Source organism: Kitasatospora sp. NPDC058046 (genome assembly GCF_042885595.1).
In the GTDB taxonomy this organism is placed as follows: domain Bacteria; phylum Actinomycetota; class Actinomycetes; order Streptomycetales; family Streptomycetaceae; genus Kitasatospora.
This window is the reverse complement of sequence record NZ_JBHVRS010000013.1, coordinates 121,828-171,577: the sequence shown is the minus strand read 5'-3', so window position 1 is coordinate 171,577 and position 49,750 is coordinate 121,828. Positions and strand designations below refer to the sequence as shown.

The following is a 49,750-nucleotide window of genomic DNA, read 5'->3' as shown; positions in this document are numbered from 1 at the left end:
TAGGGGGGGGGGGGGGGGGGGGGGGGGGGGGGGGGGGGGGGGGGGGGGGGGGGGGGCGGGGGGGGGGGGGGGGGGGGGGGGGGGCCGCCCCCCCCCCGCCGCGGGGGGGGGGGGGGGGGGGGGGGGGGGGGGGGGGCCCCCCCCCCACGCCTCCCCCGGTCCCCAGCGCCCCTGGTTGGACCAGCACCCTCGGCCGGACCAGCACCCCCGGCTAGACCAGCGCGCTCCAGTACGGGCAGCGGACGTACGGCAGCGGCGGCGCGCAGCGGTCGACGCTCCCGGACAGCACCGGGCCCCGCTCCGAGCGGGCCACTCCGGGCGAGCTCGCCGTCAGCCCGGCCTCGCCCGACTCGCCGAAGCGCAGCTCCAACCGGTAGCCGTCCGGCGTGGCCGCGGCGACGCCCGGGCGGTCCCGGCCGGCGTTCAGCGAGGTGATGGTCCAGCCGCGCCGCCGCCAGTGCCGCTCCACCACGTCCGCCAGCGCCGCCCGTCGGGACAGCGAGACGACGGTGAGGAGGTCCCGGCCCCGGGTGACGTACCAGAGCAGCTCCGACTCGCGCCCCGGCAGCGGCAGTCGTGCCCCCGCCCGCGCGGGCGCCCCCTGCCAGACCGGCGCCGGACGGACGGCGTCCAGGGTGTCCTGGAGCAGCGTCTCGCAGCGTTCGGTGGCGTCGAGTTGGTCGATCGTCACCTCCGGCCCCGACTCCGCCCCCGGCTCGGACTCCGACCGCCGGACCGGCGCGACCCGCGCACCGCCGGGGCGGCCGGGGCCGCCGCCGCCCGGGCATCCGACGTTCAGTTCGGCACCACCTGACTGCACAGGGCCCTCCGTACTCCCCCGGTGTTCAACCCGGGCCGGCATTCCGTCACTGCTTGGACGGCGGGCGGGTACGGGCAGTTCCCCTCCCGGTTCCGTCCCTCACCGTTCCCACACCTTCAAAATGCACTGCACGGTGCAGCTGAATCACTGATCTGCACTGTGTAGTTTACTTCCCGGGCCGACCGGCCGGGCCGGACCAGCCCACCGGCCGCACCCGGCAGGCCTTCTGACCCGCCGTCCGACCCAGCCATCGAGAGGACCCGCCATGCCCGTCATCACCGTCGGCACCGCCCGCATCCCCTACCGCGTCGTCGGCGACGGCCCCGACACCCTCGTCCTGGTGCACGGCACCGGCCCCGGCTCCGCCATGTGGGACGGCCTGCTGGACTCCTTCACCGACCGCTGGACCGTACTGCTGCCCGACCTCTCCGGCAGCGCGGCCGCCGAGGACGACGGCGGTCCGCTCGCCCTGGAGACCCTGGCCGCCCAGGTCGCCGCCGTGATCGAGGACGCCGGCCGCGGCCCCGCCGACGTCCTCGGCTTCTCCCTCGGCGCCGTCGTCGCCACCGCGACCGCCGCCCTGCACCCCGGGCGGGTCCGCCGCCTGGTCGCCGCCGCCGGCTGGATCAGCGCGGAACAGGACGAGTACCTGCGGCTCTCCATGGCCACCTGGCTCTCCCTCGCCGACCACCCCGCCGCGTTCGGCGGCTACGCCACCCTCACCGCCTTCAGCCCCGGCTTCCTCGACCGGATCGGGCGCGCCGCCGTCCAGGCCAACACGGCCTACATGCGGCCGACCCCGGGCACCCTGCGGCACATCGCCCTCAACCTCGGCCTGGACCTCGGCCCGCTGCTCCCGCGCGTCCAGGCCCCTGCCCTGGTGATCGGCTGCCGCCAGGACGCCACCGTCCCGGTGGAGAACGCCCGCAGGCTGCACGCCGCCCTGCCCGGCAGCGCCTACGCCGAGTTCGACACCGGCCACATCGTGCTCGCCGAGCAGACCGGGGCGTTCACCGGCGCCGTCCGGGACTTCCTCGTCGCCGCGTGACCGCCCGCCGCACGACCGCCCGCTGAACGCCGACCACCGGGAGGGAGCGAACGGCGGCGCGCGGGCGGCCCGTCCGGCGGGCGCGCACGGCCCGGGCGACCGGCGCGTGGAGCACACCGTTGCCCGAGAGGCAAGCCCTGCTCCAGAAAGGCCGATTACCGCGCATGGTGATCCTTATCGAATTGACTGAACGTCAACTTCAAAGGTGAGACTGCCTTGTCAGCAACATTCGCAAGGAGACCACCATGCGCATACTCTTCACCGGCCCCGCCGCGGCCGGTCACCTCTACCCGATGGTGCCCACCGCCCAGGCGCTGCGCGCCGTCGGGCACGAGGTCCTGTTCGCCACCGGGCAGCCCGTCGAGCTGATCCGCTCCGCGGGCTTCCCCGTCGCCCAGGTCGGCGACGGCCGGGGCCTGCGGGAGATCATCGAGGAGGGTCTCGGCGGCAAGGTCCAGTACGTCAACCGGGACAAGACCCAGGAAGAGATCCTCGACATGGCGGCCGCGATGTTCGCGCACGCCTCCCGCCCCGACGTGGACGGCCTGCTCGCGGTCGCCACCGACTGGGGCGCCGACCTGATCGTCCACGACTCCTTCGCCGCCGCCGGCCCGCTGGTCGCCGCCCAGCTCAAGATCCCGTCGGTGGTGCAGAACTTCGGTGCCAGCCCCGGCCGCCCGATGGCCGACCTGGTGGCCTCGCACGTCTCCGACCTGTACGAGGAGCGCGGCCTGACCGCTCCGGGCGTCACCGCGGTGCTCAACCTCGGCCCGCTCGGCGGCGACCCGGACGGCCTGCCGATGCGCTACGTCCCGTACAACGGCGGCGGCATCGTCCCGGGCGAGTTCCTCCGCAAGCCCGAGCGCCCGCGGGCGGTCGTCACCCTGGGCACCGTGCTCGCCGAGATCGACGGCGTCCGCGCGGTGGTCCGCCTGGTCGAGGCGGCGGCCGAGGTCGACGCCGACTTCCTGCTCGCGGTCGGCAACGCCGACCTCGCCCCGCTCGGCACCCTGCCCGCCAACGTCCGCGGCCTGCCCTGGGTCCCGCTCAACGAGCTGCTCGGCCGCGCCGACGCGCTGATCCACCACGGCGGTTCGGGCACCATGCTGACCGCCCTCCAGGCCGGCCTGCCCCAGCTGCTGCTCCCCCAGGGCGCGGACCACTTCCTCAACGCCGACGCCATCACCGCCACCGGTGCCGCCCTGAGCTCCACCTCCGAGGCCGTCGACACCCCGCTGCTCACCCGTGTCCTCACCGACGCCGCGCTGCGCGACGCCGCCCACCGCCTCCGGGCCGACAACGCCGCCCTGCCCACCCCGGCCGCCCTGGTCCCCACCCTGGAGGACCTCGCCGCCCGCCGCTGATCCCACCCCTGCCGCCAGTGGCCGTACCGCTCACGGCCGTACCCGCTCACAGCGGTGCGGCCACCGGCGGTGCGGCCGCCGGCGCGTCGGCCCGGGGCAGCAGGAGCGGCGTGGCGAGGATGAGCAGTCCCGCGACCGCGAGGGCGGCGCGCGGTCCGGTGGCGGCCGCGAGCAGCCCGCCGAGCGCGGTGCAGACGGCGATGGACGCCTGCTGGCCGATCGACCAGGCCGACAGGGTGCGGGCGACCAGGTGCTTGGGCGTGCGTTCGAGCCGGTAGGTGGCGAGCACCGGGTTGAACAGGCTCATGTTGACGATGATCGCCAGCTCGACGGCCATCACGGTGACCAGGCCGACCACGCCGGGGCGGACGAAGGCCAGGCCGATCAGCCAGACGGCGCGCAGGGTGCCGACGGTCCGGAACACCCGGTCCCGGCCGTGGCGTGCGACGACCCGCCGGGCCAGCCGGGAGCCGATCAGCCCGCCGAGGCAGGGGGCGGCGAAGGCCAGGCCGTACTGCCATGGGGCGAAGTGGAGTTGGCGGAGCAGGAGGACGGCGAGCACCGGCTCGGTGGCCATGATCAGGCCGGAGACGAGCATGTTGTTGAGGTAGAGCGCCCGCAGACCGGGGTCGCCCAGGATGTGCCGCCAGCCGTCGAGCACCGCGCCCGCCCGGACCGGGTTCCCGCCGGTCCGCCGAGGCGTCTCCTCCCGGCCGCGGATCGCGGTGATGCTCAGCGCGGAGAGCAGGTAGCTGAGCGCGTCGGCCACCACGGTGGTGACCGGCCCGAACCGGCCGACCGCCGCCCCGCCCAGCGGCGGACCGATCGCGATGGAGCTCCAGTTCGTGGACTCGAACCGCGCGTTGGCCACCAGCAGGTCGTCCGGCCGGACGAGAGCCTTGAGGTAGGCGCCGCTGGCCGCGCCGAACGCGATCCTGGCCGCGGCGACCACGATCGAGACCACCAGCAGCTGGACGAAGCCCAGCCCTCCCAGGGCGTACGCGACCGGGATCGACGCCATGGCCGCGAACCGGACCAGGTCCATCGCGATCATCACCGGGCGCTTGCGCCGGAACTCCACCCACGGCGCGAGCGGCACCGCGATCAGCGCGCCCACCGCCGGCCCCACCGCGGACAGCGCGGACACCTCGGCCGGTCCGGCGCGCAGCACCAGCACGGCGATCAGCGGCAGCGCCCCGAACCCCAGCCCGGACCCGTACGCGCTCACCGCGTACGCCGCCCACAGCCAGCCGAACCGCCGGCCCAGCCGTTTCCCACCCGTCATGCGCGGTGCGCTCCCCTCGACGTCCCGACCCCGACCGGACAAACCGGAGTTGACCGGTGAGAGCCAACCGGGAGGCACCACGGCCGGTCAAACAACCGTTTCGCCCACCCCGCACAACCACAGGTTGTTCTCTACAGTGGATCGGCGTGGACCTCGAAGCAGTGCGCACCTTCGCCGCCATCGCGGAAGCCGGCCAGTTCCAGAAGGCCGCCGTCGACCTGTCGATCACCCAGCAGGCCGTCTCCAAACGCGTCGCCGCACTGGAGCGCGACCTCTGCGTGCGACTGTTCACCCGCACCCCGCGCGGCGCCGAACTCACCATCGACGGACAGGCGTTCCTGCCCCACGCCCGTGAACTGCTGCGCGCCGCCGAACGCGCGGTCGCGTCCGTACGGGCCGGCCGCCGCCCGCTGCGCGTCGACGTGCTCAACTCGCGCGGAGCCGTCTCGGGCCTGATGCGCGACTTCCACCGCGCCCACCCGGACATCGACCTCGACGTGCTGATGCTGCACGACATCGAGACCGCCGTCGCCGCCGTCCGCTCCGGCGCGATCGACGCCACCTTCCGTGCCGTCGCCATGCCCGGCCGGCCGCTCCCCGAGGACATCGCATCCGTCCGGGTGCTCGACGAACCGCTCCACCTCCTCACCGGCCCCGCCCACGCCCTGGCGGGCGCCAGGACGCTGACCGTCGCCGACCTGGTCGGCCACCGGATCTGGATGCCCGGCATCGTCCCCGGCACCGAGTGGGGCGCCTACTACGCCGACCTCGTCGCCGAGTTCGGCCTCACCATCGAGGCCACCGGCCCCAACTTCGGCTCCGACGCCCTCCTCGACACCATCGCCGACACCCCGGCCCTCGCCACCTTCATGAGCGAGCGGACCCGCCTCGTCTGGCCCGCCGCCCACGGCCTGCGCCGCATCCCGGTGACCGACCCGACGCCCGTCTACCCCCACTCACTCCTCTGGCACCGCGACAACCCCCACCCGGCCCTCCCCGCCCTCCGGGCCCACCTCGCCACCGCCGCCCCCACCCCCGGCACCCCCGGCACCTGGACCCCCGCCTGGACCCACCCCCACTGACCGCCCCGACCGGCCCCGGACAACGCGAAAGCCCCAGGCCACTGGCCTGGGGCTTTACTGCTGGAGCGGGCGACGAGAATCGAACTCGCGCTCTAAGCTTGGGAAGCTCATGTTCTACCATTAAACTACGCCCGCCCGATGAGCCGTCAGAGACCGCTCGATCCAGTGTCACTGTACCCCATTCGCACCGGTGGTTGCACAGGGGGTCGGTGGACGTGGCGGAGCCGGGTGGGGCGGGTGTGGAGGCGTACTGTGTGGGCCGCGCGCGAGTGCTCCGGTGGGTGGGGGCCGAGGCGGCGAGCCATGGTGAGGAATGTCCGGAACATCCCCTAATGTGACGCTGTCCCGGGGCTCGGCCGTCGGGGCGAGCGCGTACGGGTGAGTACTGGGTTAGGGATGGGAAGGGGATCGATGGAGCAGCGCGCCGTCGTTCGTTGTGCCGAGGGGCACCTGTTCAGCACCACCACGTTCCCGATGCAGAACCTCGGTCCTGGCCGGCTCGGGCCCGGACGGTTGATCCGCTGCCCGCAGTGCGGACGGATGCGGAGTTCGGTGCTGGCCGACGTGCGGGAGCTGTCGGAGCCGCAACTGGCGCGGGCGATGCGGTTGGAGGCCGCGGAGTTCCTGGCCTGACGGTCGCGGAGGGACGGAACGGGCCCCGGGCGGATTCGTCCGGGGCCCTGTCGTGCACGTAACCTCGAAGCGTGCTGCTCTCTGACAAGGACATCCGGACCGAAATCGACCTGGGTCGGGTCGTCGTCGACCCGTTCGACCCGGCGATGATCCAGCCGTCGAGTATCGACGTGCGCCTCGACCGCTTCTTCCGCGTGTTCGAGAACCACAAGTACCCGCACATCGACCCCTCCGAGGAGCAGCCGGACCTGACCCGGCTGGTCGAGCCGGAGGGCGACGAGGCGTTCATCCTGCACCCCGGCGAATTCGTGCTGGCCTCGACGTACGAGGTCATCACGCTGCCCGACGACGTCGCGTCCCGGCTGGAGGGCAAGTCGAGCCTGGGCCGGCTGGGCCTGCTCACCCACTCCACGGCCGGCTTCATCGACCCCGGTTTCAGCGGCCACGTGACCCTGGAGCTGTCGAACGTCGCGACGCTGCCGATCAAGCTCTACCCGGGCATGAAGATCGGGCAGCTGTGCCTGTTCCGGCTCTCCTCGCCCTCGGAGCACCCGTACGGCTCGGAGCGCTACGGCTCGCGCTACCAGGGCCAGCGCGGCCCGACGCCGTCCCGCTCGTACCTGAACTTCCACCGCAGCGACGTCTGAGCACAGGACCCGCGGGTCCCACGGAGCGCACGCACGACGGGCGGCCTGACCCCTCACCCGAGGGATCAGGCCGCCCGCGGCGTTTCTCAGGCCCGCTTCGGGCTGGTGACGGCGACCAGCTCGGTGCCGTCCTCGGACAGCCGCAGCTCGGTGCGCAGCTCGGCCAGCTCGCCGAGGTGGTGCAGGTGGGTGCCGCCGCAGAAGATCTGCGCGCCGCCCTCGGGCAGCTCGCAGTGCCACTGGCGGCGGGCGGTGAGCTCGGGGCCGGGCACCTCGATGCGGACCGGGGCGTCGGCGGCGACCCAGGCGGCCAGCCGGGCGTTGACGGCCTCGGTGAGGGCCGGCAGGGCATCGGCGAGGGCCGGGAACTCCTCGGTGGCGTCCACCGTGAAGCCCTTCTTCTTCAGCGACTTGCCGAGCCGGTAGGTGTCGGTGCTGGCCGCGGTGTCCATCACCGAGCTCGCCATGGCGAGGCTGTCGAAGTCCGGGTGGCCGAAGGCGTCCGAGCGGCCCGGGTCCTTGCGCCAGCGCGGGGCGAGCGCGGCGTTCAGGGCGAGGGCGAGCAGGTGGCAGCCGCTGTGCGAGGCGCTGAGGGCGCCCCGGCGGTCGGCGTCGACGGCGAGCGCGGCGGTGCGGCCGACGAGGTCCCCCGGGTCGCCGTCGACGACGTGCAGGACCAGCCAGGACCACTCCTCGTCACCGCGCCGGACCGGGATGTCGGCGCCGACCAGCGGCTCCCCGCCCTCCGGGCCGACGGCGCCGGTCAGGCAGTCGACCACGGCCAGCTCGGTGCCGTCGACGGTCAGGGTGCCGAGGTCGGCCGGCTGGTCGGGCCAGGTGTGGTCGAGCGGGTGGAACGGGGTCGCCGCGGTGACGACGGCGTACCGGCCGTCGGCCAGCGGGTGCACCGCGAGCACCGGGGACTCGCCGGTCACCGCCCCGGCCGGGAAGCTGACGTGGGTGGTGGGGAGGGTCATTCCTGGCTCCGGTGAAGGTGGGACGACGAGGGTGGGGCGGGCCCGGCACTCGGCCGCGACCCGCCCCCATTCTGCCCTTCGCCCGTCGGAGCCCTCGGCCCGGCGTCGCTCCGCCCGGTGCGGCTCAGCCCAGCGTCGGCAGCTTGATCAGCACCAGCAGCGCCACCAGCTGTATCGCCGAGGCGGCTGCGGCCTTGCCCCAGGGCAGGTCGTGCAGCCGCCGGACCATGCTGGTCAGCAGGTACGCGCAGAGCATCCAGGTGGCCCAGCCGACGACCTGGACGACGGCGCTGCCGGAGGGCAGCACCAGGTCGAGCAGCAGCCGGGGCGCGTCGGTGAGCCAGCCGATCAGCGCGGCCAGGCCGACGGTCGCCTTCCACGGGCCGTCGCCGCCCAGCTGGCGGGCCATCGCGTAGGTGACCCCGCCGAAGAGCGCGCCGGCCACGGTGAAGCCGATGGCGGCGGCGAGGATGCCGGTCAGCGCCACGGTGAAGGTCGAGTTGACGATGTCGTCGTGGGTGAGCCCGATGCCGAGCACCGCGAGCGCGCCGTACAGCAGCGAGACGGTGAGCGCGGGCAGCCAGACCTGGTGGTCGCGGGTGCGGTCGAAGACCGCGGTCGGGCTGCGGAACAGGCCGGTGAACAGTTCGCGCCAGTGCGGTCGGGGCCCGGCGACGTGCGGGGCGGACTGGCCGCCGGCCCGGTAGACGGCGACGTTGTCCTGGCCGTACGGCTGCTGGTCGTAGCCCTGCTCGGCGCCGTAGCCCTGGTCGGGGCCGTAGCCCTGCTCGGGGCCGTAGGGCGGCTGCTGCCCGTGGCCGTCGTCGTAGTAGCCGTGCTCCTGGCCGGGGTGCCCCTGGTACGGCGGCTGTCCCTGGTACGGACCGCCGGCCGCGTACGGGTCGCCGACGGGGAAGGCCCGGGTGCTGCCGGGCCGGTCCGCCGCGTACGGGTCGTACCCGTCCCCCGCCGTCTGCCCGGGACCGCCGGGCGTGCCGGGACCACCGGGCGTGCCCGGACCGCCGGGCGCGCCGCCGGGCCCGCCGGGCGTCGCCGCGTGCGGGGCCGTGAAGTACTCCGGCCCGTCCGTCCCCCCGTGCCCCCCGGGCGCGGACGGCGGCGGAGGGGCCGACCACCCGCCGCGCGGACGGTCCGCGCCCTGACCGTTGTCGTATCGATTACCAGCCACGGTCCGAAGGTACCCGTCCGGCCCGGCCCGCGGCGGCCCCGGACGAAGCCGGGGCCGGTTTGCAGCGAGGCTGAGACGAACGGGGCCGAAAACCCGCGGGGCGCGGGGTGGCTACCGCTGTGCGCCGACCGACGGCCCGTGCACCGCCGCGGCCGCACTGGTGCCGGCCGGGCAGCCGCCCGGGCCGGCCGAGGTGCGGACGGCGCCGACCGGCAGCAGGGTGCCGCAGGCGATCCGGATGCCGTTCGGCAGCTCGTTGTCCGACTCCACGATCGCGCCGTCGCCGATCACCGCGCCGTCCAGCGCCGAGCGGTCGCCGACGGTGGCGAAGGCGCCCACGATCGAGTCCTTGACCAGGGTGTCCGGGCCGATCACCGCGCCGGGCAGGATCACGCTGCCCTCGACGATCGCGCCGGCCTCGACCACCGCGTCCTCGGCGACCACGGTGCCGCCGCTGAGCACCGCGCCCGGGTGGACGGTGGCGCCGGGCAGCAGCAGGGCGTCGCCGGTCGGGCCGGGGACGGCCGGGGAGTCGACCTTGCCGAGCACCAGGTCCGCCGAGCCGCGGACGAAGGCGGCCGGGGTGCCCAGGTCCAGCCAGTACGAGGTGTCGACGACACCGCGCAGCAGCGCGCCGGTGGCCAGCAGTTCGGGGAAGGTCTCGCGCTCGACGGACACCTCGCGGCCGGTCGGGATGCGGTCGATCACGGACCGGGTGAAGACGTAGCAGCCGGCGTTGATCTGGTCGGTGACGATCTGCTCCGGGGTCTCCGGCTTCTCCAGGAACTCCAGCACCCGCCCGTCCTCGTCGGTCGGGACGAGGCCGAAGGCCCGCGGGTCCTCGACCCGGGTCAGGTGCAGGGTGACGTCGGCCCCGGCGGCCACGTGGCCGTCGCGCAGGGCGGCGATGTCGACGCCGGAGAGGATGTCGCCGTTGAAGACCAGGACCGGTTCGTCCGGGCCGCAGGTCAGGCCGGAGGCGGCGTTGCGGATCGCCCCGCCGGTGCCCAGCGGCTCGCGCTCGGTCAGGTAGACGAGCTCGATGCCGTACGGGGTGCCGTCCTGGAAGTGGTCCTCGAACACCTCGGCCAGGTACGAGGTGGCCAGCACGACGCGGGTGACGCCGGCGGCGGCCGCGCGGGCCAACTGGTGCGCGATGAACGGGACGCCTGCCACCGGCAGCATCGGCTTGGGGGTGTGGGTGGTCAGCGGACGCAGTCGCGTGCCCTTACCACCGACCAGCATGATCGCCTCGGTCATGGTCTGCGCTGTTCCCCTTGTGGTCTCTGCGGCCCGGCCCGGCGGGCCGACACCTCGTCGTCGGTCTGGACCCGGCCGTGCGGCCGGCGCGGGTCGCCACCCGCCCGGGGCTTCCGTCCGGAACGGGTCGACCGGCACGAAGCCGGTCCGGGCCTACTGTATTTGCTTCCGACCGAATGCCCGTCCGGCGCCTGTGCGATTGCCGTCACCCCCCGTACGCCCGCCGTACCGGGGCGGGCCGTCCGGAGCGACCGAAAGCCCGGCCCGGCGGGCGCGTTCGCGGCGTCCACCGGGCCGGGCAGTTGTAGCAGAACTGTCGAACAGCGGGCTCGTCGGCGCCGGTCAGGCGCCCACCGTCGCGGGCTGCTCCTCGTCCCCGGTCGGCGGGAGGGCCTTCACCGAGTCGAGCAGCAGCTGGGCCACGTCGACCACCTTCAGGTGCTCCTTGGCCGCGCCCTCGTTCTTCTTGCCGTTGACCGAGTCGGAGAGCATCACCAGGCAGAACGGGCAGGCGGTGGAGACGATGTCCGGGTTGAGCGACAGCGCCTCGTCCACGCGCTCGGTGTTGATCCGCTTGCCGATGCGCTCCTCCATCCACATCCGGGCACCGCCGGCGCCGCAGCAGAAGCCGCGCTCCTTGTGCCGGTGCATCTCCTGCTGGCGCAGACCGGGGACCTTGTCCATGATCTCGCGCGGCGGGCTGTAGACCTTGTTGTGGCGGCCCAGGTAGCAGGGGTCGTGGTAGGTGATCAGGCCCTCGACCGGGTTGACCGGGATCAGCTTGCCCTCGTCGATGAGGTGCTGCAGCAGCTGGGTGTGGTGGATGACCTCGAAGTGGCCGCCCAGCTGCGGGTACTCGTTGGCGATGGTGTTGAAGCAGTGCGGGCAGGTGGCCACGATCCGCTTGACCGGGGCGTCCTCCAGGGCCGCGTTCAGCGTCTCCACGTTCTGCGCGCCGAGCATCTGGAACAGGAACTCGTTGCCCAGGCGGCGGGCGGAGTCACCGGTGCAGGACTCCTCCTTGCCGAGGATCGCGAACTTCACGCCCGCGGTGTGCAGCAGCTCGGCGAAGGCCTTGGTGGTCTTCTTGGCGCGGTCCTCCAGGGCCCCGGCGCAGCCGACCCAGTAGAGGTACTCGACCTCGGCGGGGTCGATGTCCTCGCCGATCACCGGCACCTCGATGCCGGTCTCCTTCTTGAGCTCCTTGACCCAGTCCAGGCGGGCCTTGGTGGCCATGCCCCACGGGTTGCCCTTGTTCTCCAGGTTCTTGAGCATCGTCCCGGCCTCGGTCGGGAACGAGGACTCGATCATCACCTGGTAGCGGCGCATGTCGACGATGTGGTCGATGTGCTCGATGTCCACCGGGCACTGCTCGACGCAGGCGCCGCAGGTGGTGCAGGACCACAGCACGTCCGGGTCGATGACGCCGTTCTCTTCGGCGGTGCCGATCAGCGGGCGCTCGGCCTCGGCCAGGGCGGCCGCCGGGACGTCCTTGAGCTGCTCGGAGGTGGCCCGCTCCTCGCCCTCCATGTCCTTGCCGCCACCGGCCAGCAGGTACGGCGCCTTGCCGTAGGCGTGCTCGCGCAGGCTCATGATCAGCAGCTTCGGCGAGAGCGGCTTGCCGGTGTTCCAGGCCGGGCACTGCGACTGGCAGCGGCCGCACTCGGTGCAGGTGGAGAAGTCGAGGATGCCCTTCCAGGAGAAGTGCTCGACCTGGGAGACGCCGAAGACGGCGTCCTCGGCCGGGTCCTCGAAGTCGATCGGCCGGCCGCCCGAGGTCATCGGACGGAGGGCACCGAGCGCGGTGCCGCCGTCCTCCTCGCGCTTGAAGTAGATGTTGAAGAAGCCGAGGAAGCGGTGCCAGGCCACGCCCATCGAGGGGTTGAGGCCGATGGTGGTCGCCCACGCGAACGAGATGCAGATCTTCAGCATCGCGAACAGGTAGATCAGGTTCTCCAGCGTGCCGTGCGACAGGCCGCCCAGCGCGGAGACCAGCGGGTACGAGACCAGGTGCTCCGGCCCGTACGAGTCGACGCCGTTGAGGGCGCCCTCCAGGCCGCGCAGCATCAGGATGCACAGGCCGATGCCGAGGATCGTGTACTCGACGTAGAAGGCCTGCCAGGCGATCGAGCCGGCGAACCGGGACTTGCGGCCGGACCGGGACGGCAGGCTCATCAGCCGGATCACGATCAGGACGGCGATGCCCAGCGTGGTCAGGGTGCCGACCAGCTCGACGAAGAGCTGCCAGATCATCCAGTGGCCGATGATCGGCAGCGCGAAGTCGGCGTCGAAGAGCTGGCCGAAGGCGTTGACGATGGTCAGCACCAGGCTGAAGAAGCCGACCGCCACGAACCAGTGGGCGATGCCGACGATCCCCCAGCGGTTCATCCTGGTGTGGCCGACGAACTCGGTCGCGACGGTCTTCACCCGCTGGGCGGGCTGCCCGAAGCGGGTGGAGTCCGGCGCACCGGTGCGGACCACCTTGTAGATGTACAGCGCCGCACGGGCGGCGAGCGCGGTGCCGATCACGAATGTGACCAGCGAGATGACGATCGCTGCTAGCTGCATCGGCTCTCCGTCTCCTGCGGCTTTGCGGTTGAGCAGGCTCTGCGTTACACGGTCTTGGGAACTGAGTGTACTGGTCGGTAACTTGCCGGGCCGACGGCCCGGACATTACCGGTGACCGACCGTCGTCCAGAAGATTCCCAAGCTATGGCGGCAGTCACGTGGCCGCACCCCCGCCCCGGCGTGGCGCGCCCGATCCGCCCCACCGCTCAGCAAAGTTGAGCGAGCGGCGCTCATAGCTGTTGACTCCGTCCACCGGGTCGTGCATCCTTGAGCCTGTAAAGCTCAACTCTTCCGTGGAGGTATCTACGATGGCACGCGCGGTCGGCATCGACCTCGGTACGACGAACTCGGTCGTCAGCGTTCTGGAGGGTGGCGAGCCCACCGTCATCACGAACGCCGAGGGCGCTCGGACCACGCCGTCCGTCGTCGCCTTCGCCAAGAACGGCGAGGTCCTCGTCGGCGAGGTGGCCAAGCGCCAGGCGGTCACCAACGTCGACCGCACCATCCGCTCGGTCAAGCGCCACATGGGCACCGGGTGGAAGATCAACATCGATGGCAAGGACTTCAACCCCCAGCAGATCTCGGCCTTCGTGCTGCAGAAGCTGAAGCGGGACGCCGAGGCGTACCTGGGCGAGACGGTCACCGACGCCGTCATCACCGTCCCGGCGTACTTCAACGACTCGGAGCGCCAGGCCACCAAGGAGGCCGGCGAGATCGCGGGCCTGAACGTCCTGCGCATCGTCAACGAGCCGACCGCGGCCGCCCTGGCGTACGGCCTGGACAAGGACGACCAGACCATCCTGGTCTTCGACCTCGGCGGCGGCACCTTCGACGTCTCCCTGCTGGAGATCGGCGACGGGGTCGTCGAGGTGAAGGCCACCAACGGTGACAACCACCTCGGTGGCGACGACTGGGACCAGCGCGTCGTCGACCACCTGGTCAAGGTCTTCCAGGGCGGCCACGGCGTCGACCTGTCCAAGGACAAGATGGCCCTCCAGCGTCTGCGCGAGGCCGCCGAGAAGGCCAAGATCGAGCTGTCCTCGTCCTCCGAGACCTCGATCAACCTGCCGTACATCACGGCCTCCGCCGAGGGCCCGCTGCACCTGGACGAGAAGCTCACCCGCGCCCAGTTCCAGCAGCTGACCGCGGACCTGCTGGAGCGCTGCAAGGTCCCGTTCCACAACGTCATCAAGGACGCCGGCATCTCGCTGTCCGAGATCGACCACGTCGTCCTCGTCGGCGGCTCGACCCGCATGCCGGCCGTCGCCGAGCTCGTCAAGGAGCTGACCGGCGGCCAGGACGCCAACAAGGGCGTCAACCCGGACGAGGTCGTCGCCATCGGCGCCGCGCTCCAGGCCGGTGTCCTGAAGGGCGAGGTCAAGGACGTCCTGCTGCTCGACGTCACCCCGCTGTCCCTCGGCATCGAGACCAAGGGCGGCATCATGACCAAGCTGATCGAGCGCAACACCACGATCCCGACCAAGCGCTCCGAGATCTTCACCACGGCCGAGGACAACCAGCCGTCCGTGCAGATCCAGGTCTACCAGGGCGAGCGCGAGATCGCGGCGTACAACAAGAAGCTCGGCATGTTCGAGCTGACCGGCCTGCCGCCGGCGCCGCGCGGCCTGCCGCAGATCGAGGTCACCTTCGACATCGACGCCAACGGCATCATGCACGTCGGCGCCAAGGACCTCGGCACCGGCAAGGAGCAGAAGATGACCGTCACCGGCGGCTCCTCGCTGCCGAAGGACGAGGTCGACCGCATGCGCCGCGAGGCCGAGCAGTACGCCGAGGACGACCACAAGCGCCGCGAGGCCGTCGAGACGCGCAACTCCGCCGAGCAGCTCGTCTACTCGACCGAGAAGTTCATCGCCGACAACGCCGACAAGCTGCCGGGCGACGTCAAGACCGAGGTCGAGACCGCCATCGGCGAGCTCAAGGAGGCCCTGAAGGGCGAGGACATCGCGAAGATCCGCGAGGCCTCGGAGAAGGTCTCCACCACCGCGCAGAAGCTCGGCCAGGCGCTGTACGCCAACGCCGACGCCACCGCCGGTGCCGCCCCCTCCGGTGACTCCGCCCAGGCCAAGGACGACGACGTCGTCGACGCCGAGATCGTGGACGACGAGAAGCCCAAGGGCGGTGCGGCATGACGGACAAGCCGCAGGGCGGCAAGCCCGGCGACGACTCCGCCGCCGAAGAGGCCGTGATCAAGGCTGCCGAGGAGGCCGCCGCGGCCGGCAGCGGGGAGTCCGGTTCGGAGGGTCTCGCCGCCGCCAAGCGCGAGCTCGCCGAGCGCACCGGTGACCTGCAGCGCCTCCAGGCCGAGTACCAGAACTACCGCAAGCGGGTCGAGCGCGACCGGCTGACCGTCCGCGAGATCGCCGTCTCCAACATCCTGGAGTCGCTGATCCCGGTCCTGGACGACATCGGCCGCGCCCGCGAGCACGGCGAGGTCACCGGCGGCTTCAAGTCCGTCGCCGAGTCGCTGGAGACGGTCGTCGCCAAGCTGGGCCTGCAGCAGTTCGGCAAGGAGGGCGAGCCCTTCGACCCGACCATGCACGAGGCGCTGATGCACAGCTACTCCTCGGACGTCACCGAGGACACCTGTGTCCAGGTCCTCCAGCCCGGCTACCGCATCGGCGAGCGGATCATCCGCCCGGCGATGGTGGCCGTCGCCGAGCCCCAGCCCGGCAGCCAGGCGTCCACGGACGCCGAGGCCAAGTCCGCCGACGCGGACAAGTCCGACGGTGGCTCGGACAGCTGACAACCTGTGACGGGTGACAACCAGTGCGCTGCGGAGTCGTACGCCGGCCAGTACGGCGGCCGGCTCCGCAGCGCGCTGTCAGCAGTCGTGCTCGCAGCCGCTGTTGACAGCTCAGTGACGATGGACATCGGGAGGTGGCGTACGCCATGAGTGGCAAGGACTTTGTCGAGAAGGACTACTACAAGGTCCTCGGCGTGCCCAAGGACGCCACCGCCACCGAGATCAAGAAGACCTACCGCAAGCTCGCGCGCGAGTTCCACCCCGACGCCAACAAGGGTGACGCCAAGGCCGAGGAGCGGTTCAAGGACATCTCCGAGGCGTACGACGTCCTCTCCGACGAGAAGCGCCGCAAGGAGTACGACGAGGCCCGCAGCCTCTTCGCCAACGGCGGCTTCCGGGCCGGCGGCGGCCCCGGCGGCACCGGCAGCTACAGCTTCGACTTCGGCGACCTCTTCAGCGGCAGCCAGGGCGGCGCCGGCAGCGGGGGCGGCATCGGCGACGTCTTCGGCGGCCTCTTCAACCGCGGCGGCACCCGGCAGGCCCAGCCCCGGCGCGGCGCCGACGTCGAGACCGAGGTGACGCTCTCCTTCGAGGAGGCGGTGGACGGCGCGACCGTCCCGCTGCGGATGACCAGCCAGGCCCCCTGCCGCAGCTGCAACGGCACCGGCGCCAAGACCGGCACCACCCCGCGGGTCTGCCCGACCTGCGTCGGCGCGGGCACCGTCAGCCGCGGCCAGGGCGCCTTCGCGCTCTCCGAGCCGTGCAAGGACTGCCGCGGCCGGGGCATGATCGTCGACGACCCGTGCACCGACTGCCACGGCAGCGGCCGGGCCAGCTCGGCCCGCACCATGCAGGTCCGCATCCCGGCCGGCGTCCAGGCCGACCAGCGCATCCGGCTCAAGGGCAAGGGCGCACAGGGCGAGCGCGGCGGACAGCCCGGCGACCTCTACGTCACCGTGCACGTCGACCCCCACCCCGTCTTCGGCCGCAAGGGCGACAACCTCACCGTCACCGTGCCGGTCACCTTCCCCGAGGCCACGCTCGGCGCCACCATCGAGGTGCCCACGCTGAACGGCCCCGCCGTGAAGCTCAAGCTGCCCCCGGGCAGCGCCAACGGCCTCACCATGCGCGCCCGCGGCAAGGGCGCCACCCGCAAGGACGGCACCCGCGGCGACCTCCTCGTCACCGTCGAGGTCGTGGTGCCGCAGCACGTCACCGGCGACGCGCTGAACGCCCTCGAGCAGTACCGCGAGGCCACCGCCTCCGACGATCCGCGCGCCGCCCTCTTCCGGGCGGCGAAGGGAGCGTGACGACCAGATGTCCCCGATGAACCCGATCGACCCCGACACCCCGATCGGCCTCGGCCTCGGCGAAGGCCTGCCCGGCACCGGCCCCCGCCGCACCCGCCGCGCCGCCGCGTCCCCGCCGCCGTACGTCCTCACCGAGGACACCCCGGTGTACGTCATCTCCGTGGCCGCCGAACTGTCCGGCCTGCACCCGCAGACCCTGCGCCAGTACGACCGCCTCGGCCTGGTCTGCCCCGACCGCACCGCCGGCCGCGGCCGCCGCTACTCCGCCCGCGACATCCAGCAGCTGCGCGAGGTCCAGCGGCTCTCCCAGGACGAGGGCATCAACCTGGCGGGCATCAAGCGGATCATCGAGCTGGAGAACCAGGTCACCGCCCTCCAGTCCCGCGTCACGGAACTGGTCGACTCCCTGGAAGGCGCCGCCACCGCCCTCCAGCAGCGCGAGGCCGCCGTCCACGCCTCCTACCGCCGCGACCTCGTCCCGTACCAGCCCCCCACTCCGCAGTCCAGCGCCCTCGTCGTCTGGCGCCCCAAGCGCTGACCGGGCACCCACCGGCCGCCGGCCCCTCCTCTCGGGGGGGTGCCGGCGGCTGCCGTGTGGTGAGAGAGTGCGGTCGCCGTCCCTCTCCGGGGCCCAATGGATCTGGCATGCTAAAAATCGTCCAGCGTCAGCGCTGATGGAACGCAGGTAGCACTGCAACGGCAAGGAGTCACGAATGAGTGGACGAGAGCAGCCCCTTGCCGCCGGCTCGACCATCCTCTCGGCGGAAGCACGCGAGCTGTATCTCGCCGTCGTCCGGGGTGACGGCAGTCTGCCGTCGGGTCCGAATTCCAACACCGATGATTCCGCACGGGACGAGCTGGTGAGGCTCGGACTTCTCGTCCCCGACGCCGATGACGCGGACTTCCTCGTGGCCGTCGATCCTGCGCAGCTCTCGACCAGTCTCAGCCATTCCTGGCAGCGCCAGGCGCTGGAACTCCTGTCCCGCGCGGTGTCCTTCCCATCCGAACTGCAGGAGCTGGCCCGGGAATTCCACACCCCGAATAACTCCGGGGGTTCGATAGAGCATGTGCGCGGGAAAGCCCTGATCAGGCAACGACTGGAGCAGTTCAGAGATTCCGGGTTCGAGGAGGCCCTGGCGCTCCAGCCTGGCGGCCCCCGCCAACCGGACCTCCTCGCCAGGATGATCGCCTACGACCTGAAGACGCTCAGCAGCGGTACCAGGATGCGGACGATCTACCACGCCAGCACCCGTTACCACCAGCCGACCAGGGATTACGTGGCGACGCTCGCGCAGGCCGGCGGCCAGTACCGGACCCTCGACGAGCCCTACACTCGACTCATCGTGATGGACCGGCGAGTGGCCGTGATCCCGATCGACGACGACATGAGCCTCGCGGCCTTCATCTACGACCCGGCCATCGTCGACTACCTCGCCAAGGAGGTGTTCGAGCAGTACTGGAGCCGCGCGCTCGAATTCGAGGGCGACCGGACGGTACCCCAGCAAGTGGTGTCCCGCCTGCGCCAGACGATCATCGACCAAATGCTCGAAGGCACCAACCACCGGGTGATCGCACGGCGCCTGGGAATCAGCGAACGGACACTGGCGAGACATATCGCCGAAATGCGGGACGACTACAAGGTCGACTCGCTGTTCCAACTCGGGTACGCGCTCGGCCGAAAGACTCAGGGCTCCGTCGACTGAACCGCCCGGCTACTTCCACCCGCATTCGACGAATTCACCAAAGAATTCCGCCCCCGCGACCACGCTCCCCGCCTGCCGCGTTCACTGCCAGGAGATGTCGTCCGCGATGGCAACGGCAGCCCTGCCGGCGGTCCCGTCCTGCGAGTCGGCGCCGATCGCGAGCGAGCCCGCACCGACCACCGCGGCGACGACAGCCAGCGAAAACACTATCTTGCAGACAAATCGGCGCATTTCGGTCACGCCCTCACTCTCTCTGCCTAGATCCGTCACTAGAAGCATCGAGCAGGATAACGGCTCAGATACAACTGCGCGAGAGGTGGCAACTGCCTGCCGCCGGTGGGCGGGATGTGCGTCATCTCCCTGCCAGTCATCCAGATGACACAGGCCAACTCTGGACGCGCCACCGCCCCGCGATGGACGATCAGTTCGCTCCCAATGGTCCGGCAAGGACACCACACCTTGCCAATGTACCGTCAAATTCTAAACCGTTCATCGGTGGCGTCAGTCCACAGAACGGTCCACAGCCAACGCATCGCCGACACACACTCCCCCGGTCGGCCTTTCCCCGGAGTCGACATGACCGAGCCCTACCTGCGTCACCACGACAGCCAGGCCCCTGAGGGTCGGCGTGCACGTGTGTTCCTGGCCGCCCCGCTGATGCGACTGACCGGGCCGGCCGACAGCGTGGTGACCCTCGCCAGCCGGACGCGGCTGACGACGCTCCGCACCACCCTCCTCCGCAGCGGCGCCGCCGTGTACAGCGCGCACCACAGCGACGCCTGGACCATCTCCGGCCGCGCGCCGGAGCCCCGCGTCCCCTCCGACTTCCGCGCCCTCCAGTCCGCGGACCTCGTGTTCGCCTACGTCGGCGCCCCGCTCTCGGCCGGCGTGAGCCTGGAGCTCGGCTGGGCGTCCGCGCTGCGCAAGCCGATCGTCCTCCTGGTCGACGAGGCCATCACCCACAACCCGCTGATCGCCACCATCGAGCAGGTCGCCCCCGTCCTCCCGCTGGTCTTCGACGACACCTGGTCGCAGGAGGCCCTCAACCACACGGTCGAGACCGCGCTCGACTGGGCCGGCATGGCGCTCTCCCTGCGCGAGGGCTTCTGGACCGCCCCCGGCGAGCAGTTCAACGTCCCCCGGCAGCAGCCCGCCGTCCCCGGCTACTGGCCGACCGGCGCCGCCACCGGCTGAGCAGCGACTACCCACCGGGCTCCCCCGCCCGGGCTCCCCGCATCTGCCAGCCCAACTGGAACAGCGTCTCCGCGTCGTACAGCTCACGCAGCCGGGCGATGTGACCGGCGACGGTGCGTTCGCTCAGCCCCAACCGGCTGGCGATCGCCCGCTGCGTGAGGCCGCGGGCGAGCAGCCGCCCGACCTGCTCGTGGGCGGCGGGTTCCGTCGACGTGGCCGCCAGATCGACCCAGTCCACGACCTGCGCCTGCCGCCACTGTTGTTCGAAGACCCCGACCAGGTACGTGACGGTCGCGGGATCCTCCACCACCGCAGCGGCCCTGTTGTCGGGGGCGGCCGGGATCAGGGCAACGGTTCGGTCGAAGATGAGGGTCCGGCTGAAGGCTGCGTCGAGGACACGGATCCGCGAACCGAGCTTCGTGGTCTCCGCCGCGTACTCGACCTGATCCCGGTCCAGCCTGGCCTGCGGTTGGTAGATCGTGCGCACCGAGCCACCGCGCTCGATGTAGCGGCACGTCTGCGCGAGGCTGTCCTCCCGCTGAGCCGGAGGATGGAACCTGCCCGGCTGGGCGGTCAGGCACTCGTGCGGATAGTCCTTGATGAGCTGGGAGAGCAGGTGCCGGATCTCCACCATGCCCGCCACCTGCCGGACGCCACTCGCCACGTCCCTACGACGCGGAGCCGCGTCGTAGGCCTGGGTGAGGTCCTCCAGCAGATCCGGGAGACTGGCTGCCCTGGCGAGCAGACGGCTGCTCTCCTCCCGTAGGTCGGCGCCCAGACGCTCGCTCACGGCCCGGGGGTTGATCGCGCTGTAGACGCCGTCCGCCGCGTGCAGAACCAGGAAGCCGAGGTCGGCGAGCTGCCTGACCCCCGCTTCGTCCTGCGCGCGGACCTCACTGACACGGAGGCGGCCGCCGTCCCTGAGGATCTCCCGGTAGAGCTCCCGGGCAGCGGCGTCCGGCAGGTCGGCGTCAAGCATCGTGGGCTCCCCGCATCTGCCAGCCCAGTTGGAACAGCGTCTCGGCGTCGTACTGATCCCGCAGCCGGGCGATGTGGGCCGCGACCGTCCGCTCGCCCAGGCCCAGGCGGGTGGCGATCGCCCGCTGGGTGAGGCCGCGGGCGAGCAGCCGGCCGACCTGCTCGGGCACGGACGGCTCGCTGGAACCGGATGCCAGGGAGGCCCAGTTGACGCCCTCGGCGTCCTGCCAGTGCAGTTCGAAGGTCCGCACCAGGAAGTCGACCACGGCCGGGTCGTCGATGACGGCCGCGCTGGTTACCCCCGGTGCGGCGGCGACCACGGCCACGGTGCGGTCGAAGATCAGCATCTTGGGGAACGAGAACGCCGCGACCCTGATGTGGCAGCCGATCCCGGTCAGCCGGGCAGCCAGTCGGACGGTCGAGGCGTCGAGACGGGCCGCGGACTGGTAGAGGGTGCGGATCGAACCACCTGTCTCCAGGAAGCGGCGGGCGTGGTTCACGGTGTCGTCGGCGGCGTCCACCGGCCGGGCGCCGCCGGGGTGGGCGCAGAGTGCCTCGTGGCGGAGCTCCTCGGAGAGTTGGGAGACCTGGTGCCGGATGTTCTCCATGCCCTCGACGACCCGGGTGCTCCCGGAGCGGTCGCGGCGGCGGGACGCCGCGTCATAGGCGACGGTGAGGTCGCCGAACACGTCCGGGAGTTCTTCGGCCCGTGTCAGCAGACGCGTGCCGGCCGCCCGCAGGTCGGCGCCGATCCGGGCCGTGACCGAGCGCGGGTCCACCGCGCTGAGCGAGCCGTCCAGGACGTACGGCTTCAGCAGCCCCAGGTCCATCAGGGTCTGGACGGTCTGCGCGTCCTCCTCCGCCACGTCCGCGATCCGGATCCGGCCGCCATCGCGCAGGATGGCCAGGTAGAGGGCGCGGGCGGTGTCGTCGGGCAGGGCGAATCCGGTGTCGGTCACAGCCGCTCCCCCCGCATCTGCCAGCCCAGCTGGAACAGCGTCTCGGCGTCGTACTGCTCCCGCAGCCGGGCGATGTGGCCGGCCACGGTCCGCTCGCCCAGGCCCAGGCGGGTGGCGATCGCGCGCTGGGTGAGGCCCTGGGCGAGCAGTCGGGCGATCTGCTGATGGCTGGGCGAGTCGGCGGAACCGGCGGCCAGGGCAGCCCAGTTGACTCCCTCGGCGCGCTGCCAGAGCTGCTCGAAGGTGTCCACCACGAAGGACACCATCGCCGGGTCGTCGACCACGGCGGCGCTGGTGTGATCGGGAGCGGCCGGGATGACGGCCACGGTGCGGTCGAAGACCAGGAAGCGTGTGAACGGGACGGCGAGGATCCGGGTGGTGCAGCCGAGCAGGGCGACCTCGGCGGCGAAGCGGACGGTCGGCGGGTCCAGTCTGGCCGAGGCCTCGTAGAGCGAGCGCACGGTGCCACCGCGCTCGTGGACGCGGCGGGCGCGGTCGAGGGAGTCGGGTAGCAGTTCGGCGGGACGGGGGCCGCCGGGCTGGGCGGTCATCGTCTCGTCGGGGAACTCCTGGGCCAGCAGTTCCAGTTCGTGCCGGATGTCCTCCTTCGCCGTGAGGTAGCGGACCCCGGCCGTGCCGCTCCGCCGTTTCGGGGTCGCGTCGTAGGCGCGGGTCAGTTCGCCCATCAGCTCGGGCAGTTGCTCGGCCTCCACGAGCAGGCGGGCGCTCTGTCGGCGGATCTCGGTGCCGATCCGCTCCGTGGCCGCCCGCGGGTCCACCGCGCTGTACGCCGCGTCCTGCAACTGCGGCACCAGCAGCCCGAGTTCCACCAGCCGTCGGAGCGCAGGCCCGTCTTCCGCGCCGACCTCGGCCGCCCGGACCCGGCCGCCCTCGCGCAGGACGGCGAGGTAGAGGGCGCGGGCGGCGGCGTCCGGGAGGGCGGCGGAGAGCGGGGTGGCGGGGGTGTCAGTCATGGTGTTCTCCGCGGAGCTGCCAGCCGAGGTGGAAGAGGCTGTGGGCGCCGTAGCGGTCGCGCAGCCGGGAGATGTGGGCGGCGACGGTGCGTTCGCTCACGCCGAGCCGGGTGGCGACGGCCCGTTGGGTGAGGCCTCGGGCGAGCAGCCGGCCGATCCGGACGGTGGTGACGGACGGCGGGTCGAGGTGGCGGTCGGCGGGGGTGGCGCGGGCCCAGTCGCGTTCGAACTGGGCGACCAGGTAGGCGACGGTGGTGGGGTCGGTGAGGAAGGCGGCCCGGTTGCGGTCCTCGTCGGCGGGGATGACGGCCACCGCGCGGTCGAAGACCAGTACCCGCTCGTACGGTTCGGCGAGGACGCGGACCTGGGCGCCGTGCCCGGTGCGCAGCGCGACCTGGCTCCGTGCGGCGGGGTCGGCGAGGGTGACCGGCTGGTAGACGGTGCGCAGCGAGCAGCCGCGGCGGAGCAGCGAGAGGTCCTGGGCGAGGGCCATCCGGAGGGCTTCGAGGGGACGCGGTCCGGGCTGGGCGGCGAGGACCTCCTCCCGGCATTCCGAGACGAGTTCGCCGACCCGCCGGCGGACTTCGGCGGCGTCGTCGACGGTGCCGGCCGCGGGATCGCCGGTACCGGGATCGCCTGCACCGGGGTGGACAGCCGGGAGGTCGACGCCCGGGTGGCGGGCGGCGTCGTAGGCGCGGGCCAGTGGCCCGAGGGTGCCCGGGAGCCGCTCGGCGTGCCGTAGCAGGCGGAGGGCGCGGGTGCGCAGTTCGAGGCCGATCCGGTCGCCGAGGGCGCGCGGGCTGGCGGCGGTCCAGCCGGTGGCGGTGGGGGTGAGCAGGCCGCGGGCGACGAGGGCGGCCAGGGTGGGGCGGTCGGCGGGGGCGAGGTCCTCGGGGCGCAGTCGGCCGCCGCCCCGGACGGCGGTGAGGTAGAGCGCCCGCTCGGCCGGGCCCGGCTCATCGGTCATCGCGGGAGCCTCGCATCAGCCAGCCGAGTTGGAAGAGGGTCTGGGCGCCGTAGCGGTCGCGCAGCCGGGAGATGTGGGCGGCGACGGTGCGTTCGCTCAGGCCCAGCCGGGTGGCGACGGCGCGCTGGGTGAGGCCGCGGGCGAGCAGCCGACCGACCCGGTCGGGGATGGTGCGGGCGGGTGTCTGGCCGGGGGCGGCGGCGCCGGCGGTGTCGGCGCGGGCCCAGTCGCGTTCGAAGGTGCCGACCAGGTAGGTGATGGTGGCCGGGTCGGTGATGAAGGCGGCGGTGCTGTTGTCGTCGTTGGCGGAGATCACGGCGACGGTCCGGTCGAAGACGATCAGCCGCTGGAAGGGCTCGTCGAGCACCCGGATGAGCGAGCCGTGCCGGGTGACCTCCTCGGCGTAGGCGAGGGCGGGCGGGTCGGCGAGGGCGACCGGCTGGTAGATGGTGCGCAGCGAGCAGCCGCGCCGGAGCAGTTGGACGTCCTGGAGGAGGGCGACCTGGAGGGTGTCGGCGGGCCGGTGGCCGGGTTGCGCGGTGAGGACCTCGGAGCGGCAGTCGGAGACCAGTTGGGAGATCCGCTGGCGGATGTGGACGTGCCCCTCGACATGGACGGCGCCGCCGGCCCGGTCGGTCGGCCGGGGCATCGCGTCGTAGGCCCGGGTGAGGCCGTCGAGGGCGCCCGGGAGGTTCTCCGCGCGGACCAGCAGCCGGGTGGCCTCGCTGCGCAGTTCGGCGCCGAGGCGGTCGCTGACCGAGCGCGGGCTGACGGCGGTGTAGCAGCGGTCCATCCGGTTGACCATCAACAGGCCGATGTCGATGAGCTGTTGGAGCGCGCCCCGGTCGGCGTCCGCGACCTCGCCGGTGGGGACGCGGCCGCCCTCGGCGATGATGGCCAGGTAGAGCTGCCGGGCGGCCTCGTCGGGCTCCTCGCCCACCGGTCCCTGCTGCGGTGTGACCGCCGGTTCCGCCGTCACGTCGCACTCTCCCTGCCGGACGCCTCTCCCCTGGTGCTGCCCCTGTTCCTCGCCGCGCGGGCCGCGGCACCGGTGGGCCGGGCGGGCTCACGGTGCCGGTGGGCGGTACGGCGTGATCATGGATCAGGCGGTCACGGTACCGGGTGGGACGGCGGACCCCCGGGCCCGGGTGCCGTCGCACGCCGGGTCGTCCGGGGGCCGCCATCGGTACGCCAATGCCAAGGCGCTCCCGTCGAGGCGGAGCAGCAACGCCTCGACGGGTCCGGCCGGGAGGCCATCACCACACATGGTCCCGGCCGGCGCCCTTCCCCCCCGTTCCACCGGTGCGGGTTGTCGCACCTGCGGTCAGTTTCGAAGAGCGAGTCGCCACCATCAGGCTGCGGTTGCCTGGACGACTTGGCGTGCCTCCACCCTCACAGCGTGACGGCCGGTGAACAAGTGCCGCCCGAGTGCATGTTCGCGCAATTGCAGCTATCTGCATCCGGGGGCGGCCGCGGGCGGTTCGGGCGGTGGGGCGGATTCCGGTGGGAACCCGGGCCTGGAAGGGGAGTCGGCGCCGACCGGCACTTCCGCCGGGCGGCTGTGCGCGGTCGTCCCTGCCGTGCACGTTCCTGCATCCGCGGCGTGCTCCTGAGCCGTACCGTCCGCGCGCGGGGACGGGCCCCGCACCACGCGGACGGCCGCCCCGGGCGACGGGCTTCTCAGCGGGCCAGCAGCCGCCCCCGCGCGAGCCCGGCCGCGGTGCCGCCCGCGGCGAGCACCCAGGCGGACGTCAGCAGCAGGTAGAGGCCGACGGCCAGCGCGCTGAAGCCCGCGAAGCCGGTGTGCCGGGCGAGCGCGGAGGCGCCGGTGACGCAGGTGCCGACCGGGAAGGTGTACGCCCACCAGGTCATCGCGAACGGCATCCCGGCCCGGCGGGCCCGCAGGTTGGCGGCGAGCGCGACGGCCAGCCAGAGCATCGCGACGCCGATCACCGCCACGCCGTACAGCTCGGCGAGGTCGGTCATGGCGGGGGCCAGCGCGGGCAGTACCGGGCGGGCGGCGTCGGCGAGCTGGTGGACCGCGGTGACGGACTGGCCGAGCGGGCCGAGCACCAGGAACAGCGTGGGGGTGAGCGCCAGGGCGGGCAGCCTGCTGTGGAACAGCCCGGTGAACACCACCGGCAGCAGCACCAGGGTGGCCAGCAGGCCGACGCCGAACAGCGCCCAGCAGCCGTACAGCATGGCCTGCTGGGCCGTTCCGGCCGGCAGGTGCGGGACGAGCGCCGGGCCGCAGGCGGAGGCGACCAGCGGGGCGACCACCGGCAGCAGCCAGGTCGGGTTGGCCTCCAGGGCGGAGACCCGGTGCCGGGTGATCATCAGGTACGGGATGCCGCCGGCCACGGCCAGCGCGTACACGGTGCCGAGGCTCCACAGCACCGCGTCCAGGGCGACCGCCGGGCCGGTGCCGATGACCCGGGAGCCGAGCAGCATGGTGCCCAGTCCGACCGAGAGCAGCGCCATCGGCGGACAGCCGTAGAAGACCGCGGTCGCCGGGTTGTCCAGCAGCTGGGCGCGGGCCGCCTCGCGGTGCCGGGTGAGGTGGACCAGCCGGGCCCCGGCCAGCACCAGCAGGGCGGCCAGCGCGAGCGCCCACAGCACCTCGCCGAAGCCGGTCAGCCCGGGCGGCCGCACCGGCAGGACGGCGGCGCCGTTCGCCAGGATCGCGGTGCCCATCACGGCGGCGTACCAGTTGGGGCCGAGCTGGGCGAGGTCGGGCCGGCGGCGGGCGGCGGGGCGGGCGAGGGGTCGGATACCGGCCAGAGTGGACATGCTCCCACCGTCGCCCGGAGGGCCCGGCGGCCGGTAGCGCCGGGGCTTCTATGGGGGCATAGCCTGGATCTATGCCCCTCTCCTCGCACGTCCCCGAACTCGGCGCCCTGGAACTGCTGCTCGCGGTGGCCCGGCTGGGCAGCGTCGGACGGGCGGCGGCCGAGCTGGGTGTCAGCCAGCCGACCGCCAGCGCCCGGATCAAGGGCATGGAGCGACAGATCGGCGTCGCGCTGCTGGACCGCTCGCCCCGGGGCAGCCGGCCGACCGAGGCGGGCCGGCTGGTGGTCGAGTGGGCCCGGCAGGTGGTGGAGGCGGCGCAGGCGCTGGACGCCGGGATCGACGCGCTGCGCGAGCGGCGGGACGCCAAGCTGCGGGTGGTGGCCAGCCTGACCGTCGCCGAGTACCTGATGCCCGGCTGGCTGCTGGGCCTGTCCGAGGCCAGCCCGGGCACCGCGGTGACGCTGCGGACGGCGAACTCGGCGGAGGTCGCCGGGCACGTCCTGGCCGGGGACGCCGACCTCGGCTTCGTCGAGGGCCCGTCCACCCCGCCCGGGCTGGCCGGCGCGGTGGTGGCGGCGGACCGGCTGGTGGTCGTGGTGGCGCCCGGCCACCCGTGGGCGCGCCGCCACGCCCCGCTGACCGGGACCGAGCTGGCGGCCGTCCCGCTGGTGCTGCGCGAGCCCGGCTCGGGCACCCGGGAGGTGCTGGAGGCGGCCCTGAAGCCGTACGGGGGCGCGGCGCGGCCCCGGATGGAGCTGGCCTCGTCGACCGCGCTGAAGGCGGCGGCGATGACCGGGGCGGGGCCGGTCTGCCTGAGCGAGCTGGCCGTGGTGGAGGAGCTGGCCACCCGGCGGCTGGTCGAGGTGCCGCTGGTGGAGGAGCTGGACCTGCGGCGGCCGCTGCGCGCGGTCTGGCCGGCCGGGCAGCGGCCGAGCGGGCCGGCCCGGGAGCTGCTGGGGCTGACCCGGCGGCCCGTCGGGCGTCCGGCGGCGCGCCGGCTTCCCCCGGCCTGAAGAAGCCCTGTCCCGGGAAAGGTTGAGCGGAATAGACTCAACTTAGTGCATGCTGTACGTAGCAGTAGTGAAGGACGACCAGGGAGGACCCCCCAGCAGTGGACGCCAGCAAGTTCACCACCAAGACGCAGGACGCCCTGTCCGCCGCGATCCGGCAGGCGGGCACGGCCGGCAACCCGGACGTCAGGCCGGTGCACATCCTGATCGCCCTGCTGGAGCAGCCCGAGGGCATCGCCCGGCCCCTGCTGGAGGCGGTCGGCGCCGACGTCGCCCGGGTCGACGCCGAGGCCCGCCGCCAGGCGGCCGCGCTGCCCAGCGCGATGGGCTCGACGGTCTCCGCGCCGCAGCTCGCCCGGGACACCATCGCGGTGCTCACCGAGGCCGGCAAGCGCGCGAGCGACCTCGACGACCAGTACGTCTCCACCGAGCACCTGATGGTCGGCCTGGCCGCCGAGGGCGGGCAGGTGGCCGAGCTGCTGGTGCAGCAGGGCGCCACGCCGAAGGCGCTGCTCGCCGCGTTCAAGGACGTCCGGGGCAGCGGCCGGGTCACCTCGCCGGACCCGGAGGGCACCTACAAGGCGCTGGAGAAGTACGGCACCGACCTCACCCAGGCCGCCCGGGACGGCAAGCTCGACCCGGTGATCGGCCGCGACCACGAGATCCGCCGGGTGGTCCAGGTGCTCTCCCGCCGGACCAAGAACAACCCGGTGCTGATCGGCGAGCCCGGCGTCGGCAAGACCGCCGTGGTCGAGGGCCTGGCCCAGCGCATCGTGGCCGGCGACGTGCCGGAGTCGCTGCGCGGCAAGCGGCTGGTCTCGCTGGACCTCAGCGCGATGGTCGCGGGCGCCAAGTTCCGCGGCGAGTTCGAGGAGCGGCTGAAGGCCGTCCTGAACGACATCAAGGCCTCCGACGGCCAGGTCGTCACCTTCATCGACGAGCTGCACACCATGGTCGGCGCGGGCGCCGGCGGGGACTCCGCGATGGACGCGGGCAACATGCTCAAGCCGATGCTGGCCCGCGGCGAGCTGCGGATGGTCGGCGCCACCACGCTGGACGAGTACCGCGAGCGGATCGAGAAGGACCCGGCCCTGGAGCGCCGCTTCCAGCAGGTGCTGGTCGGCGAGCCCAGCGTGGAGGACTCGATCGCCATCCTGCGCGGCCTCAAGGGCCGGTACGAGGCGCACCACAAGGTGCAGATCTCGGACGCCGCCCTGGTCGCCGCGGCCACCCTGTCCAACCGCTACATCACCTCCCGCTTCCTGCCCGACAAGGCGATCGACCTGGTCGACGAGGCGGCCTCCCGGCTGCGGATGGAGATCGACTCCTCCCCGGTCGAGATCGACGAACTCCAGCGCTCGGTCGACCGGTTGCGGATGGAGGAGCTGGCCCTGGAGAAGGAGTCGGACCCGGCCTCGGTCGACCGGCTGGCCCGGCTGCGGCGCGACCTCGCCGACCGGAACGAGCAGTTGAGCGTGCTCACGGCGCGCTGGGAGCAGGAGAAGAAGAGCCTCAACCGGGTCGGCGAGCTCAAGGGGCGGCTGGACGACCTGCACGGCGCGCTCGAACGCGCCCAGCGCGACGGGGACTTCGAGCGGGCGTCCAAGCTGATGTACGCCGAGATCCCGGCCGCCGAGAAGGAGCTCACCGACGCCCAGGAGCGGGCCGCCGACCAGGACGCCTCCGCCTCGATGGTCAAGGAGGAGGTCGGCCCGGACGACGTGGCCGACGTGGTCGCCTCCTGGACGGGCATCCCGGCCGGCCGGCTGCTGGAGGGCGAGAGCGCCAAACTCCTGCGCATGGAGGAGGAGTTGGGCCGCCGCCTGATCGGACAGAAGGAGGCCGTGCAGGCCGTCTCGGACGCGGTGCGGCGCACCCGCTCCGGCATCGCCGACCCGGACCGCCCGACCGGCTCCTTCCTCTTCCTCGGCCCGACCGGCGTCGGCAAGACCGAACTCGCCAAGGCCCTGGCCGACTTCCTGTTCGACGACGCCCGGGCCATGGTCCGGATCGACATGAGCGAGTACGGCGAGAAGCACTCGGTCTCCCGCCTGGTCGGCGCCCCGCCCGGGTACGTCGGCTACGAGGAGGGCGGCCAGCTCACCGAGGCGGTCCGCCGCCGCCCGTACAGCGTGGTGCTGCTGGACGAGGTGGAGAAGGCGCACCCGGAGGTCTTCGACGTCCTGCTCCAGGTGCTGGACGACGGACGGCTCACCGACGGCCAGGGCCGCACGGTGGACTTCCGCAACGCCATCCTGATCCTCACCTCCAACCTGGGCTCGCAGTACCTCGTCGACCCGGCCACCCCGGAGGCCGAGAAGCGGGAGCTGGTGCTGGGCACCGTCCGGTCCGCGTTCAAGCCGGAGTTCCTCAACCGGCTGGACGACATCGTGGTCTTCGAGCCGCTGGGCACCGGCGAGCTGAGCCGGATCGTCGACCTCCAGGTGGCCCTCCTGGGCGAGCGGCTGCGGGAGCGGCGGCTCACCCTGGACGTCTCCGAGGCCGCCCGCGACTGGCTGGCGCTCACCGGCTACGACCCGGCGTACGGCGCCCGCCCGCTGCGCCGGCTGGTGCAGTCCGCGATCGGCGACCAGCTGGCCCGGGCGATCCTGTCCGGCGCGGTGCACGACGGGGACACCGTCGTGGTCGAGCGGGACGAGGAGGGCGACCGCCTCACCGTCCGCGGCCGGGGGCCGCTGGAGAAGTAGCACCGCCGGGCGTCCGGCGCACGGGCCGTTCCCTCCGCTCCGGCGGCGGGGGACGGCCCGTTCCGCATCCCCGGCCCGGTTCGCGCCCCCGGCCCGGTTCGCGCCCCGGGCCGGACGCCGTCACTCCGCCGCCTGCCGCAGCAGCCGCCGCGTCCGGTCCCGCCGGCTGCGCGCCAGCCGGTGCAGTTCGGCCACCTGGGCGTCCGGCAGGTTCCAGGTCTGGGTCAGCAGCCGCAGCGTGGACACCCGCGGGCAGGACACCTCCCGTTCCAGGTCCCGGATCGACCGCACGCTCAGCCCGGTCGCCTCGCCCAGCTGCTCCTGCGTCATCCCCCGGTCCAGCCGGATGCTCCGCAGCAGCGCCCCGAGCGATGCGCCGTCCCCCGTCGCCGCTCCACCCACTCCTGTTCCCCCCTCAATTCCGGACAGTCCGCCTCAGGACAGCTCAACTCACCCGGCTGGGCCGGGATTTGACCGAAGCGATTTCCGTCGCACGCTAACCGCATCCGGCCCGCACGGCAGCCGAACCGGCGCGCCGGGCGCGTGACGTGGCTCACGCGCGCTCTCCGGACGGCCTCCAGCCCGCCCCGGACACCCTCCGTGACCGCCGCCCCGCTCCACCCCCGCCGGAACCGCCGGGGAACACCCGGGGGAAGCCCGGGAAGAACCCGGGAAGGACACCCGGAACAACACCGCGAAGAACGCCGCGAAGAACGCCGGACGAAGATCGACTCGCCCCTCGGCTGCCCCTGTGAGCGGAGCCCCGAATGAGGCAGGATGGGAGGTGGAAAGGGCGGCCTCTCATTGCCGGCCACCACGTGCACTGAGGAATGAGGACCCCCATGAGCATCGACCCGTCGTCCATCCCGTCCTTCGGCGTCCCCCAGGGCGGCCAGCCCGGCGGCCAGGGCGGGCGGCCGGCCGGCCCGCCGCCGATCATCGTCCCGGACCAGGGCCTGGTCACCCAGCTGCTGGACCAGATGCAGCTCAAGCACGTCGTGGACGAGGAGGGCGACCTCACCGCCCCCTGGGAGGGCTTCCGCGTCTACTACATGTTCCGCGGCGAGCAGAAGGAGCTCTTCGCGGTGCGCGCCTTCTACGACCGCGCGTACCCGCTGGAGAAGAAGGGCGAGATCCTCGACCTGATCGACGAGTGGAACCGCGAGACCCTCTGGCCCAAGGTCTACACTCACACCCACGAGGACGGCGTGGTCCGCCTGATCGGCGAGGCCCAGATGATCGTCGGCGCCGGCGTCAACCTGGACTACTTCGTCACCACCACCGCCAACTGGACCCAGGCCGCGGTCGGCTTCGAGCAGTGGATCGTCGAGCGCCTCGGCCTCCAGAACGAGATCGAGGGCGAGGACGGCGAGGGCGCCGAGGGCACCGACGAGGCCTGATCCCGCCCCGGTACCCCCCGCACCGCCCGTTCGGCCCGCCACCCGCCCCCGCGGCGGTGGCGGGCCGTTCTTGTCCCCGGCTCCCGGCTGACCCAGGATGGCCTGACAACGAGCCGTGAGGAGCCACCGATGGGTACCAGGCCACTGCTGAACCGCCGACTGGCCGGGATGGGCACGACGGTCTTCGCCGAGATGTCCGCCCTGGCCACGGCCACCGGTTCGATCAACCTCGGCCAGGGCTTCCCGGACACCGACGGGCCCGAGGAGGTCCGCGAGGCGGCCGTACGGGCCCTGCGCGAGGGCCGCGGCAACCAGTACCCGCCCGGCCCCGGCGTCCCCGAGCTGCGCACCGCGATCGCCGAGCACCAGCAGCGGTTCCACGGCCTCGCGTACGACCCGGACAGCGAGGTGCTGGTCACCGCCGGCGCCACCGAGGCCATCGCCGCCACCCTGCTGGCCCTCCTGGAGCCGGGCGACGAGGTGATCGCCTTCGAGCCGTTCTACGACTCGTACGCCGCCTGCATCGCGATGGCCGGCGCCACCCGGGTGCCGCTCACCCTGCGGGCCCCGTCCTTCCGCCCCGACCTGGACGAGCTGCGCTCGCTGATCACCCCGCGCACCCGGCTGCTGCTGATCAACACCCCGCACAACCCGACCGGCACCGTCCTCACCGCCGAGGAGCTCGCCGCCATCGCCGAACTCGCCGTCGAGCACGACCTGCTGGTCGCCACCGACGAGGTCTACGAGCACCTGGTGTTCGGCGCCGCCCACCACCCGATCGCCGCCCTGCCCGGCATGCGCGGACGCACCGTCAGCATCTCCTCGGCCGGCAAGACCTTCTCCTTCACCGGCTGGAAGGTCGGCTGGGTCACCGCGAGCCCGGACCTGGTGGCGGCCGTGCGCACCGCGAAGCAGTACCTCACCTACGTCAGCGCCGGCCCCTTCCAGTACGCCGTCGCCGAGGCCCTGCGGCTGCCGGACACGTACTTCGACACCCTCCGCGCCGACCTGCTGCGCAAGCGCGACCTGCTGGTCGACGGCCTCACCGCGGCCGGCTTCCGGGCCTTCACCCCCGAGGGCACGTACTTCGTCACCACCGACATCACCCCGCTCGGCGAGAAGGACGGCATCGAGTTCTGCCGTGCCCTGCCCGGCCGTTGCGGCGTCGTCGCCATCCCGAACGCGGTGTTCTACGACGACGTGGAGGCCGGCCGTAGCCTGGTCCGCTTCACTTTCTGCAAAAAGGACGAGGTCCTTCAGGAGGCCGTCGCCCGCCTGCGGCGCCTGTGAGGGGCCGCACGCCCCCTTTCACGCCCTTCTCCGCACCCTTCGAACAGGACTGCCCGCAGCCCGACACCAGTTCTGATGGATCATCAACTTCCTTGATCGGCTTGCTTGTTTGCCGCCACTGAGGCACGCTGGCCGACCCTCCGGGCACTCTCCCGCCGCCCTCCATGCCCCGCGCCTGGAGGGCGGCGGTGCGTGATGCGCCCGAACAGCGCACACCCGGCGCGCACGGCGCGCAATCCGGTGATAGGGGCGCGCGCTGTGCAGACTCGTACACGGGCTCGATCAGAGCCGGGAAGCAGGTGTGCTCGAAACGGTGAATGCTTGACAAAGTTGGGTAAATCACCGGCGGGCCCGACGTATTCGTGCTTCTCTGCTGCTGAATCTCCAGCCGGAATCCTTCCTTCCACGGTCGGCCGCGCCCAGGGCCGCACAGCCACGAACAGCCTCGCCATCGCCTAGGCCTACTCGGTGCTGCTCGGCGGGCGCGCACGGAGCTGAAACGCGGAGCCGAGCATGCTCACCACACTGCAGACCTCCTACACGGACACCCGCGCCGGTGACCTCGCCTGGTGCCTCGGCGGCGACCCGCTGCCCGCTCTCGCCGTCCGCGACCTGAGACTCGACGGAGGCGGCCGCCCGGGCGCGTCCGGCACCCTCCAGCTGCGCCTGCTGGGCGCCTCCCACCAGGTGGTGATCGACGCGGGCCCCGGCCGATGTCTGGAGACCGTCGCCTGCCTGCCCGGCCGCCGCACCCCGCTGCCGGCCCGGGTGGCCAAGCAGATCGGCGGCTGGGAGTACGAGTTCGCCGCCCGCATCGAGGCGCTGCCGCCGCACGACTTCGCGGCCCGCGCCCAGGAGCTGCTGGCCCTGGTCGAGGGGCACCCCCGGGGCCTCGCCGGGGTCTTCCCGGGCGACCCGAGCGCCTTCACCGCGCTGGTCACCCAGGGCGGCCCGGACCGGCTCCTGTGGCGCACCTGGCACGCCTACCCGCAGGAGGGGCAGCTGGTGTGCACCCGCTCCTCGCTGGTGGTGTCCGGGGCATGACCGCCCCCAAGTCCGGAGCGGAACACCGGTCCGGCCGTAGGCCGCCCAAGCCGGGCCTACGAATCGTACGCAGGAACGATTCGTCAATTCGACGTCGCTCACTGTCCGTCGGATGGGCGCAGCCATCCGTCCCGCACGTCCCCTAGCGTTTGTTCGTGATCAACCATCCGGCCGGTCCGCCCGCACGCCCGCGAGTGGACCTCGACGACGGCACCCCACCCCGGCCCGGGCGAGCCCACGCCCCACTCCTGCCCGCCCGCCGTCGGCCCCGGCTGCGCTCCCGACCACGGTTCGCCCGCCTGACCGTCCTGCTGGCCGCGTTCGTCTGCGCGGCCTGCGGACTCGTCTACGAGCTCGAACTCGTGGCGCTCGGCGACTACCTGCTCGGGGACACGGTCACCCAAACCTCCGTCGTGCTCTCCGTCATGGTCTTCGCGATGGGCCTCGGCTCCCTCCTCGCCAAACGGCTCACCAGCCGGCCCGCCACCGCCTTCGCCCTGGTCGAGTGCGCGCTCGCGCTCACCGGCGGACTCTCCGTCCTCGCCCTCTACTCCTGCTGGGCCTGGATCGGCCGCTACCAGGCCGCCATGGTCGGCCTCACCTGCCTGATCGGCATCCTCATCGGCGCCGAGATCCCCCTGCTGATGACCCTCATCCAACGGATCCGGCGCGAGGACGCCGGACGGGCCGTCGCCGACCTGTTCGCCGCCGACTACGTGGGCGCCCTGATCGGCGGCCTCGCCTTCCCGTTCCTGATCCTGCCCGGCCTCGGGCCCGGCGACGGAGCACTGCTCACCGGCGCCGTCAACGCCGTCGCCGGGGCCGCCGTGGTGCTCTGGCTGTTCCGCGAGGAACCCGCCCCCCGGATACGACGGCTGCTCTGGGGCGGCTGCCTGCTGGTGCTCGCCGTGCTCGCGGCGGCCGCGGCCGGCTCCGACGCCGTCGAACGCGCCGCCCGGCACGCCCTCTACGGCGACCAGGTCCGCTACGCGACCCGCAGCCGGTACCAGGAGATCGTGCTCACCGGCCCCGCCGAAGGCCCGCTCCGGCTCTACCTCGACGGCCGGCTCGCGGTCTGCGGACCCGACGAGTACCGGGGCAGCGAGGGCCTCGTCCACCCCGCCATGGCGGCCGGCCCGGACGCCCGGGTCCTGCTGCTCGGCGGCGGCGACGGACTCGCCCTGCGGGAAGTGCTGCGGCACCGGGGCGTCCGCACCGTCCGGCTGGTCGACGCCGACCCCGCCCTCCCCCGGCTCGCCCGCACCGACCCCGGGCTCGCCGCCCTCGGCGGCCGCTCCCTGGACGACCCCCGGGTCCGCACCACCGCCGCCGACCCGATGGCCTGGCTGCGCGGCGCGGGCGCCCCCGGCGGGGACGGACCGTACGACGTGGTGCTCGCCGACCTCCCGGCACCGGCCGACGGCGGACCGGTCAAGTTCCACTCCCAGGAGTTCTACGGCCTCGCCACCCGGCTGCTCTCCCCCGGCGGCCGGATCGCCGTCCGCGCCGGGAGCGACCTGGACGGCCTCTGGCAGATCGAGTCCGGCCTGCGGACGACGGGCCTGCAGACCGCCCCGTACGCCGTCCCGGGCAGCGCCACCGCCGCCTGCCGCCCCGGCCCGCCGGACGGCGCCCAGAACTTCCTCCTCGCCGCCGCCACCCGCCCCCCGCTCACCCTCGCCCCCGACGCCCCGGCCCCCCGCGCCCTCACGCCCGACACCCTCCACGCCACCACCACCCGCCTCACCGCCCTCCGCCCCGCCCACCCCCCGGCCGCCCTCACCCTCCTCGGCCCCCGCTGAGGTCGCCGCTGAGCCGCAGCCCGGCGGCCCGGCGGCCCTCCTGCGCCACCGTTGAGGCCGACAGCCGGAAACCCCGCACCCGCTCCGCCGCTCCGACGGCCCCGCGGCCGCCACCGGCCGCACCCGACGCCCCGGGAAGAGCGGCCGGAGGAAGCGGCCCCCGCCGGACACGGCTGGGGCCGCCCGGCATCCGCGAAGCGGGCCGAGGCGGGCAGAAGCCCCCTCCGCTCCCCGGGGTCCGCGCGCAGTCGGAACGGTGATCGACTCGCCGCCCCCATCGCCGCTGCGCGAGAAGTCGATCCAGCCGACTTCCCACGCGGGGAGGCCCAGAAGAACGGGCTCCTCGACCGGCAAGCCCCCACACGGGCGGGGCCGCTCGGCAGCCGGGGAGCGGGCCCAGGCAGGAGAAGGCCCATGGCCCCGGCCCACCTTGCGGGGCGGACGGCCGCCGGACGACAGGCGACGGAGCGGGGCCCGTCGCGGTGCGGGGCCGATGGGGAGGGCAGCCCCGGGCCCGGGGGCCGCTGGATAGGCGCGGGCCCAATGGGCAGGACCGTGGGCCGCCCCGGGCCTGCGGGGCCGGGTGGGCGAGGCGGGGCCGGAGGATGCGGGGCCCGTGAGCGGGGCGGCCCCGGGCCTGGGGCCGGGTGGGTGGGGCAGCACCGGAGGGCGCGGGGTCGGTGGGCGTGCGCAGCCTCGGGCCTGCGGGGCCGGAGGGTGCCGGGCCTGGGGGCGGGGCGGCCCCGGGCTCGGGTGGCGAGATGGTGCGACGGCCAAGGGAACGGGTGGGATGGGGAAAATCTGGTGGTGGTGGGTAGGGACCGGGCGGGGACCAGTCGGTAGGCTCCGTGGCATGGAGCATGAGGTTGTCGTCCCGATGTCCGCCGAGCTGGTGCGGCAGGCCTTGCAGGATCCGGCGCTGCTGGCGCGGAGCGTGCCGGGGCTGAGCACCGAGCCGGCCGCGGTCGGGTCCGGTGCGGCCGAGGAGATCGGCGGCCGGCTGAAGCTGCGGATCGGCGGCTCCACGATCACGTACAAGGGCGTGCTGTCGCTGATCGAGGGCCGGGAAGGCGTGCTGACCGTGCTCGCCGAGGGCGAGGAGGCCCGGGGCAGCGGTGAGGCGACCGCCACCGTCCGGGTCAGCGTCGTGGACGGCGCCGAGGAGGGCACCGCGGCGATCCGCTTCACCGGCGACCTGAGCGCCACCGGCCGGCTGACCGAGTTCGACGAGGAGACCCTCGACGCCACCGGCCGCCGTCTGCTGGACAGGTTCGCCGCCGCGCTGGTCGCCCCGGAGGGCGAGCAGCCGCAGGACCAGGAGGGCTCGGAGGACCTGGAGGAGCAGGAGGACCAGGCCGCGGAGACCTCGACCGGCGCGGGTGTGGTCTTCATCGAGGAGCGCCAGGACCAGCCCGGCGACGACCTGGACGACGACCTCTCCGACCTGATCGCCTTCTCCGACGCCGACGCCGAGCGCTTCGGTCTGCCCACCGGCTCCGCCGACGACGACGAGGACGACGTCGATGGCGAGGGCGAGGGCGAGGACGGCTCCGCCGGGCAGGACGGCGTCGCCGAGGAGCTGCCCGCCGAGCCGCTCTTCGCGTACGAGGACGAGCCGGTGCTCTCCGGTCCGGTGCGCCGCAGCATCGTCGGCCGGTCCGCCGAGGAGGTGGACCACGCCCCGCCGCGCGGCCCGTACGCCCCGGCGCTGCCCGCCCGCAGTGCGCGGGCCCGGGCGGCCTCCCGCTGGGGCGGGGAGGCCGGCGGGATCGTGGTGCCGGGCGCCGGCGGCCGCAACGCGGTGCCGTGGGTGATCGGCGGCTCGGTGGCCCTGCTGGGCGGTGCCGTGGTGCTGGTCAGGGCGCTGCGCCGCCGCTGACCGGGCGCCGGCCGGGCGCGAGCCCGGAGAGCCGCGGGGACTGCCAGGGCCTAGACTGAACGCTCATGAGCAACGACCGCGACGCCCTGCTGGCACAGATCAAGGACAAGGCCGTCGTGCACGGCAAGGTCACCCTCTCCTCCGGCAAGGAGGCCGACTACTACGTCGACCTGCGCCGGATCACGCTGGACGGCGTGGCCGCCCCGCTGGTCGGCCGGGTGATGCTGGACGCGACCTCGCACCTGGAGTACGACGCCGTCGGCGGTCTGACCCTGGGCGCCGACCCGGTGGCCGCCTCGATGCTGCACGCCGCCGCCGCGCGCGGGCAGCAGCTGGACGCCTTCGTGGTCCGCAAGACCGGCAAGGCGCACGGCCTGCAGCGCCGGATCGAGGGCCCGGAGGTCAAGGGCCGCCGGGTGCTGGCCGTCGAGGACACCTCCACCACCGGCGGCTCGGTGCTGACCGCCGTGGAGGCGCTGCGCGAGGCGGGCGCCGAGGTGGTCGGCGTCGCGGTGATCGTGGAGCGCGGCGGCGCGGCCGCCGTCGAGGCCCAGGGCCTGGAGTACGTGACCGCGTACACCCTGGACGACCTGGGTCTCTGACCCCGACCCGCCGGGACGACAAGGCCGGGACGACGAACGACCGAGGGCCGGTGCTGTTTCACGTGAAACAGCACCGGCCCTCGCCGTGTCCGGAGCGGCGGGCGCTCAGCCCCGCCGGTGCCGGCCGCCGCCGGCCTGGACCTGGCTCTCCTCGTCGACCTCGGCACCGACGCCGGCCCGCTTCTTCTTCCGCTCGCGCATGACCTCGATCAGGATCGGCGAGATGGACAGCAGGACGATCAGCAGCACCGCCGGGATCAGGTACTTGTCGATCACCGGGGCGAGCGCGTCACCGAAGAAGTAGCCGATCAGCAGCATGGACTCGGTCCACAGCACGCCGCCGATCACGTTCCAGACGAAGAAGGTCCGGGCGGGCATCTCCAGGGTGCCGGCGACCGGGTTCAGGAAGGTGCGGATGATCGGCATGAAGCGGGCCAGCACGACGGCCTTGCCGGAGCCGAACTTGTTGAAGTACTCCTCCGCCTTCACCACGTAGTCGCGGCGGAAGATCTTCGAATCGGGCTTGTCGAACATCTTCGGCCCGACCTTGGCGCCGATCAGGTGCCCGAGCTGGGCACCGGCGATCGCCGCGATCGGGCAGCCGATCAGCAGGACGGCGATCGGCAGCTTGGCGCCGTCACCGAGCACCGAGGAGGCTGCGTTCGAGGCGGCGACGCCCGCGAGGATCAGCAGCGAGTCACCCGGGAAGAAGAAGCCGACCAGCAGGCCGGTCTCCGCGAAGATGATCGCGATCAGCCCGATGGCGCCGAGGGACGAGATCAGGGATTTGGCGTCGAGCAGGTTGACGGCCAGCTGGTTGTAGTCCACGGGCGCAGGATAGCGGGCGCACCTTGCCGGCGACGCGGGCGTACCGTGCCGACGGCGCCCGGCCGGGACCGGTTCCGGCCCCCGCCGGGGCCGCCCGGGTGCCGCCGTGCGCCCGTACCGTGCGACGTTCCGCATGGCGGGCTCCTGCTGACCCGCGGGCACGAGTCTGGGAAGATGGCACAGGCGTCCGGTCCGCGGTGGCACACCACCCTCATGGCCGTACCGCGCAGGTCGCCGCGAACGTGCCGGAGAGCCACCACCGCAACGCCGCGCGTCGGCGGGCCGGCACGGAGTCGTCACGAAGGCGTACACAGCGTCGGACAGCACCGTCCGTACGCCGCAACCCGACAGGAGCGGATCGCATGCCCATCGCAACTCCCGAGGTCTACAACGAGATGCTCGACCGGGCCAAGGCGGGCAAGTTCGCCTACCCGGCCATCAACGTCACGTCGTCGCAGACCCTGCACGCCGCGCTGCGTGGTTTCGCCGAGGCCGAGAGCGACGGCATCATCCAGATCTCGACCGGTGGCGCGGAGTTCCTGGGCGGCCAGCACAGCAAGGACATGGTGACCGGCGCGGTCGCGCTCGCCGAGTTCGCCCACATCGTCGCCGCCAAGTACGACGTCACCGTCGCGCTGCACACCGACCACTGCCCGAAGGACAAGCTGGACGGCTACGTCCGCCCGCTGCTGGCGGTCTCCGCCGAGCGCGTGGCCAAGGGCGAGAACCCGCTGTTCCAGTCGCACATGTGGGACGGCTCGGCCGAGACCCTCGCCGACAACCTGGCCATCGCCCAGGAGCTGCTGGCCCAGGCCGCCGCCGCCAAGATCATCCTCGAGGTCGAGATCACCCCGACCGGCGGCGAGGAGGACGGCGTCACCCACGAGATCAACGACGAGCTGTACACCACCGTCAACGACGCCGTGCGCACCGCCGAGGCGCTGGGCCTGGGCGAGCAGGGCCGCTACCTGCTGGCCGCCTCCTTCGGCAACGTGCACGGCGTGTACAAGCCGGGCAACGTCGTGCTGAAGCCGGAGCTGCTGCGCGAGCTGCAGGACGCGATCGGCAAGCAGTACGGCAAGACCGACCCGTTCGACTTCGTCTTCCACGGCGGCTCGGGCTCGACCGCCGAGGAGATCGCCACCGCGCTGGAGAACGGCGTCGTGAAGATGAACCTGGACACCGACACCCAGTACGCCTTCACCCGCCCGGTGGCCGGCCACATGTTCGCCAACTACGACGGCGTGCTGAAGGTCGACGGCGAGGTCGGCAAGAAGAACACCTACGACCCGCGCACCTGGGGCAAGCTGGCCGAGGCCGGCATGGCCGCCCGCGTGCGCGAGGCCGCCGAGCAGCTGCGTTCGGCGGGCAAGCGCCTGAAGTGAGGCCCGCGCCCCGCGTAGGACCCGCGCCCCGAGCGTGAGAAACGGGTGCCCCCGGCGGACTCCGCCGGGGGCACCCGTACGTCGGGGGTGTCTACCGCTCTACAGCTCTGCCGCTCTCTACGGCTCTACCGATCTCTACGGCTCTGCCGCTCGACCGCTCGACCGCTCTACTGCTTGAGCTCCGCGTACGCCTCCGCGCTGCTGTCCTTCAGGAACTGCCAGCAGCGGGCCTCCTCCTCGGTCTCCTTGATCGCGCCGGCCGCCCGGGCGAGCGCCGCCAGGCAGCGCAGGAAGCCGCGGTTGCCGCGGTGCTCCCACGGCACCGGGCCGTGGCCCTTCCAGCCGTTGCGCCGCAGCGCGTCCAGACCACGGTGGTAGCCGGTACGGGCGTAGGCGTACGACTCGACGTACCGGCCGGCAGCGTAGGCGTCGTCGGCCAGCATCGCCCAGGCGAGGCAGAAGACCGGGAACTCGGCCGCCACCTGGGTCGGGGAGGCCGATTCCTCCGCCAGCATCCGGTAGGGCCGCTCCTCCTCCGGGAGCAGGGTCGGTTCGGGACCGTCGAGAAGATTCCTGTGAATCGCCATGCCCTGAAGTCTGCCACCCGAGACGCAGGGGTCAACCGCCGTCCCGGACGGGCGGCCGCCACGGGCACCGGCGCCGCCCACGGGAAGGTGGACATTCACCCGTTCGCCATGCCAGTGTGAAGATCATGTCTGCAGCCCGATCCGTCGGCAGGCGCACCGCACCGCCCCGGAAGGGCGGTCGCCGACGCCGCCGGCAGCGGCGCAGACCCGGTCCTGGCATGCTCACGGCACTGGTGCTCTCCGTGCTGGTGCTGGGCGCCACGGCGGTCATGCTGAACCGCCCCTCGGCCACCCCGGCCACCACCCCGACCACCCAGGCGAGGGTCGCCCCGCCGGCCGAGCAGGCCGCCACGGCGGCACCGGCGCCGACTCCCGCACCGGCCGACACCCCGCCGCCCCCGCCGGCCCCGACACCGACCCCGCCGCCCGCCCCCGCCGCGCCGGACCCCGGCCCCGCCAAGGGCGCGGGCACCTTCACCGTCGCCCCCGCCACCGCCAAGCCGGTCGGGCGCGGCACCGTGCGCCGCTACCGGGTCGAGGTCGAGGACGGCATCGGCATCGACGCCCCGTCCGCCGCCGCGCAGGTCCACGGCATCCTCGGCGACAAGCGCGGCTGGACCAACGACCGCAAGAACGGCTTCCAGCTGGTCGCCGACGGCCCGTACGACTTCACCGTGAAGATCGCCTCACCGGCCACCGTGGACCGGATCTGCGGCGCCTCCGGACTGGACACCCACGGCGAGGTCAACTGCAACGTCGGCAACCAGGTGCTCGTCAACTCCAAGCGCTGGAACACCGGTTCACCGCAGTTCAGCGGCCCGCTGGAGGAGTACCGGGCGCTGATCGTCAACCACGAGGTGGGCCACCGGATCGGCCACGGGCACGAGGGCTGCCCGGGCGAGGGCAAGCCCGCGCCCGCGATGATGCAGCAGATCTACGGTCTCAAGGGCTGCGCGCCCAACGCCTGGCCGTACTCGGCGGAGGGCACCTACCTCAGCGGGCCGTCCGTCCCGTAGCCCGCGGGACCGGAGCCGCACCGGGGAGCCGATCAGCCGAGCACCGGCAGGTACGCCCGCAGGTCGCTGCGCTCCCCCGAGGCGGACACCTCGGCCGCGTCCACCGCCGCCGCCCAGTCCGTCCGGCCGGTGGCCAGCCGGATCCAGGTCAGCGGGTCGGTCTCCACCACGTTGGGCGGGGTGCCCCGGGTGTGCCGGGGGCCCTCGACGGCCTGCACCACCGCGTACGGCGGGATCCGCAGCTCGACCGCGCCGCCCGGGGCGCGGTCGGCGAAGGCGTCGGCCAGCAGCCGGGTGACGGCCGCGACGGCCTGCCGGTCGTGCGGGAAGGCCGGGAGAGCCCGGGAGGCCGAGGAGGTCAGGGAAACCGAGGAGACCGGGGAGCCGGGGAAGGCGTCGGGCCCGAGCGCGGCGGCCAGGTCGTCGGCGTGCACGACCGTCTCCACCAGCCTGGTCACCAGCATGTCGGAGAGCGTCATCGAACCCAGCCGGATCTCGAACCGCCGCGCCGGGTCGGCGGCTTCGGGCCGCTCCAGCAGGGCGAGCAGCGCGTCCGCGGCCTGGCCGAAGGCGGCCGCCACCGAGGCCGCGTCCCCGGCGAACTCCGCCGCGCCCCGCTCCCGGGCCTGCTCGTCCAGCAGCGGCGCGACGGTGGCGACCCCGGCCGCCCAGCCCGACAGGTCCAGCGGTGCCCGCCCCTGCGGCCGGTCGTCCAGGTGCGCCGGGACGTAGTCGAGTTGGACGGCCAGGTGGGCGAGCAGTTCGCGGACCCGCCACCGCCCCAGCCGGGTCGGCAGGTCCAGCTGCTCCGTGCCGAGCGCGTCCACGGCGGCACGCAGCGCCCTGGTCTGGGCGGCCAGCGCGGCGCGGACCTTCTGCGGCTGGTACGTACGGGGCTTGGCAGGCATGGGGCTCAACATACGCCGAGGGGCGGACGGTTCCGGAGAACCGCCCGCCCCTCGAACAGGCCGATCAGGCCAGCAGGGCCTCGATGACGCCGGTGTGGGCGTCCTTCAGCTCCGCCAGCGAGACGCTGAACTGGCCCTGGACGTCCAGGCTGTCGCCGTCCACGACACCGATCCGGGCGGCCGGCAGGCCGCGCGCGGTGCACATGTCGTTGAAGCGGAGCTCCTCGCTGCGCGGCACCGCCACGACGGCGCGGCCGGCCGACTCCGAGAACAGCAGGACGAACGGGTCCTGGCCCTCGGGCAGGACGATCCGCGCACCGTGGCCGCCCTTGAGGCAGCTCTCCACGAGCGCCTGGCCGAGGCCGCCGTCGGACAGGTCGTGCGCGGCGTCGATCATGCCGTCGCGCGAGGCGGCGATCAGGATGTCGCCGAGCAGCCGCTCGCGCTCCAGGTCCACCGCGGGCGGCAGGCCGCCGAGGTGGTCGTGGACGGCCTGCGACCAGGCCGAGCCGCCGAGCTCGTCCGCCGTGTCGCCGAGCAGGTAGAGCAGCTGCCCCTCCTCGGCGAAGGCCAGCGGGGTGCGCCGGGTGACGTCGTCGATGACGCCGAGCACCGCGACCACCGGGGTCGGGTGGATGGCGACCTCGCCGGTCTGGTTGTACAGCGAGACGTTGCCGCCGGTGACCGGGGTGCCGAGCACCAGGCAGGCGTCGGCCAGGCCGCGGGTGGCCTCGGCGAACTGCCACATCACGTCCGGGTCCTCGGGGGAGCCGAAGTTGAGGCAGTCGGAGACGGCGAGCGGCTTGGCACCGCCGGCCGCGACGTTGCGGTACGCCTCGGCCAGGGCCAGCTGGGCGCCGGTGTACGGGTCCAGCTTGGCGAAGCGGCCGTTGCCGTCGGTGGCGACCGAGACGCCGAGGTTGGTCTCCTCGTCGATCCGGATCATGCCCGAGTCCTCGCCGACCGAGAGCACGGTGTTGCCGAGCACGTAGCGGTCGTACTGGTCGGTGATCCAGGACTTGGAGGCCTGGTTCGGGTGGCTCGCGACCTTCAGCAGGTCGGCCTTGAGGCCCTCGCCGGTGGTCGGGCGGGCCAGCCGCTCGGCGGTCGGGGCGTCGGCCTGCAGCGCGTCCTGCCAGCTGGGGCGGGCGTACGGGCGCTGGTAGGTCGGGCCCTCGTGGGCGACGGTGCGCGGCGGGACGTCCACCACGAGCTCGCCGTGCCAGTAGATCTCCAGGCGCTCGCCGTCGGTCACCTCACCGATGACGTTGGCGATGACGTCCCACTTCTCGCAGATCTCCAGGAAGCGGTCGATCTTGTCGGGCTCGACGATCGCGCACATGCGCTCCTGCGACTCGCTCATGAGGATCTCCTCCGGCGAGAGCGTGTGGTCGCGCAGGTGCACGGTGTCGAGCTCGATCCGCATGCCGCCGGAGCCGGCCGAGGCCAGCTCGCTGGTGGCGCAGGACAGGCCGGCGCCGCCGAGGTCCTGGATGCCCTTGACGAGCTTCTCCCGGAAGATCTCCAGGGTGCACTCGATCAGGAGCTTCTCCTGGAACGGGTCGCCGACCTGGACCGCCGGGCGCTTGGCCGGCTTGGTGTCGTCGAAGGTCTCGGAGGCGAGCACCGAGACGCCGCCGATGCCGTCGCCACCGGTGCGGGCGCCGTACAGGACGACCTTGTTGCCGGCGCCGGAGGCCTGCGCGAGGTGGATGTCCTCGTGCTTCATGACGCCCACGCACAGCGCGTTGACCAGCGGGTTGCCCTGGTAGCAGGAGTCGAAGACGACCTCGCCGCCGATGTTCGGCAGGCCCAGGCAGTTGCCGTAGCCGCCGATGCCCGCGACGATCCCGGGCAGCACGCGCCGGGTGTCCGGGTGGTCGGCCGCACCGAAGCGCAGCGGGTCCATCACGGCGACCGGGCGGGCGCCCATCGCCAGGATGTCGCGCACGATGCCGCCGATGCCGGTGGCCGCGCCCTGGTAGGGCTCGATGTACGACGGGTGGTTGTGCGACTCGACCTTGAAGGTGACCGCGTAGCCCTGGCCGACGTCGACGACACCGGCGTTCTCGCCGATGCCGACGAGCATCGCGTCCGAATCCGGCTTCTTCTCGCCGAACTGCTTCAGGTGGACCTTGCTGCTCTTGTACGAACAGTGCTCCGACCACATGACCGAGTACATGGCGAGCTCGGCGCCGGTGGGACGGCGGCCGAGGATCTCGCGGATGCGCGCGTACTCGTCCTCCTTGAGGCCGAGGTCGGCCCAGGGCTGGGCGGCGTCCGGGGTCTGCTCGGCGTTCTTGACGGTGTCGAGGCTCATCAGGCGTTCACCAGCTGCTTCAGGACGGAAGTGAAGAAGCCCAGGCCCTCGGTGGTCGGACCGGTGAGCGGCTCCACGGCGTGCTCCGGGTGCGGCATCAGGCCGACGACATTGCCGGCGGCGTTGGTGATGCCGGCGATGTCGCGGTACGAACCGTTCGGGTTGACGTCCAGGTAACGGGCGACGACCCGGCCCTCCGCCTCCAGCTCGTCGAGCACCCGCTCCTCGGCGACGAAGCGGCCCTCGCCGTTCTTCAGCGGGACGACGATTTCCTGGCCGACGGAGTAATCCCCGGTCCAGGCGGTGCCGGCGTTCTCGATGCGCAGCTTCTGGTCGCGGCAGATGAAGTGCAGCGAGTCGTTCCGGGTGAGCGCACCGGGCAGCAGGTGCGATTCGCAGAGCACCTGGAAGCCGTTGCAGATACCGAGCACCGGCATTCCGAGCTTCGCCTGCTCGATGACGGTCTCCATCACCGGCGAGAACCGGGAGATGGCACCGCAGCGCAGATAGTCGCCGTAGCTGAATCCGCCCGGCAGGACGACGGCGTCGACCTGGTGGAGATCCTTGTCACGGTGCCAGAGGGCGACCGGCTCGGCGCCGGCGAGACGGACCGCCCGCCGGGCGTCGCGGTCGTCGAGGGAGCCGGGGAAAGTGACGACGCCGACGCGGGTGGTCACTTGCCCTCCTCCTCGACCCGGACGGTGAAGTCCTCGATCACGGTGTTGGCGAGAAAGGTCTCGGCGGCTTCGCGGATACGGGCGAGCGCCGCGTCGTCGACCGGGCCCTCCACATCCAGCTCGAAACGCTTGCCCTGGCGGACGTCGGCGATCCCGGTGAATCCGAGACGGGGCAGTGCACGCTGCACCGCCTGTCCCTGGGGGTCGAGGATCTCCGGCTTGAGCATGACGTCGACTACGACGCGTGCCACTGGCACTCCCGGTGGTGTCTTCGGTGAGGCGGGGGAACTCCAGACTACCGGTGGTTTCGGGCAGGATTGCTGGCCGGGCATAGCGACGCGCGTAGACCCCAGACCCTTACGCAGCAAGGGATCCAGCGCCCCGATCACCTGCCCGGGCCGGCCGGTTTCCCCGGATTCGGCACTCGGAACGACGCCCTCCGGAGAACACCCGAATACGGCACTTGGGGACAGAACCGCCCGACCCGCACATCGGTATCAAGGAACCCGCCGAAGAGACGTGAATATCCGGAAAAGAATGCCGGACTCTTCGATTTCGGCCCCCTTCGGGTGCAGAATAGGGCCACCTGTCGCGGCAAGTGCTGCGTATCAGGCGAGCCGCCCGGCCCGCCCGTACGCGCTTGCGCGAGTTGGTGCACATCAGGCCCCGGTACCCCCTCGGACCGGCGGCCGAATTGCCCGAGAGGATTGACACCCATGGCTCAGCGTGTAGTTGTCACGCTCTCCGACGACCTGGACGGCGGCGCCGCCGCCGAAACCGTCCACTTCGGCGTCGACGGAAAGTCGTACGAGATCGACCTGTCCGTGGACAACGCGGAAAAGCTGCGGGAGGCCCTCGCTCCGTTCGTCGCCGCCGGCCGCCGGCAGAGCCGCACCGGAAAGTCCTTCCGGCGCACCGCCCTCACCCCGGACCCGGCCGCCGTCCGCGCCTGGGCCCTGTCCCGCGGGATGGAACTGCCGGCCCGCGGCCGCATCCCCAAGCACGTGTACGAGGCGTTCGCCGAGGCGAACTGACCCCGCGGGGAGCCCGCTCCCCGGTCGCCCCGCCCGCCCGGTCCGAAAGGGTGGGGCGACCACCCCGAACGATGCTGTAGAGTATTCCTCGTCGCCGCAACGGAGAGATCCGAAGAGGCGGCGGGTGCCCCACCAGGCACCATGCGGACGTGGCTCAGTTGGTAGAGCATCACCTTGCCAAGGTGAGGGTCGCGAGTTCGAATCTCGTCGTCCGCTCGCAGTGCGCGAGCACAGCACAACTCAATAGTTTGACCTGCGGACGTGGCTCAGTTGGTAGAGCATCACCTTGCCAAGGTGAGGGTCGCGAGTTCGAATCTCGTCGTCCGCTCAGATACGAAGGGCCCCCTCAATCGAGGGGGCCCTTCGGCATTCCCTCCCGGGGCGTCCCGGCACCCCCGCACCCGGCGGCCGGCGATATCGGCCATGACATTTGTCATCGCCGACCCGTGCGTCCCCACCGCGATGTCATGACGGCGCGCACTGCCCGTACGGCCCGGCCGACGGGAGGCTTGGGGCATGGAAACGAGCCGGCCCTCCCGCCCCAGCGACGACGTGATCGAGGTCACCGACCTGCACCGCCACTACGGCGGCGGCAGCACCGGGTACCACGCCGTACGCGGCGTCGACCTGACCGTCCGCCGCGGCGAGCTGTTCGCCCTGCTCGGCACCAACGGGGCCGGCAAGACCTCCACCATGGAGGTCATCGAGGGCCTGGCCGCGCCCACCGGCGGCACCGTCCGGGTGCTCGGCCGGGACCCCTTCACGGAGCGCGGCGCCGTCCGCCCGCGGATCGGCATCATGCTCCAGGAGGGCGGCTTCTCCGGCGAGCTCACCGCCGCCGAGACCGGCCGCACCTGGGCCGGGATGACCAGCGGCGCCCGCCCGGTCGCGGAGGCGCTGGAGCTGGTCGGCCTCGGCCACCGGGCGAACGTCCGGGTCAAGCAGCTGTCCGGCGGCGAGAAGCGCCGGCTGGACCTCGCGATGGCCCTGCTCGGCCGCCCCGAGGTGCTCTTCCTGGACGAACCCAGCACCGGCCTCGACCCGGAGGCCCGCGCCGCCGTCTGGCGGCTGGTCCGCGAGCTGCGCGCCCAGGGCACCACGGTGCTGCTCACCACGCACTACCTGGAGGAGGCCGAGGAGCTGGCCGACCGGCTGGCCATCATGCACGGCGGCCAGGTCGTCACCTCCGGCACCGTCGCCGAGGTGATCGCCGGCCGGCCCTCCCGGATCTCCTTCGAACTGCCCGAGTTCACCGGGACCGCGCTGCCCCTCCTGCCCGGCGCCGAGCTGTCCGTCGACGGCCGCAAGGTCACCGTGCAGACCGTCGGGCTCCAGGACACCCTCACCGACCTGCTCGGCTGGGCCCGGCACCACGGCATCGCGCTCGGCGCGCTGGACGCCCGCAGCGCCTCGCTGGAGGAGGCCTTCCTCGCGATCGCCTCCGAGGCCGCCCACCAGCACCCCCCGCAGGCGCCCGCCGCCACCCGCCCCGCCCGCCGCCGCCTGATCGGATCCGCCCGATGACCACCGCCACCGCCACCGCCGCCACCACCGCCGGTCCGCAGAGCACCGCCGTCCGCCGGCTGCTCGCCCTCGGCCGGGCCGAGGCCACCCTGCTGCTGCGCAACCGCACGGCCCTGTTCACCGCCCTGGTGCTGCCGCTGTTCCTGGTCGTCGTCCTCCGGAGCACGCTGGCGCAGCAGGCCGAGTCCAACCCCGGCCTGGACGTCGACTCGCTGCTGGTCTACGGCTCGGTCGGGATGGTCCTGGCCTTCGTCGTGTACTACAACCTGACCGCCGCGTACGTCGGACGGCGCGGCGAGCTGGTCCTCAAGCGGCTGCGCACCGGCGAGGCCCGGGACATCGAGATCCTGCTCGGCACCGCCGTCCCCTCGCTCACCCTCGGCCTGCTGATGGCCGCCCTGATCGGGATCGGCGGCAGCGTCGCCCTGCACCTGACCGTGCCGGTCAACCCGCTGCTGATGCTGGTCGGCCTGCTGCTGGCGCTGGCCACCATGATCGCCCTGGCCGCGCTGTCCAGCGCCTTCACCAGGACCGTGGAGAGCGCCGGCATCACCACCCTGCCGGTCATGCTGGTCATGCAGTTCGGCTCCGGCCTGTTCGTCCCGCTGGACGTCATGCCCGAGCAGCTGGCGAACATCTGCCGCCTGCTGCCGACCACCCCGGCCTTCCAGCTGATCCGCGTCGGCTGGTTCGGCACCGACGGCTCGGCCGCCGCGACCGGTTTCGCCGGCTCCTGGGGCGCCGCCGGCTCGCACCTGGTCACCGGGGGCATCTGGCTCGCCCTCGCGGTCTGGGGCGCGGTGCGCTACTTCCGCTGGAAGCCGCGCCGCTGAGCATCCGGCAGTAATCCGAAGGAACGCCCCCGGTCCGACCTCTGATATGAAGGCAGCAAGCATGATCGTGGTCGAACTGGGGGCGGAAGAAATGAGAATGCGGTCGCCGCTTCGCAGCTGGACGAGCCTGAGCAATCCCCAGCGCACCGAGCTGTACCTGCGCTGGTCGCTCTACCTGATGGCGCTGTTCATCCTGCCCGGCATCCTGCTCACCGTCGGGAGCGTCGCCGACCAGGCCGAGAACATCCCGGTGATCCGGATCTCCCTGCTGATCGGACTCGCCGTCACCCTGGTGCTGCTGCGGGCCTACCGCACCGCGCTCGACCACTACCTGGGCCGCCCCGCCGACCACCGGCTCTGGACCGCCCTCTCGGCCGGCCTCGCGGTGGCC

The 49,750-nt window shown here is 72.8% G+C and carries 44 protein-coding genes, 3 tRNA genes and 1 pseudogene (1 of these 48 cut by a window edge); 27 read left to right on the top strand and 21 right to left on the bottom strand.

The genetic code is table 11. The features are described 5' to 3' along the window. Positions 1-211: 211 nt before the first annotated feature. A complete protein-coding gene (locus ACFVU7_RS25425; RefSeq protein ID WP_074001845.1) occupies positions 212-691 on the bottom strand; it encodes a hypothetical protein in 480 nt (159 codons plus the stop codon). A 394-nt stretch (positions 692-1,085) separates the two neighbouring features. Between ACFVU7_RS25425 and ACFVU7_RS25420 the strand changes: the two genes are divergently transcribed. Both ACFVU7_RS25420 and ACFVU7_RS25415 read left to right on the top strand, forming a co-directional pair. Beyond that, a complete protein-coding gene (locus tag ACFVU7_RS25420; protein WP_074001846.1) occupies positions 1,086-1,868 on the top strand; it encodes an alpha/beta fold hydrolase in 783 nt (260 codons plus the stop codon). A 245-nt stretch (positions 1,869-2,113) separates the two neighbouring features. After that, complete coding sequence (locus ACFVU7_RS25415) at positions 2,114-3,232, top strand: nucleotide disphospho-sugar-binding domain-containing protein (RefSeq protein WP_380775759.1); 1,119 nt, start codon at positions 2,114-2,116, stop codon at positions 3,230-3,232. A 46-nt stretch (positions 3,233-3,278) separates the two neighbouring features. Here the strand turns inward: ACFVU7_RS25415 and ACFVU7_RS25410 are convergent, their stop codons facing one another. After that, a complete protein-coding gene (locus tag ACFVU7_RS25410) occupies positions 3,279-4,517 on the bottom strand; it encodes an MFS transporter (protein WP_388047291.1) in 1,239 nt (412 codons plus the stop codon). A gap of 146 nt (positions 4,518-4,663) precedes the next feature. On the opposite strand from ACFVU7_RS25410, the gene ACFVU7_RS25405 reads away from it, so the two are divergent. After that, entirely contained in the window at positions 4,664-5,599 is a 936-nt protein-coding gene (locus ACFVU7_RS25405; protein ID WP_388047289.1) for a LysR family transcriptional regulator, read from the top strand. 61 nt (positions 5,600-5,660) lie between these two features. On the opposite strand, the gene ACFVU7_RS25400 is transcribed toward ACFVU7_RS25405, so the two are convergent. Next, a tRNA-Gly gene (locus tag ACFVU7_RS25400) sits at positions 5,661-5,734 on the bottom strand. Between the two features lie 276 nt (positions 5,735-6,010). Between ACFVU7_RS25400 and ACFVU7_RS25395 the strand changes: the two genes are divergently transcribed. Together ACFVU7_RS25395 and dcd are read left to right on the top strand one after the other, a co-directional pair. Next, on the top strand, positions 6,011-6,232 hold the full coding sequence (locus ACFVU7_RS25395) for a hypothetical protein (protein WP_074001850.1): 222 nt from the start codon (positions 6,011-6,013) through the stop codon (positions 6,230-6,232). A 71-nt stretch (positions 6,233-6,303) separates the two neighbouring features. After that, the gene (gene dcd, locus ACFVU7_RS25390) at positions 6,304-6,879 is read left to right on the top strand and encodes a dCTP deaminase (RefSeq protein WP_049651628.1); all 576 of its coding nucleotides are present in this window, start codon (positions 6,304-6,306) and stop codon (positions 6,877-6,879) included. An 86-nt stretch (positions 6,880-6,965) separates the two neighbouring features. Here the strand turns inward: dcd and ACFVU7_RS25385 are convergent, their stop codons facing one another. From ACFVU7_RS25385 to ACFVU7_RS25370, 4 genes and pseudogenes are all read right to left on the bottom strand, one after another. Further along, entirely contained in the window at positions 6,966-7,856 is an 891-nt protein-coding gene (locus ACFVU7_RS25385) for a metal-dependent hydrolase (RefSeq protein WP_074001851.1), read from the bottom strand. A 124-nt stretch (positions 7,857-7,980) separates the two neighbouring features. Further along, positions 7,981-9,045, bottom strand: a complete 1,065-nt coding sequence (locus ACFVU7_RS25380) for a Yip1 family protein (protein WP_074001852.1) — start codon at positions 9,043-9,045, stop codon at positions 7,981-7,983. A gap of 186 nt (positions 9,046-9,231) precedes the next feature. Continuing rightward, positions 9,232-10,305, bottom strand: a pseudogene (locus tag ACFVU7_RS25375) (sugar phosphate nucleotidyltransferase); the annotation flags it as partial. A 342-nt stretch (positions 10,306-10,647) separates the two neighbouring features. After that, entirely contained in the window at positions 10,648-12,873 is a 2,226-nt protein-coding gene (locus ACFVU7_RS25370) for a (Fe-S)-binding protein (protein WP_074001853.1), read from the bottom strand. A 308-nt stretch (positions 12,874-13,181) separates the two neighbouring features. Here ACFVU7_RS25370 and dnaK point away from each other — a divergent pair, with 308 nt between their 5' ends. The 5 genes from dnaK (at position 13,182) to ACFVU7_RS25345 (ending at position 18,650) form a co-directional block, all read left to right on the top strand. Continuing rightward, a complete protein-coding gene (gene dnaK / locus ACFVU7_RS25365; protein WP_074001854.1) occupies positions 13,182-15,023 on the top strand; it encodes a molecular chaperone DnaK in 1,842 nt (613 codons plus the stop codon). Further along, the gene (gene grpE, locus ACFVU7_RS25360; protein WP_049650422.1) at positions 15,020-15,637 is read left to right on the top strand and encodes a nucleotide exchange factor GrpE; all 618 of its coding nucleotides are present in this window, start codon (positions 15,020-15,022) and stop codon (positions 15,635-15,637) included. The genes dnaK and grpE overlap by 4 nt, the downstream gene beginning before the upstream one ends. Positions 15,638-15,783: 146 nt before the next feature. Then, the gene (dnaJ, locus tag ACFVU7_RS25355; RefSeq protein ID WP_049650429.1) at positions 15,784-16,947 is read left to right on the top strand and encodes a molecular chaperone DnaJ; all 1,164 of its coding nucleotides are present in this window, start codon (positions 15,784-15,786) and stop codon (positions 16,945-16,947) included. A gap of 7 nt (positions 16,948-16,954) precedes the next feature. Further along, on the top strand, positions 16,955-17,485 hold the full coding sequence (locus tag ACFVU7_RS25350) for a heat shock protein transcriptional repressor HspR (RefSeq protein WP_388047287.1): 531 nt from the start codon (positions 16,955-16,957) through the stop codon (positions 17,483-17,485). 175 nt (positions 17,486-17,660) lie between these two features. Beyond that, a complete protein-coding gene (locus ACFVU7_RS25345) occupies positions 17,661-18,650 on the top strand; it encodes a helix-turn-helix domain-containing protein (protein WP_074001855.1) in 990 nt (329 codons plus the stop codon). 81 nt (positions 18,651-18,731) lie between these two features. On the opposite strand, the gene ACFVU7_RS25340 is transcribed toward ACFVU7_RS25345, so the two are convergent. Further along, positions 18,732-18,890, bottom strand: a complete 159-nt coding sequence (locus ACFVU7_RS25340; RefSeq protein WP_158077685.1) for a hypothetical protein — start codon at positions 18,888-18,890, stop codon at positions 18,732-18,734. A 336-nt stretch (positions 18,891-19,226) separates the two neighbouring features. Here ACFVU7_RS25340 and ACFVU7_RS25335 point away from each other — a divergent pair, with 336 nt between their 5' ends. After that, the gene (locus ACFVU7_RS25335; RefSeq protein ID WP_143204511.1) at positions 19,227-19,844 is read left to right on the top strand and encodes a hypothetical protein; all 618 of its coding nucleotides are present in this window, start codon (positions 19,227-19,229) and stop codon (positions 19,842-19,844) included. Between the two features lie 7 nt (positions 19,845-19,851). Here ACFVU7_RS25335 and ACFVU7_RS25330 read toward each other — a convergent pair whose 3' ends face one another. The 6 genes from ACFVU7_RS25330 to ACFVU7_RS25305 form a co-directional block, all read right to left on the bottom strand. After that, positions 19,852-20,823 (bottom strand): LuxR C-terminal-related transcriptional regulator, encoded by a 972-nt coding sequence (locus ACFVU7_RS25330; protein ID WP_388047285.1) that lies wholly within the window; start codon positions 20,821-20,823, stop codon positions 19,852-19,854. Beyond that, a complete protein-coding gene (locus ACFVU7_RS25325; RefSeq protein ID WP_388047283.1) occupies positions 20,816-21,781 on the bottom strand; it encodes a LuxR family transcriptional regulator in 966 nt (321 codons plus the stop codon). Before ACFVU7_RS25325 ends, ACFVU7_RS25330 begins: the two co-directional genes overlap by 8 nt. Then, positions 21,778-22,755 (bottom strand): helix-turn-helix domain-containing protein, encoded by a 978-nt coding sequence (locus tag ACFVU7_RS25320; protein ID WP_388047281.1) that lies wholly within the window; start codon positions 22,753-22,755, stop codon positions 21,778-21,780. Before ACFVU7_RS25320 ends, ACFVU7_RS25325 begins: the two co-directional genes overlap by 4 nt. Then, positions 22,748-23,722 (bottom strand): LuxR C-terminal-related transcriptional regulator, encoded by a 975-nt coding sequence (locus tag ACFVU7_RS25315; RefSeq protein WP_388047279.1) that lies wholly within the window; start codon positions 23,720-23,722, stop codon positions 22,748-22,750. The genes ACFVU7_RS25320 and ACFVU7_RS25315 overlap by 8 nt, the downstream gene beginning before the upstream one ends. Beyond that, complete coding sequence (locus ACFVU7_RS25310) at positions 23,712-24,701, bottom strand: LuxR C-terminal-related transcriptional regulator (protein WP_049650416.1); 990 nt, start codon at positions 24,699-24,701, stop codon at positions 23,712-23,714. The genes ACFVU7_RS25315 and ACFVU7_RS25310 overlap by 11 nt, the downstream gene beginning before the upstream one ends. A gap of 701 nt (positions 24,702-25,402) precedes the next feature. Further along, positions 25,403-26,512: a TDT family transporter gene (locus tag ACFVU7_RS25305; protein WP_388047278.1), complete on the bottom strand. Its 1,110-nt coding sequence runs from the start codon at positions 26,510-26,512 to the stop codon at positions 25,403-25,405. A gap of 71 nt (positions 26,513-26,583) precedes the next feature. Between ACFVU7_RS25305 and ACFVU7_RS25300 the strand changes: the two genes are divergently transcribed. Both ACFVU7_RS25300 and clpB read left to right on the top strand, forming a co-directional pair. After that, positions 26,584-27,525: a LysR family transcriptional regulator gene (locus ACFVU7_RS25300; protein ID WP_388047277.1), complete on the top strand. Its 942-nt coding sequence runs from the start codon at positions 26,584-26,586 to the stop codon at positions 27,523-27,525. A gap of 98 nt (positions 27,526-27,623) precedes the next feature. Beyond that, a complete protein-coding gene (clpB, locus tag ACFVU7_RS25295; RefSeq protein ID WP_049650413.1) occupies positions 27,624-30,230 on the top strand; it encodes an ATP-dependent chaperone ClpB in 2,607 nt (868 codons plus the stop codon). A gap of 120 nt (positions 30,231-30,350) precedes the next feature. Here the strand turns inward: clpB and ACFVU7_RS25290 are convergent, their stop codons facing one another. Next, on the bottom strand, positions 30,351-30,632 hold the full coding sequence (locus ACFVU7_RS25290; RefSeq protein WP_074001862.1) for a helix-turn-helix domain-containing protein: 282 nt from the start codon (positions 30,630-30,632) through the stop codon (positions 30,351-30,353). A gap of 440 nt (positions 30,633-31,072) precedes the next feature. Between ACFVU7_RS25290 and ACFVU7_RS25285 the strand changes: the two genes are divergently transcribed. From ACFVU7_RS25285 to pyrE, 6 genes are all read left to right on the top strand, one after another. Further along, on the top strand, positions 31,073-31,630 hold the full coding sequence (locus tag ACFVU7_RS25285) for a YbjN domain-containing protein (RefSeq protein WP_049650411.1): 558 nt from the start codon (positions 31,073-31,075) through the stop codon (positions 31,628-31,630). A 129-nt stretch (positions 31,631-31,759) separates the two neighbouring features. Further along, positions 31,760-32,920 (top strand): pyridoxal phosphate-dependent aminotransferase, encoded by a 1,161-nt coding sequence (locus tag ACFVU7_RS25280; protein ID WP_049650410.1) that lies wholly within the window; start codon positions 31,760-31,762, stop codon positions 32,918-32,920. Between the two features lie 513 nt (positions 32,921-33,433). Then, complete coding sequence (locus ACFVU7_RS25275) at positions 33,434-33,964, top strand: DUF2617 family protein (RefSeq protein ID WP_049650409.1); 531 nt, start codon at positions 33,434-33,436, stop codon at positions 33,962-33,964. 155 nt (positions 33,965-34,119) lie between these two features. Continuing rightward, positions 34,120-35,766: a polyamine aminopropyltransferase gene (locus ACFVU7_RS25270; protein WP_234348276.1), complete on the top strand. Its 1,647-nt coding sequence runs from the start codon at positions 34,120-34,122 to the stop codon at positions 35,764-35,766. A gap of 853 nt (positions 35,767-36,619) precedes the next feature. Continuing rightward, positions 36,620-37,645 (top strand): hypothetical protein, encoded by a 1,026-nt coding sequence (locus ACFVU7_RS25265; RefSeq protein ID WP_388047275.1) that lies wholly within the window; start codon positions 36,620-36,622, stop codon positions 37,643-37,645. 65 nt (positions 37,646-37,710) lie between these two features. After that, entirely contained in the window at positions 37,711-38,247 is a 537-nt protein-coding gene (gene pyrE / locus ACFVU7_RS25260) for an orotate phosphoribosyltransferase (RefSeq protein WP_049659651.1), read from the top strand. A gap of 105 nt (positions 38,248-38,352) precedes the next feature. On the opposite strand, the gene ACFVU7_RS25255 is transcribed toward pyrE, so the two are convergent. Continuing rightward, on the bottom strand, positions 38,353-39,075 hold the full coding sequence (locus tag ACFVU7_RS25255; protein ID WP_049659650.1) for a DedA family protein: 723 nt from the start codon (positions 39,073-39,075) through the stop codon (positions 38,353-38,355). A gap of 362 nt (positions 39,076-39,437) precedes the next feature. Here ACFVU7_RS25255 and fbaA point away from each other — a divergent pair, with 362 nt between their 5' ends. Further along, positions 39,438-40,460 (top strand): class II fructose-bisphosphate aldolase, encoded by a 1,023-nt coding sequence (gene fbaA, locus ACFVU7_RS25250; protein ID WP_049659648.1) that lies wholly within the window; start codon positions 39,438-39,440, stop codon positions 40,458-40,460. A 167-nt stretch (positions 40,461-40,627) separates the two neighbouring features. On the opposite strand, the gene ACFVU7_RS25245 is transcribed toward fbaA, so the two are convergent. After that, the gene (locus ACFVU7_RS25245) at positions 40,628-41,047 is read right to left on the bottom strand and encodes a DUF3151 domain-containing protein (protein ID WP_049659647.1); all 420 of its coding nucleotides are present in this window, start codon (positions 41,045-41,047) and stop codon (positions 40,628-40,630) included. 218 nt (positions 41,048-41,265) lie between these two features. Between ACFVU7_RS25245 and ACFVU7_RS25240 the strand changes: the two genes are divergently transcribed. Further along, complete coding sequence (locus ACFVU7_RS25240; RefSeq protein WP_388047273.1) at positions 41,266-42,063, top strand: DUF3152 domain-containing protein; 798 nt, start codon at positions 41,266-41,268, stop codon at positions 42,061-42,063. 32 nt (positions 42,064-42,095) lie between these two features. Here the strand turns inward: ACFVU7_RS25240 and ACFVU7_RS25235 are convergent, their stop codons facing one another. From ACFVU7_RS25235 to purS, 4 genes are all read right to left on the bottom strand, one after another. Next, positions 42,096-42,971 (bottom strand): sterol carrier family protein, encoded by an 876-nt coding sequence (locus ACFVU7_RS25235; protein ID WP_380778788.1) that lies wholly within the window; start codon positions 42,969-42,971, stop codon positions 42,096-42,098. Positions 42,972-43,035: 64 nt separating this feature from the next. Next, a complete protein-coding gene (gene purL / locus ACFVU7_RS25230; protein WP_380743515.1) occupies positions 43,036-45,291 on the bottom strand; it encodes a phosphoribosylformylglycinamidine synthase subunit PurL in 2,256 nt (751 codons plus the stop codon). Further along, complete coding sequence (purQ, locus tag ACFVU7_RS25225) at positions 45,291-45,968, bottom strand: phosphoribosylformylglycinamidine synthase subunit PurQ (RefSeq protein ID WP_049654011.1); 678 nt, start codon at positions 45,966-45,968, stop codon at positions 45,291-45,293. Before purQ ends, purL begins: the two co-directional genes overlap by 1 nt. Next, a complete protein-coding gene (purS, locus tag ACFVU7_RS25220) occupies positions 45,965-46,219 on the bottom strand; it encodes a phosphoribosylformylglycinamidine synthase subunit PurS (protein ID WP_049654013.1) in 255 nt (84 codons plus the stop codon). Before purS ends, purQ begins: the two co-directional genes overlap by 4 nt. A gap of 465 nt (positions 46,220-46,684) precedes the next feature. Between purS and ACFVU7_RS25215 the strand changes: the two genes are divergently transcribed. The 6 genes from ACFVU7_RS25215 to ACFVU7_RS25190 all read left to right on the top strand — a co-directional run. Further along, entirely contained in the window at positions 46,685-47,002 is a 318-nt protein-coding gene (locus ACFVU7_RS25215; RefSeq protein ID WP_030056585.1) for an Lsr2 family protein, read from the top strand. A gap of 143 nt (positions 47,003-47,145) precedes the next feature. Further along, positions 47,146-47,218 (top strand) — tRNA-Gly (locus tag ACFVU7_RS25210). A gap of 39 nt (positions 47,219-47,257) precedes the next feature. After that, a tRNA-Gly gene (locus ACFVU7_RS25205) sits at positions 47,258-47,330 on the top strand. A gap of 188 nt (positions 47,331-47,518) precedes the next feature. Further along, positions 47,519-48,526, top strand: a complete 1,008-nt coding sequence (locus ACFVU7_RS25200) for an ABC transporter ATP-binding protein (RefSeq protein WP_074001868.1) — start codon at positions 47,519-47,521, stop codon at positions 48,524-48,526. Next, positions 48,523-49,359 carry an ABC transporter permease gene (locus tag ACFVU7_RS25195; protein WP_388047270.1) on the top strand — a complete coding sequence of 279 codons (837 nt, stop codon included), beginning with the start codon at positions 48,523-48,525 and terminating at the stop codon, positions 49,357-49,359. Before ACFVU7_RS25200 ends, ACFVU7_RS25195 begins: the two co-directional genes overlap by 4 nt. A gap of 97 nt (positions 49,360-49,456) precedes the next feature. Continuing rightward, positions 49,457-49,750, top strand: the start of a protein-coding gene (locus ACFVU7_RS25190) for a sensor histidine kinase (RefSeq protein WP_388047268.1). 936 nt of this gene lie beyond the right edge of the window; only the first 294 of its 1,230 coding nucleotides appear in the window; its start codon is at positions 49,457-49,459; its stop codon lies off the right edge, out of view.

What these genes read in the sequence shown, in the direction of transcription:
- ACFVU7_RS25420 (WP_074001846.1), top strand. Translation starts at nt 1,086, where the DNA reads ATGCCCGTCATCACCGTCGGCACCGCCCGCATCCCCTACCGCGTCGTC.
- ACFVU7_RS25415 (WP_380775759.1), top strand. Translation starts at nt 2,114, where the DNA reads ATGCGCATACTCTTCACCGGCCCCGCCGCGGCCGGTCACCTCTACCCG.
- ACFVU7_RS25410 (WP_388047291.1), bottom strand. Translation starts at nt 4,517, where the DNA reads ATGACGGGTGGGAAACGGCTGGGCCGGCGGTTCGGCTGGCTGTGGGCG.
- ACFVU7_RS25395 (WP_074001850.1), top strand. Translation starts at nt 6,011, where the DNA reads ATGGAGCAGCGCGCCGTCGTTCGTTGTGCCGAGGGGCACCTGTTCAGC.
- ACFVU7_RS25385 (WP_074001851.1), bottom strand. Translation starts at nt 7,856, where the DNA reads ATGACCCTCCCCACCACCCACGTCAGCTTCCCGGCCGGGGCGGTGACC.
- ACFVU7_RS25370 (WP_074001853.1), bottom strand. Translation starts at nt 12,873, where the DNA reads ATGCAGCTAGCAGCGATCGTCATCTCGCTGGTCACATTCGTGATCGGC.
- dnaK (WP_074001854.1), top strand. Translation starts at nt 13,182, where the DNA reads ATGGCACGCGCGGTCGGCATCGACCTCGGTACGACGAACTCGGTCGTC.
- grpE (WP_049650422.1), top strand. Translation starts at nt 15,020, where the DNA reads ATGACGGACAAGCCGCAGGGCGGCAAGCCCGGCGACGACTCCGCCGCC.
- dnaJ (WP_049650429.1), top strand. Translation starts at nt 15,784, where the DNA reads ATGAGTGGCAAGGACTTTGTCGAGAAGGACTACTACAAGGTCCTCGGC.
- ACFVU7_RS25350 (WP_388047287.1), top strand. Translation starts at nt 16,955, where the DNA reads ATGTCCCCGATGAACCCGATCGACCCCGACACCCCGATCGGCCTCGGC.
- ACFVU7_RS25345 (WP_074001855.1), top strand. Translation starts at nt 17,661, where the DNA reads ATGAGTGGACGAGAGCAGCCCCTTGCCGCCGGCTCGACCATCCTCTCG.
- ACFVU7_RS25335 (WP_143204511.1), top strand. Translation starts at nt 19,227, where the DNA reads ATGACCGAGCCCTACCTGCGTCACCACGACAGCCAGGCCCCTGAGGGT.
- ACFVU7_RS25330 (WP_388047285.1), bottom strand. Translation starts at nt 20,823, where the DNA reads ATGCTTGACGCCGACCTGCCGGACGCCGCTGCCCGGGAGCTCTACCGG.
- ACFVU7_RS25320 (WP_388047281.1), bottom strand. Translation starts at nt 22,755, where the DNA reads ATGACTGACACCCCCGCCACCCCGCTCTCCGCCGCCCTCCCGGACGCC.
- ACFVU7_RS25315 (WP_388047279.1), bottom strand. Translation starts at nt 23,722, where the DNA reads ATGACCGATGAGCCGGGCCCGGCCGAGCGGGCGCTCTACCTCACCGCC.
- ACFVU7_RS25305 (WP_388047278.1), bottom strand. Translation starts at nt 26,512, where the DNA reads ATGTCCACTCTGGCCGGTATCCGACCCCTCGCCCGCCCCGCCGCCCGC.
- ACFVU7_RS25300 (WP_388047277.1), top strand. Translation starts at nt 26,584, where the DNA reads ATGCCCCTCTCCTCGCACGTCCCCGAACTCGGCGCCCTGGAACTGCTG.
- ACFVU7_RS25285 (WP_049650411.1), top strand. Translation starts at nt 31,073, where the DNA reads ATGAGCATCGACCCGTCGTCCATCCCGTCCTTCGGCGTCCCCCAGGGC.
- ACFVU7_RS25280 (WP_049650410.1), top strand. Translation starts at nt 31,760, where the DNA reads ATGGGTACCAGGCCACTGCTGAACCGCCGACTGGCCGGGATGGGCACG.
- ACFVU7_RS25275 (WP_049650409.1), top strand. Translation starts at nt 33,434, where the DNA reads ATGCTCACCACACTGCAGACCTCCTACACGGACACCCGCGCCGGTGAC.
- ACFVU7_RS25265 (WP_388047275.1), top strand. Translation starts at nt 36,620, where the DNA reads ATGGAGCATGAGGTTGTCGTCCCGATGTCCGCCGAGCTGGTGCGGCAG.
- pyrE (WP_049659651.1), top strand. Translation starts at nt 37,711, where the DNA reads ATGAGCAACGACCGCGACGCCCTGCTGGCACAGATCAAGGACAAGGCC.
- fbaA (WP_049659648.1), top strand. Translation starts at nt 39,438, where the DNA reads ATGCCCATCGCAACTCCCGAGGTCTACAACGAGATGCTCGACCGGGCC.
- ACFVU7_RS25245 (WP_049659647.1), bottom strand. Translation starts at nt 41,047, where the DNA reads ATGGCGATTCACAGGAATCTTCTCGACGGTCCCGAACCGACCCTGCTC.
- ACFVU7_RS25240 (WP_388047273.1), top strand. Translation starts at nt 41,266, where the DNA reads ATGCTCACGGCACTGGTGCTCTCCGTGCTGGTGCTGGGCGCCACGGCG.
- ACFVU7_RS25235 (WP_380778788.1), bottom strand. Translation starts at nt 42,971, where the DNA reads ATGCCTGCCAAGCCCCGTACGTACCAGCCGCAGAAGGTCCGCGCCGCG.
- purL (WP_380743515.1), bottom strand. Translation starts at nt 45,291, where the DNA reads ATGAGCCTCGACACCGTCAAGAACGCCGAGCAGACCCCGGACGCCGCC.
- ACFVU7_RS25215 (WP_030056585.1), top strand. Translation starts at nt 46,685, where the DNA reads ATGGCTCAGCGTGTAGTTGTCACGCTCTCCGACGACCTGGACGGCGGC.
- ACFVU7_RS25200 (WP_074001868.1), top strand. Translation starts at nt 47,519, where the DNA reads ATGGAAACGAGCCGGCCCTCCCGCCCCAGCGACGACGTGATCGAGGTC.
- ACFVU7_RS25195 (WP_388047270.1), top strand. Translation starts at nt 48,523, where the DNA reads ATGACCACCGCCACCGCCACCGCCGCCACCACCGCCGGTCCGCAGAGC.